General features: G+C 48.5%; 45 protein-coding genes and 1 tRNA gene (2 of these 46 only partly in view). 15 read left to right on the top strand and 31 right to left on the bottom strand.

Annotated features, from left to right (window positions below):
• Positions 1-924 carry the 3' portion of an FUSC family protein gene (locus ACNI29_RS13845; RefSeq protein WP_419778959.1) on the top strand. Its footprint begins 141 nt before the window's first position, so the window shows 924 of its 1,065 coding nt (coding positions 142-1,065); the start codon falls outside the window, past its left edge; it ends in the stop codon at positions 922-924.
• Here ACNI29_RS13845 and ACNI29_RS13840 read toward each other — a convergent pair.
• Entirely contained in the window at positions 918-1,625 is a 708-nt protein-coding gene (locus ACNI29_RS13840) for a lipid-binding SYLF domain-containing protein (protein WP_419778958.1), read from the bottom strand. The genes ACNI29_RS13845 and ACNI29_RS13840 overlap by 7 nt on opposite strands.
• Before the next feature lie 164 nt (positions 1,626-1,789).
• Between ACNI29_RS13840 and ACNI29_RS13835 the strand changes: the two genes are divergently transcribed.
• Both ACNI29_RS13835 and ACNI29_RS13830 read left to right on the top strand, forming a co-directional pair.
• Positions 1,790-2,683, top strand: a complete 894-nt coding sequence (locus ACNI29_RS13835) for an AraC family transcriptional regulator (protein WP_419778957.1) — start codon at positions 1,790-1,792, stop codon at positions 2,681-2,683.
• A 25-nt stretch (positions 2,684-2,708) separates the two neighbouring features.
• Positions 2,709-3,170, top strand: a complete 462-nt coding sequence (locus ACNI29_RS13830) for an AraC family transcriptional regulator (RefSeq protein WP_419778956.1) — start codon at positions 2,709-2,711, stop codon at positions 3,168-3,170.
• A gap of 58 nt (positions 3,171-3,228) precedes the next feature.
• Here the strand turns inward: ACNI29_RS13830 and ACNI29_RS13825 are convergent, their stop codons facing one another.
• The 3 genes from ACNI29_RS13825 to asnS are packed head-to-tail and all read right to left on the bottom strand — an operon-like array spanning position 3,229 to position 6,490.
• Positions 3,229-4,107, bottom strand: coding sequence for a hypothetical protein (locus tag ACNI29_RS13825; protein ID WP_419778955.1), 879 nt, complete (start codon positions 4,105-4,107; stop codon positions 3,229-3,231).
• 60 nt (positions 4,108-4,167) lie between these two features.
• The gene (locus ACNI29_RS13820; protein ID WP_419778954.1) at positions 4,168-5,049 is read right to left on the bottom strand and encodes an AraC family transcriptional regulator; all 882 of its coding nucleotides are present in this window, start codon (positions 5,047-5,049) and stop codon (positions 4,168-4,170) included.
• A gap of 49 nt (positions 5,050-5,098) precedes the next feature.
• Positions 5,099-6,490 carry an asparagine--tRNA ligase gene (asnS, locus tag ACNI29_RS13815; protein WP_419778953.1) on the bottom strand — a complete coding sequence of 464 codons (1,392 nt, stop codon included), beginning with the start codon at positions 6,488-6,490 and terminating at the stop codon, positions 5,099-5,101.
• A gap of 296 nt (positions 6,491-6,786) precedes the next feature.
• Between asnS and ACNI29_RS13810 the strand changes: the two genes are divergently transcribed.
• Positions 6,787-7,284 (top strand): rubrerythrin family protein, encoded by a 498-nt coding sequence (locus tag ACNI29_RS13810; protein ID WP_419778952.1) that lies wholly within the window; start codon positions 6,787-6,789, stop codon positions 7,282-7,284.
• A gap of 200 nt (positions 7,285-7,484) precedes the next feature.
• Complete coding sequence (ftsY, locus tag ACNI29_RS13805) at positions 7,485-9,374, top strand: signal recognition particle-docking protein FtsY (RefSeq protein WP_419778951.1); 1,890 nt, start codon at positions 7,485-7,487, stop codon at positions 9,372-9,374.
• A gap of 122 nt (positions 9,375-9,496) precedes the next feature.
• On the opposite strand, the gene ACNI29_RS13800 is transcribed toward ftsY, so the two are convergent.
• On the bottom strand, positions 9,497-10,327 hold the full coding sequence (locus tag ACNI29_RS13800; protein WP_419778950.1) for a pseudouridine synthase: 831 nt from the start codon (positions 10,325-10,327) through the stop codon (positions 9,497-9,499).
• Between the two features lie 193 nt (positions 10,328-10,520).
• Between ACNI29_RS13800 and ACNI29_RS13795 the strand changes: the two genes are divergently transcribed.
• From ACNI29_RS13795 to ACNI29_RS13775, 5 genes are all read left to right on the top strand, one after another.
• Positions 10,521-11,435 (top strand): DMT family transporter, encoded by a 915-nt coding sequence (locus ACNI29_RS13795; RefSeq protein WP_419778949.1) that lies wholly within the window; start codon positions 10,521-10,523, stop codon positions 11,433-11,435.
• A 299-nt stretch (positions 11,436-11,734) separates the two neighbouring features.
• The gene (locus tag ACNI29_RS13790) at positions 11,735-14,914 is read left to right on the top strand and encodes a UvrD-helicase domain-containing protein (protein WP_419778948.1); all 3,180 of its coding nucleotides are present in this window, start codon (positions 11,735-11,737) and stop codon (positions 14,912-14,914) included.
• Positions 14,915-15,156: 242 nt separating this feature from the next.
• A complete protein-coding gene (locus tag ACNI29_RS13785) occupies positions 15,157-18,060 on the top strand; it encodes a PD-(D/E)XK nuclease family protein (RefSeq protein WP_419778947.1) in 2,904 nt (967 codons plus the stop codon).
• A gap of 72 nt (positions 18,061-18,132) precedes the next feature.
• Positions 18,133-19,323 carry an L-2-hydroxyglutarate oxidase gene (gene lhgO / locus ACNI29_RS13780; protein ID WP_419778946.1) on the top strand — a complete coding sequence of 397 codons (1,191 nt, stop codon included), beginning with the start codon at positions 18,133-18,135 and terminating at the stop codon, positions 19,321-19,323.
• A gap of 252 nt (positions 19,324-19,575) precedes the next feature.
• The gene (locus ACNI29_RS13775) at positions 19,576-20,655 is read left to right on the top strand and encodes an NAD(P)H-dependent flavin oxidoreductase (protein ID WP_419778945.1); all 1,080 of its coding nucleotides are present in this window, start codon (positions 19,576-19,578) and stop codon (positions 20,653-20,655) included.
• Positions 20,656-20,737: 82 nt separating this feature from the next.
• Here the strand turns inward: ACNI29_RS13775 and ACNI29_RS13770 are convergent, their stop codons facing one another.
• The 7 genes from ACNI29_RS13770 to ACNI29_RS13740 all read right to left on the bottom strand — a co-directional run bounded on the left by ACNI29_RS13770 (position 20,738) and on the right by ACNI29_RS13740 (position 26,684).
• Positions 20,738-21,250 carry a hypothetical protein gene (locus ACNI29_RS13770; protein WP_419778944.1) on the bottom strand — a complete coding sequence of 171 codons (513 nt, stop codon included), beginning with the start codon at positions 21,248-21,250 and terminating at the stop codon, positions 20,738-20,740.
• A gap of 81 nt (positions 21,251-21,331) precedes the next feature.
• The gene (gene xerC, locus ACNI29_RS13765) at positions 21,332-22,291 is read right to left on the bottom strand and encodes a tyrosine recombinase XerC (protein WP_419778943.1); all 960 of its coding nucleotides are present in this window, start codon (positions 22,289-22,291) and stop codon (positions 21,332-21,334) included.
• Entirely contained in the window at positions 22,266-23,231 is a 966-nt protein-coding gene (locus tag ACNI29_RS13760) for a diguanylate cyclase (protein ID WP_419778942.1), read from the bottom strand. Before ACNI29_RS13760 ends, xerC begins: the two co-directional genes overlap by 26 nt.
• A gap of 88 nt (positions 23,232-23,319) precedes the next feature.
• Positions 23,320-24,159 carry an HDOD domain-containing protein gene (locus ACNI29_RS13755; protein ID WP_419778941.1) on the bottom strand — a complete coding sequence of 280 codons (840 nt, stop codon included), beginning with the start codon at positions 24,157-24,159 and terminating at the stop codon, positions 23,320-23,322.
• Entirely contained in the window at positions 24,160-24,570 is a 411-nt protein-coding gene (locus ACNI29_RS13750) for a hypothetical protein (RefSeq protein WP_419778940.1), read from the bottom strand.
• Positions 24,571-24,614: 44 nt separating this feature from the next.
• Entirely contained in the window at positions 24,615-25,820 is a 1,206-nt protein-coding gene (gene dprA / locus ACNI29_RS13745; RefSeq protein WP_419778939.1) for a DNA-processing protein DprA, read from the bottom strand.
• 15 nt (positions 25,821-25,835) lie between these two features.
• The gene (locus ACNI29_RS13740) at positions 25,836-26,684 is read right to left on the bottom strand and encodes a tetratricopeptide repeat protein (protein ID WP_419778938.1); all 849 of its coding nucleotides are present in this window, start codon (positions 26,682-26,684) and stop codon (positions 25,836-25,838) included.
• A 257-nt stretch (positions 26,685-26,941) separates the two neighbouring features.
• On the opposite strand from ACNI29_RS13740, the gene ACNI29_RS13735 reads away from it, so the two are divergent.
• On the top strand, positions 26,942-27,868 hold the full coding sequence (locus ACNI29_RS13735; protein ID WP_419778937.1) for a hypothetical protein: 927 nt from the start codon (positions 26,942-26,944) through the stop codon (positions 27,866-27,868).
• A gap of 159 nt (positions 27,869-28,027) precedes the next feature.
• Here ACNI29_RS13735 and ACNI29_RS13730 read toward each other — a convergent pair whose 3' ends face one another.
• The 7 genes from ACNI29_RS13730 to ACNI29_RS13700 all read right to left on the bottom strand — a co-directional run bounded on the left by ACNI29_RS13730 (position 28,028) and on the right by ACNI29_RS13700 (position 36,884).
• On the bottom strand, positions 28,028-30,967 hold the full coding sequence (locus ACNI29_RS13730) for a chemotaxis protein CheA (RefSeq protein WP_419778936.1): 2,940 nt from the start codon (positions 30,965-30,967) through the stop codon (positions 28,028-28,030).
• Positions 30,968-31,056: 89 nt separating this feature from the next.
• Entirely contained in the window at positions 31,057-31,425 is a 369-nt protein-coding gene (locus tag ACNI29_RS13725; RefSeq protein ID WP_419778935.1) for a response regulator, read from the bottom strand.
• Positions 31,418-32,116: a chemotaxis protein CheW gene (locus tag ACNI29_RS13720; RefSeq protein ID WP_419778934.1), complete on the bottom strand. Its 699-nt coding sequence runs from the start codon at positions 32,114-32,116 to the stop codon at positions 31,418-31,420. Before ACNI29_RS13720 ends, ACNI29_RS13725 begins: the two co-directional genes overlap by 8 nt.
• Complete coding sequence (locus tag ACNI29_RS13715; protein ID WP_419778933.1) at positions 32,103-32,924, bottom strand: ParA family protein; 822 nt, start codon at positions 32,922-32,924, stop codon at positions 32,103-32,105. The genes ACNI29_RS13720 and ACNI29_RS13715 overlap by 14 nt, the downstream gene beginning before the upstream one ends.
• A gap of 43 nt (positions 32,925-32,967) precedes the next feature.
• The gene (locus tag ACNI29_RS13710) at positions 32,968-33,846 is read right to left on the bottom strand and encodes a CheR family methyltransferase (protein ID WP_419778932.1); all 879 of its coding nucleotides are present in this window, start codon (positions 33,844-33,846) and stop codon (positions 32,968-32,970) included.
• Complete coding sequence (locus ACNI29_RS13705) at positions 33,847-35,775, bottom strand: HEAT repeat domain-containing protein (protein WP_419778931.1); 1,929 nt, start codon at positions 35,773-35,775, stop codon at positions 33,847-33,849.
• Positions 35,776-35,834: 59 nt separating this feature from the next.
• A complete protein-coding gene (locus tag ACNI29_RS13700) occupies positions 35,835-36,884 on the bottom strand; it encodes a protein-glutamate methylesterase/protein-glutamine glutaminase (protein WP_419778930.1) in 1,050 nt (349 codons plus the stop codon).
• 374 nt (positions 36,885-37,258) lie between these two features.
• Between ACNI29_RS13700 and ACNI29_RS13695 the strand changes: the two genes are divergently transcribed.
• Positions 37,259-37,335: transfer RNA gene (locus ACNI29_RS13695), tRNA-Pro, on the top strand.
• Positions 37,336-37,447: 112 nt separating this feature from the next.
• Here the strand turns inward: ACNI29_RS13695 and ACNI29_RS13690 are convergent.
• The 8 genes from ACNI29_RS13690 to ACNI29_RS13655 all read right to left on the bottom strand — a co-directional run bounded on the left by ACNI29_RS13690 (position 37,448) and on the right by ACNI29_RS13655 (position 44,111).
• Complete coding sequence (locus ACNI29_RS13690) at positions 37,448-37,798, bottom strand: helix-turn-helix domain-containing protein (protein ID WP_419778929.1); 351 nt, start codon at positions 37,796-37,798, stop codon at positions 37,448-37,450.
• Positions 37,779-38,033 (bottom strand): type II toxin-antitoxin system RelE family toxin, encoded by a 255-nt coding sequence (locus ACNI29_RS13685; protein ID WP_419778928.1) that lies wholly within the window; start codon positions 38,031-38,033, stop codon positions 37,779-37,781. Before ACNI29_RS13685 ends, ACNI29_RS13690 begins: the two co-directional genes overlap by 20 nt.
• Positions 38,034-38,215: 182 nt before the next feature.
• Positions 38,216-38,971 (bottom strand): hypothetical protein, encoded by a 756-nt coding sequence (locus tag ACNI29_RS13680; protein WP_419778927.1) that lies wholly within the window; start codon positions 38,969-38,971, stop codon positions 38,216-38,218.
• Positions 38,972-39,518: 547 nt separating this feature from the next.
• Positions 39,519-40,643, bottom strand: a complete 1,125-nt coding sequence (locus ACNI29_RS13675; RefSeq protein ID WP_419778926.1) for an AI-2E family transporter — start codon at positions 40,641-40,643, stop codon at positions 39,519-39,521.
• Between the two features lie 11 nt (positions 40,644-40,654).
• Positions 40,655-41,743, bottom strand: coding sequence for an FUSC family protein (locus ACNI29_RS13670; RefSeq protein ID WP_419778925.1), 1,089 nt, complete (start codon positions 41,741-41,743; stop codon positions 40,655-40,657).
• Positions 41,733-42,836, bottom strand: coding sequence for an FUSC family protein (locus tag ACNI29_RS13665; protein WP_419778924.1), 1,104 nt, complete (start codon positions 42,834-42,836; stop codon positions 41,733-41,735). The genes ACNI29_RS13670 and ACNI29_RS13665 overlap by 11 nt, the downstream gene beginning before the upstream one ends.
• Before the next feature lie 212 nt (positions 42,837-43,048).
• A complete protein-coding gene (locus ACNI29_RS13660; RefSeq protein WP_419778923.1) occupies positions 43,049-43,570 on the bottom strand; it encodes a type 1 glutamine amidotransferase domain-containing protein in 522 nt (173 codons plus the stop codon).
• A 130-nt stretch (positions 43,571-43,700) separates the two neighbouring features.
• Positions 43,701-44,111 carry a rhodanese-like domain-containing protein gene (locus tag ACNI29_RS13655; RefSeq protein WP_419778922.1) on the bottom strand — a complete coding sequence of 137 codons (411 nt, stop codon included), beginning with the start codon at positions 44,109-44,111 and terminating at the stop codon, positions 43,701-43,703.
• A 155-nt stretch (positions 44,112-44,266) separates the two neighbouring features.
• Between ACNI29_RS13655 and ACNI29_RS13650 the strand changes: the two genes are divergently transcribed.
• The gene (locus tag ACNI29_RS13650) at positions 44,267-44,863 is read left to right on the top strand and encodes a TetR/AcrR family transcriptional regulator (protein ID WP_419778921.1); all 597 of its coding nucleotides are present in this window, start codon (positions 44,267-44,269) and stop codon (positions 44,861-44,863) included.
• A 167-nt stretch (positions 44,864-45,030) separates the two neighbouring features.
• Here the strand turns inward: ACNI29_RS13650 and ACNI29_RS13645 are convergent, their stop codons facing one another.
• From ACNI29_RS13645 to ACNI29_RS13635, 3 genes are read right to left on the bottom strand one after another with little or no spacing between them, the layout of a single operon-like run.
• Positions 45,031-45,795: an amino acid ABC transporter ATP-binding protein gene (locus ACNI29_RS13645; protein ID WP_419778920.1), complete on the bottom strand. Its 765-nt coding sequence runs from the start codon at positions 45,793-45,795 to the stop codon at positions 45,031-45,033.
• The gene (locus ACNI29_RS13640; RefSeq protein ID WP_419778919.1) at positions 45,796-46,830 is read right to left on the bottom strand and encodes an ABC transporter permease subunit; all 1,035 of its coding nucleotides are present in this window, start codon (positions 46,828-46,830) and stop codon (positions 45,796-45,798) included.
• Between the two features lie 3 nt (positions 46,831-46,833).
• Positions 46,834-47,625 (bottom strand): amino acid ABC transporter substrate-binding protein, encoded by a 792-nt coding sequence (locus ACNI29_RS13635; RefSeq protein WP_419778918.1) that lies wholly within the window; start codon positions 47,623-47,625, stop codon positions 46,834-46,836.
• A 402-nt stretch (positions 47,626-48,027) separates the two neighbouring features.
• On the opposite strand from ACNI29_RS13635, the gene ACNI29_RS13630 reads away from it, so the two are divergent.
• Together ACNI29_RS13630 and ACNI29_RS13625 are read left to right on the top strand one after the other, a co-directional pair.
• A complete protein-coding gene (locus tag ACNI29_RS13630) occupies positions 48,028-48,450 on the top strand; it encodes an Hsp20/alpha crystallin family protein (protein WP_419778917.1) in 423 nt (140 codons plus the stop codon).
• A gap of 19 nt (positions 48,451-48,469) precedes the next feature.
• Complete coding sequence (locus ACNI29_RS13625) at positions 48,470-50,965, top strand: Lon protease family protein (protein WP_419778916.1); 2,496 nt, start codon at positions 48,470-48,472, stop codon at positions 50,963-50,965.
• A gap of 92 nt (positions 50,966-51,057) precedes the next feature.
• Here ACNI29_RS13625 and ACNI29_RS13620 read toward each other — a convergent pair whose 3' ends face one another.
• A protein-coding gene (locus tag ACNI29_RS13620; RefSeq protein WP_419778915.1) for a methyl-accepting chemotaxis protein crosses the window boundary here: on the bottom strand, positions 51,058-51,300 show its final stretch. It continues 1,923 nt past the right edge of the window; the window shows 243 of its 2,166 coding nt (coding positions 1,924-2,166); the start codon falls outside the window, past its right edge; the stop codon is at positions 51,058-51,060.

Here is a 51,300-nt window from a genome sequence, read left to right as displayed (position 1 = left end):
GTCATGCAGATCAATGTAGCAGACTCCATTAAAATGTGCTGGTACCGTTTTTCAGGTACAGCTATCGGCGCTTTTATCGGAGTTTTATGCATTCTTATTTTTCCGCAAACTCCGCATATGACTTTGCTGGCACTATTCCTGTCAGTTGGATTTTGCGCGTACATGACCCGCTACAACAATCGCTATAAAATGGCAGCTATAACCACTACAATTGTCACTTTGGCCAGTCTAGGTGAACCGAACCGGGTGGAATTCGGACTTTTCCGCGTACTCGAAATCGGCATAGGAGTAGGCAGTGCCTTTATCACCAGCATTGCTGTCTGGCCGATGCGTGCTTCTGAAGCACTCAAAACAGACCTATTTAAGCAATTCGAAGAGTGCGCAGCTAACTATGAAACATTGATGGATGGATTTCTTGATAAACAAAGCTGCCTCATACCAAGTGCTCTTGAAGCATTCAACAGCAAACTTACCAAAAACCGTGAAGTCTACACCAAAGTTCTCCGTCTTGAACGTATTATATATATTGAAGACACTCAGCTGCTAGGGATGAAGGTCGAAATACTAGAAAAATGCGCCTCTCATCTTCGGGCTATGCTCCATGCATTGAACCATGTCCACGGTGAAGGATATCATATTATCATGGAGAAAGAGCTACGCCAGCTTGCCAAAGTTACCGCACAAGCCATGCGGGATATCGGCTCCAAGAGAATTCCCGACGAAAAAAACCTGCACGAGGCTCTCATCGCATCTCAAGCCAGACTTGAAACCCTGCGTAACGAAGGTGCAACACGTAGGTTCTATCTACAAAAAATGATACAGTTTTTCGCCTTTTACCATGGCGCGCAATTTATCTGCGAGGATCTACTACGCTACACCCGAGAAAGAAAAAGAATCAACTGCCGACTTTCCCAAAATCAATAAATACCGGCCAGATTCATGAGCAGCTGATCCGCTTCGGGCTTATCATATTTATGAGTCATCAGCAGTTCAATCACGCTCACATCTTTACCATAATAGCGTTTATTGAAATCTTTGCTGACCATGAAAGCACCTGTTCGATAGGTCATGCCCCCGTAAGCTCCGGCCTGATCTACCAGCAAAAGAATGTTACCCTCAATATCGAATGTTCCCCTATTGCTGCGATCGGCAGTATGTCCTACCGCTAAGTCTGCACCGAGAGAAAGATCAATTTTACCGCCAAGTGCAGATTCAAGAGCCTGATCATCCATCAAAAATACGAGCAGAGTTTTACCTTCCACCCCACCCTGCAAGCCTATATCAAATCCGGCCATATTGAAAAACGCAGGCCCGTTCCAGAAACCGGTCCCATCTTTGGCGCAAAGCACCCCCGGTCCGGCTTCGGCTCCGATCATGAACGCGGCCTTGTACACATCCGGAAAAATAAAGACCGCCCGTGCATCTTCCAGCAAATGATCAATATGCGCGCCCACAGGCTTCGCACGCATCTGGTTGAGTGCACAGACCGAAGAATCCACAATACTCTGCATAGTTGTTGATGAATTGGTTACGCACGGATTACCGACAAACTTTTTAACAGGATTACATGCGCAGACACAGACGGCTGCCAGCACCAGTAAGACTGCCAATTTTAATTTATTCATGCTCTTACCTTAAACTCAGATGGGGGCAATCATCAACTGTTATCAATTTTGAATCACCCTGCTTTCTTTTCAAGAAATTTCCGAGATGATAAAAAATGTCATGCTAAACATCAGAAAATATGTTTACTTAAGCTGAACAAACACAAATTGCTAAAGGAAAACAAATGTCCACGCTATTGCAGCCATATAATGAACGGATGATGGAAGTCCTGCTCTACATCCAGCGCAACCTTGATGGCGACCTTTCACCGGAAACCCTTGCCGAACTGGCCTGTTTTTCAGTGGCCCACTTTCACCGCATATTCAAGGGAATGATCGGGGAAAGCCTTAAAGAGCACGTCCGTCGATTAAGGCTTGAACGGGCTGCATACAGGCTTTGCTACACTGACAATTCTGTTATGGATATTGCGCTTGATGCAGGATTCGAGTCACCGGAAACCTTCAGCCGGGCTTTCAAAAAAAGATTTCTCGTCCCTCCCAGTGATTTCCGTAACAACTCGCGGGCTATGGTCAGTCCCGGCGATGACGGTAAAATCCACTATCGCCCGGAACCGAGCATTGATAACTTTCAAGTTGATGACTCCTCTACTGAAAGCAAAGTTGAAATCCGTACCCGTGAAGAAACACAGGTCGTATTTATCCGTCATATGGGACCATACTTTGAAGTCCCCAAGGCTTGGGACAAACTGTGTGGATGGGGATACGGCAACGGATTAATTAAAGCAGACACAGAATTCCTTGGTCTTTCCTACGATGACCCGGACATTACTCCGGCAGAAAAAATCCGCTATGATGCCTCCTTAAGCATTAATGAAGAAGTTGAAACACCGGCGGAAATGGGAATTCAGGTCATACCCGGTGGTAAGTATGCAGTAACAACCCACTATGGTCCGTATGAAGGGCTGCACGCGGCTTATCGGGAACTGTATGGGAAATGGCTTCCTTCCAGCGGTTATCAATTGAAAAACATTGTTCCATCGTTTGAAAAATATATAAAAGTCCCACCGGATGTTCCGCCTGAAGAAGCTGTCACGGAACTCTGGCTGGCTATTTATTAACAAGAAACAAAACGGAGTTTTCAAAATGGACGTTCAAATCTGGACCATTGACGCGGCAAAACTGGCTTACGTTGAGCACGTTGGCCCGTACGAAGAGGTGGGAAAAGCATGGGAAAAACTCTGCGGGTGGGCTGGTCCGGCGCAATTGTTCTCCCCCAAGACAAGATTTTACGGTGTTTATTACGATGATCCACGGGAAGTTCCGGCGGAGAAACTGCGCTCAGAAGCATGCATAACCATCGAAAATGGAATTGATGCACCTGATGGAATCAAAATCAAAGATTTCGAAGGCGGAAAATATGCAGTCACTACGCATCTGGGACCATATGAAAAACTCGGTGAATCATGGCTCAAATTTTACACCGAATGGCTTCCTCAGAGCGGCGAAAACCACGCTGAAAGTCCATGTTACGAGCAGTACATGAACGATCCGCAGAACACTAAACCCGAACACCTTGTAACTTTACTGCTCATGCCTTTGAAATAGACAAACAAAACGCCCCGCTTTCTCATCGAAAACGGGGCGTTCTTCCTTTGCAGCCGAATTAATAGCCGACAATCATGACTTTGTTTTCCAGCATCATGGGAATCCATATCCTATTAGCTTTTGTATCCAGATAAAAATCCGCTGGTCCGCCGATCTTTTCACCCAGATCAAGAATTGTCAGCTCACCTGTACTGAGATTCTGACATATCAAAACACCCTCTTTCTTGAAATCCACCCAGTCTGAAAAGACTATTTCGCCTTCATTATAGGCCATCCCATCGTAGAATCCACTTTTTTGGCAGGTCTTTTCAAAAATAAACTGATTTCCCTCAATATGCCCTTTCCCCACAATTCCATTAGGTTGATGATCTTTACCGAATGAGCAGAGATAAATTGTCCCGGTTTTAGAATCATAGGAAAGTCCGTTGGGGCCGTAGAGATCTGTGTCGCAATCAAGTCTACTGAAGTTTGCTTTGGGCGCGGTATTAACAACGAAAAGAGCACCGATATCCATTGCCGAGATCAGCAATTTACCTTCGCCGATTGCAGTCATCCCGTTAAGAAAAGACGTTCCTTCAGATGAAAAATCCAGATCAAGCACCTGCATTCCATCCAACAGATTATATCCTTTGAGTCGATCGATATCATTAATATATAGAACACCGCCCAGAACAACCATTCCCTTGGGGGCATTAAGCCCGTTGATGAACTTACGCTCAAGAACTTTTCCATCCCCGGAAAGCCTGGAAATATACCCGTCGCCGTCCTTATCCATAGGTTTGAGCTTTTCCCCCACATTGGAAACATAAAAATATGTTCCGTCAGAGGTCACACTTTCGGGTGCAGAAAACCCGTCAATCCTGATTGTTTTTGCGGAACATGCCGCAAGCCCCAAGGCCAGAACTAAAGATATTAATCCGAAAACATATTTACGCATGATTTCCTCCATGATTTTGATGAAAGAAAACTAGCGTAAAGGATTAATACTTACTTTCGATTAAAGTTCAGATTTTAACGGATTCAGTTCAGCACGATATTCACGGGGAGTCATGCCGTATTGTTTGCGGAAAAGGCTGCTGAAATGGGAAAGGCTGTCGTACCCTGAGTCGTATGTAATCTCAGTAATATTCTTATTGGAGTTGCGGAGAAGCTGGGCAGCCCATGAAAGGCGGCGTTCCCTTATCCATTTTGCAGGTGTGGTATTAAATGTCCTGCTGAATTCACGCTTAAAGGTGGACAGACTGCGCCCGGATAGTTCAGCCATATCGCCAAGGCTGATGTTTTTATTAAAATATTGTTCCATAATTGCGGAAAGATCTGTCTTCAATCCGTTGCGGCAGTCCAGCAAAAAATTCAAGAAATCTTCATTTCCGGCTGATGAGCAAAGATAGTGAAGCAGCTCCCGGATCTTAAGACGCAAAAATTCGTCTTCTTCACCTAATGAAGACTCAAAAAGGGGCATCATTGAAGATAAAAAGATCTTAATCTGTTCGCTGACATTAATTCGAAAAACAGCTTTTCCTGCTGCTTTACCACTGCTCTCTTCAGCCGCTAAATAATCCACAAACCCGCTCAACATGCGATCATCGAAAAAGAAAAGAACTGTATCAAAGGAACCGCCCTGCTCCGGGATCATCTCGGACATCAGGTGAATACCTTTGCAGCAGAAAAAAGCTTCGCCCTTTTCCAAAACAATATCGCCATCAGCTGAGTGAATATATTTGGTCCCCTCAACAATGAACACCAAAGAGTGCTGCGAAACACAGGTTTCGTGCCGTATCTCAGATTTTTCACTGCGGTACTGCACAAAAGTGACACCGCCAAGGTTAATGCTTGGAATACGGCCTGACTCATGAATATATCGGGGAATAGAAAGCATGATATAATAAAAAAGGGCCGTGCAAGACGGCCCTTATGATGTTTTGTAATTAGAATTCGAGATTCTTGGGAGTTCTGGGGAACGGAATTACGTCACGGATGTTGGTCACGCCGGTGAGCAGCATAAGCATACGCTCAAAGCCCATTCCGAATCCGGCATGCGGTGCACTTCCGAAACGGCGGGTATCGAGATACCACCAGTATTCTTCGGAATCCATTCCGGTTTCAGCGATTCTGCTTTCCAGAACATCAAGCCTCTCTTCACGCTGTGAACCGCCTACCAGCTCCCCAATTCTGGGAACCAACAGGTCCATAGCGGCAACGGTCTTATCATCGTCGTTCACACGCATGTAGAACGGTTTGATTTCTTTGGGGTAATCATAAACGATGACCGGCTTTTTGAAATGCTTTTCAGTCAGGTATCTTTCATGCTCAGTCTGCAGGTCCTGACCATATTCGGGATAAAATTCGAACTTCTTGGCTTTCTTGCAACGCTGCAAAAGGTTTACGGCGTCAGTGTAAGTGATACGTTCGAAGTCGTTATCAAGAGTATTGCGCAGGGTATCCATCAGTGTTTTGTCAACGAATTTAGCGAACAACTCGATGTCATCGGCGCAATTTTCAAGAACATGGTTGATGAGATATTTAACCATATCTTCGCCAAGATCCATGTTGTCATTGAGGTCGGCGAAAGCAACTTCGGGTTCAATCATCCAAAATTCCGCAGCGTGGCGCGGGGTGTTGGATTTTTCTGCTCGGAAAGTAGGACCGAAAGTGTAGACCTGTCCGAGAGAAAGAGCATACATTTCAGCATCAAGCTGGCCGGAAACAGTAAGGTGTGCTTCCTTGCCAAAGAAATCATTGGCAGCCTGATCTTCTTTCTTCATGGTAGAAAGAGCTTCGTGGTCCAGAGAAGTAATCCGGAACATTTCACCAGCGCCCTCACAGTCAGACCCGGTAATGATCGGAGTGTGCACGTAGAAGAATCCCTTATCGCGGAAAAATTTATGAATCGCGTAGGAAAGCTCGGAACGAATGCGGAACATGGCCCCGAATTTATTTGTGCGCGGGCGAAGATGCGCGATTGTACGCAGAAATTCATCAGAGTGACGTTTTTTCTGAAGCGGAAAAGTCTCAGGATCAGCAAAACCGACCAGCTCAATGGACTTACCGCGGACTTCCCACTTCTGCCCCTTACCGGGAGATTCAACCAGTTCCCCGGTAACGCTAACGGATGCACCGGTAGAAATTTTCTCAAGTTCAGCTTCGATTTCAGGGGTGTGGTCAATGATGACCTGCACGTTTTTCAGGCAGGAGCCGTCATTCACTTCCAGAAAAGAAAAGCCTTTGTTGTCACGCTTGGTGCGTACCCAGCCTTTAACCAGAATCTCGGAAGAGGCTTCTTCGGCATTCAAAATATCTTTCACGCATGTTCTTCTCATAAATTATCTCCAATCACTCGGTTTAGCGCCGACAATTGCGCTTCGCGTAAGATGTAGCCCCAAGACGGGTAAATTTCAACAAACTTATGCATCATTAATATATACAGCGGCAAAACAATAATCCTCGCAGAGTTAAGCCTTTAATCCTGAATTTCAGCCCGCTGAAAACATTCTTTTAACTTTTTTCATTTTTTACTTGCATTTCATAATAGGAATCGTTACTAATTATTTCAACGAAACGGAACAAAGTTTTTTACAATAAATACACATTCAAATCGAACACAAGGAGAATTCCAATGAGCAAGACACTTGAAAACCTTAAAGCAGCATTCGCAGGCGAATCCCAGGCTAACCGCAAATACCTCGCTTTCGCAGAAAAAGCAGAAGCAGAAGGCAAGCCAGGCGTTGCAAAACTTTTCCGCGCAGCCGCAGCAGCAGAAACCATCCACGCTCACGCTCACCTGCGCCTCATGAAAGGAATCGGTTCCACCGAAGAGAACCTCAAGCAGGCAATCGAAGGTGAAAGCTACGAATTCGAATCCATGTATCCTGAAATGATGGAAGATGCAAAAGCTGAAGGCGAAAACGCTGTTCTGCGCTACTTCGGTTTCGCTAACGAAGCTGAAAAAATCCACGCAAACCTCTATACCGAAGCTCTTAACGGTGAAGGAGACGTTTTCTCTGCAGCAGAATTTTACATCTGTTCCGTATGTGGTCACACACAGGATGGTGAAGCTACTGAAAAATGCCCCATCTGTGGTGCTGCTCCCAAAGCATACAGCAAAGTGGACTAAACTTACTGTTACTTCTGTCTCTCCCAAGCCCCGGTGCATCTCACCGGGGCTTTTCTTATGTTAAGCCCCGCCTCTGGACTAATCCCTGCTAATGCCTATCTGTTAAACGGACATCGAAAAGAGCCTAAACCGGACGGTTGCGTATCCGGGATTACTGCGCTATCTTCGCCTGTTCAAAATAGACTTCAAAGGGGATTTCAATGGGATTCTTTTCTAAAGTAAAAAAATTGTGGAGCAGTCCGGAAGACAGGGCTGAGAAAGCACTTAAAGATTATCTCGGTGATGACTACGAGTCGCAGGAAGAAGAAAAACCGGAAGATATAGCTGAGCCGGAGCCAGCACCTGCACCGGAGCCAGAGCCAGAGCCGGAGCCGACTCCTGTTCCTGTTCCTGAGCCGGAGCCAGAGCCAGAGCCAGAGCCGGAACTTACTCCTGAACCGGAGCCGACTCCAGAACCTGTTTTTGAACAGGTAGAAGAGCCTGCAGCAGAAGAAATCCCTGAAGAGACAATCATTGCAGAGGAGCCTGCTGTCGAAGAACCGATTGCAGAAGAACCCGTCATCGAAGAGCCGGTTGTTGAACCGGAGCCAGAAGTAGAACCGGAACCTGTAGCTGAACCCGAAATTTCATTAGAAGAGCCTGCCCCCGAACCGGAACCGACTCCTGAACCGGAGCCGGTAGAAGAAGCTCCTGTTGCTGTCGAAGAACCAGTAGCTGAGCCGGAACCCGTGGTGGAGCCTGTTGTCGAGCCTGAAATCGTTCCCGAACCCGAGGTGGTTGAGGAAGCTCTCATAGTGGAAGCTGAACCGGAACCTGCAGCAGAAAGACCGGGCGCACCGACCATTCTTGAACCGGTTATGGAAACCGAAGCCCAGTCCACAGATGACAAGCCGCAGTGGCAGATCGACCTGACCAAATCACTGCAGCAGGCTGAACCACGCCTTTCCGTATGGTTGGGACTCATCCTCGAAGGCATCGAAGAAGCCGGGGACGACCTTTGGGTCCGTCTTTCCTTCCTGCTGGAAGCTCTTGAAGCACCCAAGAATGAAGCTGAAGACTTTATCGCCCGCTTCAAAGACTGGCTTGAAGACATGGACTACGAGTATGTGGAAGAATTCCGCTCCGAACTCCAGTACCGTCTGGCTCTCGCCCTTGAACTTGAGGATGAAGAAGACGAGCGCAGCCGCCTGTTCATCAAGCTTTCCGAAGGTCTGAACAAGACCCGTGAGCAGATCACCAAGCGCATCGACTCCATGCTCTCCAGCCACACTGCTTTTGATGATGATTTCTGGGAAGAATTCGAAGAAATCCTGATCATGGCTGACGTCGGTTACGAAGCTTCCATGGAACTTGTCGAGCGCATGAAAGACCGCATCCGCAAGTCCGGGGAAACCAATCCCGAGAATTTCAAAGACCTGCTGCGTGAAGAACTGGATGAAATATTCAAGGTTCCCAGACGCATCAAGGCTTTCAACCCGCCGGAAGTTGTAATGATGATCGGCGTAAACGGTGTCGGTAAAACCACCACCATCGCCAAGCTGGCCCACCGCGCCCAGATGCAGGGCCGCAAGGTTCTCATTGTTGCAGGTGATACATTCCGCGCTGCCGCAATCGGACAGCTGGAAGTCTGGGCTCGCCGCGTAGGAGCCGGATTCTATGCCAAGGCAGAAGGTTCAGATCCTGCCGCTGTCGCATTCGAAGCCATCGATTACGCCGTCAAAAACGGTTACGACCTCATGCTGCTCGACACCGCCGGACGTCTGCACAACAAAGCCAACCTCATGGAAGAGCTGCGCAAGATCCGCCGTGTACTCGGTAAAAAGCACGACGAAGCACCGCACCGCAGTGTGCTGGTCATTGATGCCACCACCGGACAGAACGCCCTTTCCCAGACCAAGATTTTCAATGAGGAAATCGGCGTGGATGAGCTGATCCTGACCAAGCTCGACGGTACAGCCAAAGGCGGAGTCATGATCTCAGTAACCATGCAGCACAAACTGCCCATCACCTACATCGGGCTGGGCGAAAAAATGGAAGACCTCAGACCGTTTAACGGTGAGGACTTCGCTAAAGCACTGCTGCTGTCATAGGGTTGCCTCCGCGGCCCTTCGGGACTGATAAGAAGCTAAGCCTCTTTGGAATCCCTATCAGTTAATTTGACTTGCAATTAATAGCTAAAAACGCCCTTGGAGAATTTCTCCAAGGGCGTTTCTTATTTCCAGCCTGTCTCGCAAACCGCCTCGAATCCCGGCAGCTTGATCTTTTGGTGATGTAAAAACATTCGCTCTGCCCCGTCATCCTTTCCGTAAATGGGATCACCGATGATCGGGAATCCGGCATGGGCTAAGTGCGCCCTGATCTGGTGGCGCGCGCCCTTGGCGATACGCACTTCAAGCAAAGCTGTCCCGTCCGCGCAACTTTCCAGCAACTTTACACTGGACCAGCGTTCCGGTCCTGCCTGCTCTTCAAGTACTTTGGTGCGTTTTCGGTCAGCGGTATCCAGCCTGTTTTTGACTATGAAATCCTCATCAGGAACGCCATGCACCCTGGCATGGTAGATTTTATCCACTGTGCCGGAATCCTCATACGCACGAAATTCATTTTCCCGCTCTACTCCGAAAGCAACCAGCAACATTCCCGAAGTAAGAAAATCCAGCCTGTTTGCAAGGATCGGGTCCTGTCCGGGAAAAATACCGGAGAGGCACTCCTCAACAGAAGACTCCGTGCTTCCGGCAATTGCAGCCGAGTGCAAACCTTCCGGCTTATAAACCGTGCCGAACCCCTCTCCGTGCTTAACAACCTTGACCCTTGCCAATGCATCTACAAAACAAGACATCTCACCAGCCTCAAGCAACACAACTTCCGCGCCGGGAAACATCTTTAAACCTGAACGGCAACTGCGGCCATTAACCATCACCAGGCCGTTCTCGATTAAACGCCTGCGTTCACGCAAACCGCTTTCGGGCAGCAGTTTGAGCAAAAACTTATCAACCCGCATGCCCTCATCACTTTCGTCCGCAACAAGTCTGTCAATTTCGTTCAATTTTATATCTTCCGTTTCTGTTAGCTGATTACCGTTCAAACCTGATCAACAGGGTTTACGCTGCAAGGGAAACAGCATACAACTCGTTAAGTGCAATGAAATTTATTTAACTGTCCGTTTTTACAGCAGGTACACACTTTTTAAGCTGACCAACGGTCTTGATCAACCTTTTCCCAGTGTAACAGGATTTGCCGTGAATATTAAAGGCTGTATTTTCGTCATCTGTGCCGCCATCATGTGGGGGCTGATCGGTCCTATTTCCAAATTCCCCATTGAGCAGGGAGTTGCTCCGCTGGAAAATGCCTTCTGGAGGGCGGTTTTCGCATGGATGCTCTTCGCTGTCCACGCCTGCCGCATCCGGGCTGTAAAAATCGACATCAAAGACCTGCCCCAGATTATCGGCTTCGGTTTTGTGGGTGTGACCATCTTTTACGGTTCCTACCAATTGGCGGTGCAGGATGTCGGCGCAGCACTGGCCTCGGTTCTGCTCTACACCGCCCCGGCATGGGTAGCCTTCATGTCATGGCTGCTGCTGGGTGAAAAAATGACCCCGGTGAAAATATCCGCCATGCTGATCACCATCTGCGGCGTAACCTGCGTGTCCCTCGGACCCCAGATTTTCGGCACGGGCAAGGAAATGAGCTTCACATGGCCGGGTATCATCTTCGGCCTGACATCCGGGTTCACCTACGCCCTCTACTACATTTACGGCAAGACAATTTTCGCCCGCTACACCACGCCGACGATCTTTCTCTATGCCCTGCCCATCGGCGCGCTCTGCCTGCTCCCGGCCTTTGATTTCACCCCCAAAACCGGGACATCATGGGCCAGCATCATCGCGCTGGCAGTAATCTGCACCTACGGGGCATACTCCGTCTACTATGCCGGTCTTAAAACTCTGGAACCGACAGCCGCATCGGTTATCGCCACCATCGAACCGGTCATCGCCGCAATTCTGGCATGGCTCTGGTGGAACGAAAGCTTCGACTGGACCGGATACATCGGCAGTGCACTGATTATTTCCGCCGTTTTAATGATGGTCATGGAAAAGAAAATCACAGCTTTTCTGGCCTCAGGCAAAACAGCCACGTCTACAGTTAAAGAATAACTTTGATGCGCTTTTTATTGAATAAACTTTGCCCCCGGCGGCCCTTTCGGGGAACCCTCCAGGGGCCAAAGGACCCTTTTGAAAAAGGATTCTCTGGACTCTCCTAAAACTTTTGTTAGGGCTTCGCCGCGAGGCAATCTAACTCAGAATATAATTACAAAAAGAACACATCCCCCAACTAACGCGTTTTGGGAAAGGGGAGAGGAGTCCAGAGGAGAGGGGAAAACCCTTTTGCTACCGCCCAAAAGTGTTTTCCCCTCTCCTCTGGTCCCCGAAGGGCCGCCGGAGGCAAACTATAAATGCTCAAACAAGTAAAAGCTTCAGCCGGGTCAGGTAAGACATACGAACTTACTGCCCGCTTTTTATCTCTTTTAGCCGGAGCACAGGAAGAGGATTCTGTTCCAGTGTGCAAAAGTTCGCAGGGCAAGGGTTACTGCTGGCCTGAAATCATGGCTGTAACATTCACCAACAAAGCCGCTGCCGAGATGAAGGAACGCGTTATCCGTTCGCTGAAAAACCGCGCTTTGGATATCGAAGGCGACGGACTGGGAGCGGACTGGAAACCTCAGGAAGCCAAAAGACAGCTCATCCCGATCCTTCAACGCTACAACCGTCTGAACATCCGCACCATCGACAGCCTGCTCAACCTGCTGGTGCGCATCTTTGCCCTTGAGCTGGGCCTTAACCCCGAATTCGAACTGCTCTTTGAACCGCAGGCCCTATTCGAACCAAACTTCAATAAATTTCTGGCCCAATGCGAAGAAGGCGACCTGCTGCGCAAAGAACTGCTCGATGACGCAGTGGACAGCCTTGTGCTCAAGGAAGAGAAACAGGGATTCTGGCTTGCCGAGCAAATGCGTATGCGGTTGCTCTCCATCCTGACCCACGTCATCGACCACCCGGCAGAACGGCTTACAGATCAGGAAGAAATCGCCGGACTACTGCAAGTGGAATTCGATGCCTTCCAGAAAGCGGTTCGCGATATATCCGGGCTGATTGATACGGACAAACTTGCTGCTTCGGCACACCTCAATAAATACCTCGCCCATGCTGCGACCATCGATTTCATGGACCTGCCGAAAGAATCGACCATGGTTGCCAAGGACAGCTTTGAGGACTGCGTAAACAAAAAATCCAAAGGCGACATCAATTCCTATCATGAAAAGATTTACGCTGAACTGAAGCTGGCCCACGAAGTCTACCGCGATAAAGCGACCATCCTGCGCGGTGCATACGCACTGGCTCCGTTCGTACGTATTGTGGAAGAAATCCGGGCCGACATAATCGAATACCAGACCCGCAACGGAATGCTGCTCAGTGCGGACCTGCCAAAAGTTGCCAGCTACGTCCTGCAAGGCGGCAGCGCATTACCCGATGCCTTCTGCCGCATGGGGTCTCGGCTGCATCACCTGCTTGTCGATGAATTTCAGGATACCAGCCTCGCCCAATGGCAGGCCATGATTCCACTGGCGGTGGAATGTTTATCCAAGGCAGGCAGCCTCTTCTATGTCGGTGACATTAAGCAGGCTATTTACAGTTGGCGCGGAGGCCGTTCCGAACTTTTCGATGAAGTCGGACAGGACCCGGAACTGAACATGCTTTCCGAATTTATCCCGGCCAATCTAGATTACAACTGGCGCAGTCTGGAACATGTTATCGGATTCAATAACGATTTTTTTGATGCGTTGGCGGATTATGATGTCGCCATCGAACTTTCGGAAAAGCTTTATCCCAACGGACCGCAGGAACAGCAGATTGAACTGGCCCAGCGCATTTCACATTCATTTGACAAGGCATCTCAGCAACTGCCGCCCAATCAGGACCGCACCGGGGGCTATGTAAGGCTGCAACGCGTATTTGCCTCAAGCGCGGCTGAAATTGTGGAGGAAACCCGCCGCAACTTCGACCAGCTCATGGAAGAATTACTGCCGAGCCGCGAATACCGTGATATTTGCGTGCTGGTCCGCTCCAATGGACACGCTCAACTTGTCTGCGACTGGCTGGTGGAAAAGTCCATCCCGGTAATTACCGAGAACAGCCTGCAACTGGACCGCCACCCCATCGTGCGCCAGATGGTTTCACTGCTTAAATTTCTTGATTACCCGCAGGACGACCTTGCTTTTCTGGAATTTATCTGCGGGCAGGAAATTTTCGGAACTATCTCTGATATTTCCCATGAAGACCTTTTCGAATGGTTGTCCAGGCGCGACAAAGGCCCGCTGCACCGCCGCTTTTCCGAGCAATACCCTGATTTCTGGAACACGCACATTTCTCCTTTCCTGCGCAAGTCGGGGCTGATGACCCCTTACGACCTTGCCAGTGAGATGGTCAGCCGCTTCAGGCTCATCGAAATCTACCCGCAGGACGAATTGTACATCCGCCGGTTCCTTGAGGTGGTTCACCTTGCCGAGGAAAAACGGGGCACTTCGCTGGCCGCATTCCTCGACTTCTGGGAGCTGTCCTCCGCCGAGGAAAAAGTGCCCTTGCCGGAATCGGTAAATGCGGTGCGTATCATGACCATCCACAAATCCAAAGGTCTGGAATTTCCGGTCATTGTTGTGCCCTTCCATAGTTGGTCAGTGTCCGGTCCGGATACTTCGCTGGCTGATATCGAAGTGGACGGACAAACCATGCTCACCCCCATGAGCAGTGCGCTGGGTGATATTTATTACGAAAACCGAACCCGCATGTTCAGCGAACAGCTCAACCTGCTTTATGTGGCATGGACACGCGCCGGGCAGGAACTTTATGGGTTCCTGCCGTCTGAAAAGACACGCGGCGTCACTCCGGCCCTTGCAGCAATCGAGCTGATCCTCGAAGATAAATTCAATGATCTTGGATTACTGGAATACGGAATCAAACCGCAGACAACAGCTACCGAGCCTGAAAAGACTGTCACTGTCGAGCCTGAATCGTGCGACGATTTCTGCACTGTAGAAGATGATCTTTCAGCCCTGCCAGAAGCGGAACTCATGGGCTGGCTACCGAGGCTGCGCGTCTACCGCCACAACCTCGAAGACTATTCCTACGATGCACGAATGCGAGGCGAACTGGCTCACAATGCCATGGAAAATCTGATCCTCACCGGAAACGACGAAGCCGACTGCCGCCGCAGTGCCGAAGCCGCCTTTGCAAAGTTCCCGGCTGTAACAGAAGAGGAAGACGTGCTTGTCCCGCAAGTAACTGACATGGCCCTCTGGGCTTTGTCCGAACCGGATGTGCGCACGGCAATTGAGCGCGGCAGGCCCGAAGTCGCAATAATGGACTCTAAAGGCGAAACACATCGCGCCGACCTGCTGCTTCTGGAAGATAAACGGGCACTGGTCGTGGAATACAAAACCGGGCAGCCCTCACCGGAAAATGAAAAACAGGTCAAAAGATACCTGAAGCTGCTGCGTGAAATGTATGGCGATGAAAAAGAATTACGCGGTTTACTGGTATATCTGGACGGTAAATTCACAAGAGAAATCAATTTATGATGCGCTGCGCGTATTATTGAAGTGATTTCGCCTCCGGCGGCCAAAGAAACTTTTTGTAAAAAGTTTCTCTGGACTCTTCAAAAACTTTTAATCGTTTTAACCTGTCAGTTCTTTAAATATTTTGCGCTTTTAATGCGAAGCGGCGAAGCCCTACTAAAAAGTTTTGGGATTCTTAAACCCTTTTTCCAAAAGGGTTTAAGGCCCCCGGCAGGGCCCTCGGAGAGCCGCCGGAGGCACAACAAATGAATAATAAAAATATACAGATAATATCGTGGAAAGAGGATTTCATTGAAAACCTTGCCACTACTATAATTAATGATTCCGACGGTGATTTGAGCCGGGTTACGGTTATTGTCCCGCACCATCGTCCGGCGCGGTACTTGAAGAAAGCCCTTGCGGCATCGGACCAGTTAGCCAAACCTTGCATTCTACCGGAGATTTATTCTTTTTCCGACTTTGTTTCTTCGTTGATACCAAAGCTGACTGCCGAATTTCCGCGCAAGATAGGCAAACTGGATCAGGTCGGACTGCTTTTTGATATCATTGAAAAGATGCGCGGCGAATCCACGGGTATGCTTGCGAAAATGCCTGCGGACCTGCAATTGTTTTTCCCGTGGGGAACACGGCTGACTTCACTGCTGGAAGACCTGCTGCGTCAGGACATCAAACCGCGCAACCTGACCATGCTGCAAGGCGAAGTCCTGGAATGGGCAGCCGCACTTCTGGAAGAGCTGGAAATTATTTTCGTGCGCTACGTTGAAGAGCTTGAAAAGCGCGGCTGGACCACTTCCGGGCTGGAAAACCGCACTCTGGTGGAAAATTTCTCCGGCCTTGATGAGATTCTGAAAGGCCGTAAACTATATCTTGCCGGTTTCTACGGAGTCAGCGGCGTGGAAGACATGTTCTTCCGCTACCTGTGGGAAAATTTAGGGCTACAGGTCATCTGGCATAGCGACCCCGGACTGGCAGAAGGCCGCAAAGGGCACTTTGCTGTACGCGAACACCGCTTGTGGCTCCAGAACTGGAAAGCCGAGGCAGTCTCTGATCATTCCGCCAAAAACAGTTGCGACCTGCCGGAACTTAAATTCTTTGAAGGATTCGACCGTCATTCCCAGCTGTCAGCCATGCGCGACGAACTCTGCTCGCAAAAGGTGGAGGGCTGCGCAGTAGTTCTGCCGGACACCTCCCTGCTGCTCCCGGTCATGCACCATCTGCCGGAGCAGGACATCAACATCAGTATGGGATACCCGCTGGAACGCTCGGCCCTGAACGGACTGCTGGAAGCTACGCTCAAATTACAGGAAAACCGCAACGGGCAGAATTTCTACTGGAAAGATATTCTGGCCCTGATCCGTCATCCATACCTGAAAATGCTGGAAGTGGACGGGGACCAGCCCCTGCGTACTATTTTTCACCAATGGGAAAATGCTTTGCGTCACGGTGCGCCTTATGCGGATGTAAAAGATTTCGTCCCGGTCTACAGCGACGACAACGGTAATCTGGTTGAGAATCCCAAAATTACTGAAGAGCTGCGTGCCGAAGCGGTACGGATCTGCATTGACGGATTCAAGGATATCGAAACCCTTTCCGAACTTGCCGACAGCCTGCAAACCTTGGCCGAAATGCTGCGCCAGCGCGGCGGTACACTTTGGAACCGCTATCTGTTGGACTCCGAATGCCTGTTCCGGCTTATGAATGAAGTAATCCCTGAACTGCGCGAAAGCTCCATCAGCAATGAAATTTTCGGGCAGTCACTCTGCTTTTCCATTTTCCGGCAACTGCTTTCATCACAACGAGTCTCCTTTGAACCGGACCCAATTTCCGGTATGCAGGTGCTCGGTATGCTGGAAAGCCGTCTACTGAACTTCAAACGTACCTTCATCCTCGACACTGTAGACGAAAAGCTTCCCGGCACAGACCCCTACGACCCACTGCTCCCGGACCAGTTGCGCCACCTGCTGGACCTGCCGGATTCACGCGAAAGGGAATCAGTGGCCACCTACAACTTCTACCGCTTGATTATGGGCAGTGAGGAATCCTGCATCTTTTACCAGAGCGGAGTGCAGCCCGGATTGCTGGACTCGAAATCCATCCGCTCCAGATTTGTGGAACAGCTGCTTTGGGAAATTGAGCAGCAACGCAAGGAAATCATTACTCCGGGCGAAGACTTCCCGCTCAAGGCGGTTAACTTCCCTGTTGGAGCCATCGTTAACAGCCCTGCGGCTATTCCCAAGGAACCCTTGCAGGACAAACTGCGCAACCTGCTAAGGTTCAAAGGCCTTTCCCCATCCGCAATTGATTGCTACGTGGGTTGCCCTAAGCAGTTCTTTTTCCGTTACCTTTCCAACGTGCGCGAAAGTGTCAGCGTGGATACAGAAGGCGACCGCGCCGGATTCGGCGACCTTATCCATTCTGTACTCAAAGATTTCCTCGAACCGCACCTGAACAAGGACATCTGCGGTGCGGACCTGAACACCAACGATCTGCAAGACCTGTTCATGCTCCGCCTGGAACGCGATTCCCTCTACCCCAACCTTGCATATGACATCAAAAAATCTCTTGAACAGGCCGGGAAAAATCGACTGGCCCTGTTTCTGAAAAACCTGAAGCCGACCAGAATAGTAGAACTTGAATCAGATTCACAGGCCGAGCTTGAAATTGACGATTTCAAAGTGCGCATCCAAGGCCGTGTTGACCGGGTTGATGAACGTGGCGCAGAACGTCATGTTCTGGATTATAAAACCGGACGGCTGCACCTGCCCCGCCGCTCTTTCTGGGAAGATGAACAAATCTGGGGTCCGATTCTTGATGATCCGCAAGCCATCCACCATGACGGAACCATGTTTTTGGAGATGATCAAGAATAGTGCTGACAGCCTGCAACTGCCCCTTTATCTGCTCATGGACCATCACACATCCGGTGAACTTCCCCGGCAGGCTGCACTTGTAGAACTGCTCACCGACGGACGGGAGATGGGACTATTTGACTCCAAAACCAGCGATGAAGACCGCGAGGAAATCATCGAAACAAAAATTCCGGCCCTGACCAGATTGATTATCAATAACATGATGATAGAGGAAGAGTTTAAACCCATTCGCTCCAACATGTGCCAATGGTGCGCGTACCGGGAAGCATGTGGATGCTGATATGTTGCATTGATTTGACATACACAGCCTACCAATGAAACTATTCATTACAAAAATAAAGAGGAACATAGTATGAAGACTGCTGATATTATGATTTGCGGAGCCGGAATTGTTGGTCTGACTGTAGCGCGCGAACTTGTATCCAGAGGGTACAAGGACATTCTGATCATTGATAAAGAACCTGAAATTGCAAAACACGCTTCCGGGCGAAACAGCGGAGTTCTGCATGCCGGGATATATTACGCACCGGGCAGTTTACGTGCAGTTTCATGCCTATCCGGCAACTTCATGATGAAAGAATACTGCCGAGAAAAAGGACTGCCCCTGCTGGAGACCGGAAAAGTTATTGTTGCCCGCAATGAATCCGAGTTGTCTACCCTACACGAACTCTATAGCCGTGCCACAGCCAATGGAGCCAAAGTCGAAATCATCGATGAACAGCGTCTTGCCGAAATAGAACCTAATGCAAAAACAACAAAAGAAGCACTGTTTTCCCACTACACTGCTGTAGTAGATCCCCGTGCAGTAATGCATTCACTCTATAACGACCTTGAATCCAGCGGCAAAGTATCTTTCATGCTCGGCACAAAATTCATCACTGCCAAAAGCAACAATGTAATCGTTACCGATAAAGGTGAAATCAGCTGCGGGCTGTTCATCAATGCAGCGGGTTCCTACAGCGATCAGGTCGCACGCCCGTTCGGATTTGGTGAAGGTTATCAGCTGATCCCATTCAAGGGCATTTACAAGAAACTCAAAAAAGAAAAAGCCCACACCATCAAAGGCAGCATCTACCCGGTTCCCAACATCAAGAACCCCTTCCTTGGAATCCACTTTACTCGCGGGGCAAGCGGCGACGTATATCTCGGCCCCACTGCAATCCCTGCTTTTGGCCGTGAGAACTACGGCATCCTCAGCGGACTGGACAAAGAGGCCTTTGACATCATGATCCGCGACGCCATTCTCTTTTTCAAAAACCCGAAATTCCGCTCCGTCGCATTTGAAGAACCACGCAAATACTTCTTCAAGTGTTTTTTCAATGATGCAAAAAAGCTTGTTAAAGAACTCTCTCCGGACGACATTGAAAGCTCTTCCAAAGTGGGCATTCGCCCGCAATTAGTGGATCTGAAACGTAACGAACTTGTCATGGACTTTTTAGTGGAAAGTGATAAAAAGAGTGTGCACGTACTCAACGCTATTTCACCGGCATTCACTAGCTCCATGTACTTTGCTGAAATGATTGTGGAGAAATACATACACTAGAGAATGTATGTATTTTACAATGCGAGAATCATCATTTTGCATAACAACGCAACGATGTAACAGTTAAAAAGAACTTGACTTTAGTACTCATACAGGAAAAAACTTTTCTCGGACTTCAAAGTTGCCTCTGAACAATAAATACACCGCTGTATGTATCTTTTTTAGGATACCTGCCACAAAGTGTTTTTGTTGACAGTATTGTTTAGTTACCGAGGCAGCTCTTAAATATACAAGTCACAGGAGAACTTTAGTATGAATCTTCCTCAGCTCAAGATTGGCGATCTGGTTGCAAAGGTCCCCGTCGTTCAGGGCGGCATGGGTGTGGGTATTTCCCTCTCCGGCCTTGCTTCCGCAGTTGCTAAAGAAGGCGGAATCGGCGTAATTGCTGCTGCAATGATCGGTCTTACCAACAAAAATGGTGGTAAAGATCACGCCAAAGCACACATTGACACTCTGGCCGAAGAAATTCGCAAGGCCAAAGAAATGTCTTCTGGTATCCTCGGTGTAAACATCATGGTTGCCCTGTCCAACTTCGCGGATATGGTCAGCACCTCTGTAAAAGAAGGTGCGGATGTCATCTTCTCCGGTGCCGGACTTCCGCTTGACCTGCCCAAGTACCTGCACGACGGAGCAAAGACCAAGCTGGTCCCCATTGTTTCCTCCGGCCGCGCAGCATCCATCATCTGCAAAAAATGGATTTCCAAATTTGACTACCTGCCTGATGCATTCGTAGTTGAAGGCCCCATGGCAGGCGGCCACCTCGGCTTCAAACGCGAGCAGCTCAACGATCCCAAATTCGCACTGGAAAATATCCTTCCCGAAGTAATCAAGGCTGTTAAGCCCTTCGAAGAAAAAGCAGGCCGCACGATCCCCGTTATCGCTGCTGGCGGTGTATACTCCGGTGAAGACATTAATAAATTCCTCGACATGGGTGCAGCCGGCGTTCAGATGGGAACCCGCTTTGTTGCCACCCACGAATGCGATGCTGATGATGAATTCAAACAGGCTTACGTTAACTCCACTAAAGAAGATATGGCCATCATTCAGAGTCCTGTAGGACTCCCCGGCAGAGCCGTTAACAACGACTTCCTGCAAGCGGTAACCGATGGTAAGAAATCTCCATTTAAATGCCCGTTCCATTGCATCAAAAGCTGCAAAGTAGAAGAAAGCCCCTACTGCATTGCCGCTGCACTGATCAATGCTCAGCGTGGTAAGCTGAAAAACGGTTTCGCTTTCGCAGGCTCCAACGCTTGGAGAACCGAAAAAATCATCTCCGTAAAGCAACTCTTCACCGACCTTAAAGCTGAATTCGATCGCGCTGTCGCACGCTAAATTCTATTCTCCATAGATAACAAAAAAAGGCGTTCTGCATTTTGCAGAACGCCTTTTTTGTGCCTCCACCGGAGCCACAAAATTACTTTTTATCTTCAACTTTAGCTTCTTCTTTAGGAGCAGCTTCTTTCTTGGGTGCTGCTTTTTTGGCGGCGGGCTTCTTAGCTGCTGGTTTCTTGCGCTTGGAGATAAGTGATTCAAGCTTTTCAGCAGCAGCCTGCGTATCACCAGCTTCACCCAAGTAATGCATTTCACCCTGCGGAGATATCCAGTGCCAACCCTCAGGCTTTTTTAAAATACGCGCACCCTTGGAATCAAGGTAGTCTTTAAATGATGCTTTTTCGAGGCTATCATCAATCTGCACGGTCAGCTTACGATTCTCAGCCATGACCTGTGTATGACGAAAAATTTCAAATGCACTGTGAACCAGATCAAAGGCCGGGTCTTCAATCACACATTTCTTGGAGGAAAGTTCTTTTTCAAGCTGGGCCAGATCCTTTTTCATACTGCGGAGCTCAAAAAGAGCATCCTTACGGGCTTCTTCGCTCTTGTCATTGATTGCATTTGTCACTGCCGCTGCGGTCTGTTTTTTCATTGAACGTCCTCCAGAGTTGTTAAGTTAATTTTTGCTTAACATATGTGTTCTCAAAAGACTATCTCAAACTAACGTATTTTACTATTCTTCCTCGTTTTTTTCTACATCCGGGGCCTGATTTCCAGCCAGAGGATGTGCTTTGTCATACACATTCATGATCTGCTGCAAGTTCAAATGCGTGTAACGCTGGGTAGTGCTCAGGTGCTCATGCCCCAGAAGCTCCTGAACCGAACGCATATCCGCCCCCGATTGCAGCATGTGGGAAGCGAAGCTGTGCCGTAACATGTGCGGATGCACACCCTCGTGCAGTCCACACCCTTCAGCCATACGGGCAAGAATGCGGTTAACCTGCCTGCGGTTCAAACGACCGCCCCGGTTGCCCACGAAAAGGGCCTGCTCTTCAAGTGACGGTCCCAGCTCAGCGCGCACGGTAAGATAATCATTAACCGCCTTACAAGCTGCATCACTCAAAGGCGAGAGCCGCTCTTTGTTTCCTTTACCGGAAACGCGGACAACCCCACTTGAAGTATCCACATCAAACAAATCTAAAGTGACGGCTTCACTTACTCGTAAACCTGATCCGTAGAGCATTTCAGCCAAAGCCAGATCGCGCTTATCAGTAGGTTCATCACCGACATGTGCATCCATCAGATTCACGGCTTGATCCACATTCAAGGAACGGGGATGGCGTATCTCCTGCTTAGGGTTGCGGATTCCAACCATCGGATCTTTCTTAATAAACCGATGCTTGGTCATATACCTAAAAAAGGACCGCAAAGACGAAAGTTTGCGGGACATAGTTGATTTTGCAAGCCGCTTGGCATGCAGCTTGGCAAGAAAACCGCGCACATGATCCGGGGTTATTTTTTCGGGACAAGCGAGAGAACCTTTACGGCTCCCCATAAATTCTTCGAATTGAGAAAGATCTTTTCCGTAGGAACGCAGTGTTGCAGCGGAGGAACGTTTCTCCACATCAAGATAAGTCATGAAGACAAGAACCGGTTCGGGCAGATCTTTAGGAATTTCTGCGGTCGAGGACATAGCTGCTCTTGGGATTTTCCTTGGCTTTTTTCTTCAAATTCATGGCAATGGCCGAAGCCTCACCAAAGTGCTTCATTCGACCATTGAGGTTAAAAACAACAGCAATCGAAATCGCCATCAGCGGGAATGTCTGAACTTTGCCTTGACGGTCTTTGGATACGATTGATTTCCGCTGGCGGTCTTCCATGTCGTAGAAATTCGGTACTATGCCGTCGAAAGAAAAAATAATGCGCTGGCAGACTTCCTCAATAATGTCCGGGGAAGTGATGACAACGAAATCATCGCCTCCAACATGCCCTACAAAGGTCTGCTCCCCGGCAAAGCTGCGCACCGTGTTAACAATGATACGCGCACTCATCATCAGGACTTCATCACCACGCGAAAAGCCGTACTTATCATTGAAAGACTTGAAGTAATCAAGGTCGCAATAAGCAAGGGCAAAATCCTGCTTGCGATCAATGAGGCTCTGAATCTTCTGAATAATGGAAGTGTTACCCGGCAACTTGGAAAGCGGGTTGGCGTCAAGTGCACGAAGTGCACGGCAGAGGGTCAAATTCACCCTTTCGCGGACAATAGGCAGGAAAAACGGACGGACCAGAAAATCGTCAACTTCGACCTTGTTCCAGTCCCAGGGGTTTTGTAAATCGGTATCATCAAGGCAGATTATTACCGGAAGTTGACGGTAGACATTCTCACTTTTTACAAGCCGCGCCAACTCCTGAGCCGGGACATCTTCTACCCGACTATCCACGATAAGCAGATCAGGAGGATTGTTGAACAACTCCTCCACAGCACCTCGAGCTTCTGTATAGCAGGTGAATTCCAGCACTTCTTTGGGCCAGATATCAAAAAGAAGGTCACGCAGGGAGTTGTCCGGCGAAACCAGAATAGCCTTATGTTTTGCCAGCCCCAGAAGGCCGTGATCCTTATTCATGTCCATAGCCTATGGCTTTAACATCAACCTTCGACAGACGTCAAAGCTCACGGCAGAACCAAGCATTATTTTTTGTAAAAAAATAACAGGTAGACTAGAAAGTAAGATCCGATATCTCCATGAATTTATCGGAGACCTCATCCATGACCGGTTCAAGATCTCTCATTTTGAGCTTGAGAATTTTCATGGCTGCGGGCTTAAAATAAGCAATTTGGTCGTCACCGCCATTTCCGTATTCAAACAGCCGCACCATAAAATCGCCGACATGAACTACTGCTGCCGTCTGCTGGTAAAACTGGGCACGGTCCGGGTGGTGGTGATAAGTCATTGCCTCACGAACGTTGGGCGGCAGATGCCAGTGGCGGGCAAGCCATGCATTGATGCGATCATGCCCGAAACCGAGGATGTGGCGCTCTGCGTCATAGTAGGTCATGTCCTTTTCCTGCACGGTCATACGCACTGCTTCATTGAGTTCCGGCAACTGTACGGCAGTAACAACTTTACCAAGGTCATGCAGAAGTCCGGCAACGGTGAATTCTTCCGGATCTTCAAATCCGGCGGCTTTGGCAATTGCACCACTGGCCATTGCACAACCGAGACTGTGCTCCCAGAGTCCGGCCATAGCCTGCTGGATCATATCGAACACAGAGGTCGAAATGATAATCCCTCGGATAACATTCAGACCAAGCAGAACAAGAGCATGCTGGATGGTGGTGATCCTGCCCGGAAAACCATAGATAGGCGAATTAACCATCTTGAGTACTTTAGCCGATAGCACCTGATCCTGAGAAATAACTTTGGCGACCTGTTCAGTTGAGGAATTGGGGTCGTCTACAAGCTTGGTGACTTCATCAAGTACTGTGGGCAGGGTCGGCAAGTCTGAGGTTGAAAGAATCTGGCCTTTTACGCTGGTTTTAAGATCCTGGTCAGACATCTATGCCTCCTCCCCGTTTTCAGCGGCTTCTGCGGCAGCGGCAGCCTCTGCGGCGGCCTGCTCTTCTGCCAGCCTTTCAGCTTCCTCTTCCGCTTTCTGGGCAGCAGCCTTCAGATCGAAATATTCCTTAAAGAAACCTTTGACGCGAAACATCCATTTATCTTTTGAGTAGCGACGGAAAAGATGGTCCAGACGTTCAGATTTCTTGGACCATGAAGAATCATCGTTGTCACCCAAATCCACCGGATTACCCTTAACAACGATACGCTCAACATCCATACTTTCCAGCTTCTGGATAATACCATCAGTCAGCTCCAGCCCTTCAGCCAGAACAACCATACCGTTATCTCTGGTAACAGGCTTGGCAAGCTTCATGCCCGGTGCCGCAAGTTTAACCGGAATTTTCTGCATCAGTCGGAGTTCTCCTAATAAAATTCAAAAATAACCGCCCCATATCAACCACGTTTGAGAGCATAATACATGCCGGGAAAGCGCACAACCATTCCCTTTACTTCCATGCCGAGTATCACAGCTCCGGCCAAGGAAACATCCACCGCCGCTGTGCGGCATATTTCGTCAATATGCATCCTCCCGCCTTTCTCAAGGACAAGAGCGATATCTGATTCAGGCGGTTCCAAAGCTGAAAAATCCAGAGCTGGCGCACTCTCTTCAGACTTCGGTATATCACTCTCGCGCTTTGGCGGACTGCTCCGGCGTATTTTCTTCACTGAAGAATTATTCCCCCCGGCGGGGATGCTTGCTGTAACATAAACATCAAGCCTATGTCTGATATTCATTAGTACATCATCAGCGGTTTCCACAAGTGCCGCGCCTTCCTTAATTAATTTCAGGCACCCGGCAAAACTACTGTCACCGCTCGGCCCGGGCATAGCCATAACTTCACGGCCCTGTTCTCCAGCCAACCGTGCAGTGACGAGACTTCCGCTGGCGACATCCGCCTCCACCACAACAACCCCTAGCCCAAGTCCGCTGATCAAGCGGTTGCGGAAAGGAAAATTGCGCGCAAAAGGCTTTGTCCCCGGTGGGAATTCAGAAACTATAAGACCGGATTCGATAATACTGTTACGCAACCAGCCACTATCCGCCGGATATGAATCAACATCCAAACCGGTTCCAAGCACTGCGATAGTTGACCCAACTCCTCGCAATGCCGCCTCATGAGCACAGCTATCCACACCTTTTGCAAAACCGGAAACAACAGTAATCCCGCTTCTGGACAGATTGGCAGACAATCTCTCACCGTACTCAATACCAAGTCGGCCGCTGTTACGTGATCCAACAATGGCGACTGCCGGATTAGCCAGCAACTGCGGATCTCCGAAATAATACAGACAGGTCGGCGGGTCAGGAAGTTCTTTCAACAGATTGGGAAACAGGGGATGGGTCCATGGCAGAACACCAAAACCGAGACGGCTTGCTTCTCGATATTCTTTTTCAGCTTTTACGCGCCACTCTTCTTTTAATGCAGCAGCGGAACTCTTTTCTGAAGCAAAGGCTTGTGAATACCAGTTGGCGGCATCTTTCAGCCCGGTATAGGCTGAATTATAATGGCGGAGAATATTTGACCAAGATTTAGGACCAAGCCCAGGCGTGTAACGCAGGGCAAGGCATGCAAAATATTCTTCCCGGAGAGAGTCCACCTATGCGACCGCAGGTTAGCCTTCAATGGCGCGAAGACGCTCGCGACCAATTTTTGCGGGATCGGACTTAGGATAGTCTTCGATCAGGGTACGTAGGTAAAATACAGCATTTTCACGGTCGCCAAGCTTATCATATGCCAGACCGATCTTGAGCATGGCAGCGGGAACCTTAGAAGCCTTGGGAAAACGTCTGCTCACTTCTTTAAATTTAAGGATGGACTGAGCGAAACTCTTTTCGGAATAGTAGGTCTCACCGATCCAGTACAAAGCATTGGGGGCGAGCTTAGCGTTAGCATTGGCTGCCAGATATTTCTCCAGCAACATACGCGCCTTCATAGGCTGATCATCCATGACCAGTCTAACACCTTCTTTGTAAAGATCATCATTGCCCACAGAGGGACCGGCTGCAGCAGATGAAACCGGGGCGGAAGCAACGGGCTTGGCTACAGTTTTTTCAGGGGCAGAGTTCTCACCGGGAACAATCATCCACGGTTTTTCCTCAGTGCTTGTATTTCCGCCCATGACAACTTCTGCTGTAACGGTTTCTTCAGGTGTGATTTCCTCTTCCACCTTAACAGCCATCATCTTCTGTTGATTTTCCTTAAGCTCGGCAAGAGTGGTATCCAGTTCGCTAAGCCTATTTTCTAGTTTTTCAATCTGGGCAGTGGTATCTTTATGATTACTTTCAATCAAATCATTCTGCTGACGCAGTCCTTCTTTGAAATTAAGAAAATTTTCCTCAAGGCTCTTCAAGCGCCACTCTTCGCTGCCACCCCATGAGGGCTGTTCAGGCTGCTTGGCGGCAAAACATCCTGAAATGCCGAGGGCCAGAATTATAACAAGAAGGATTCGTGTGTACTGCATCAATTATTCTCCGGGAGACATGTTGAATCTAACTGGTGAATTTGGTTCAAGTTTCAACGGAATTAAAGTAGGCCACTTAATAAGATTTGGCAAGTATATCTGGGCTTATATAGAATGAAGAGCCTCCTGCCCTTGAGTTCTGTGCAAAATTAGGGCAAAAGTGCTCACAAAAGATGTTTTAAAAACCTTATTTAAGGAATGTAAATATGAATATCCCAATGGAACCAATTCGGATCACAGCAATGATGAGCGCTCAGATGTTGCCAAAAGCTCTGGTGGACTTTGCCACCTTAGCAGCAATAGGCGCGCCGATCATGGCTGTTATCCTTGAAATTACGGCAAAGGCCCGCAAAAAAGTATTTTACGACAAACTTGCGCAGCAGGTTACAGCTATGACTCTGGTTCTATACCTGCTATTCATTCTATGTCTTGGCAGCGCAGCAGCTTTCTTCAGCCGTCAATTACCATGGCTGAAGGACTGGTTCATAAACCCTGCTTCCCCTGTGATGATGTTCTACATCACTCTCGGAATAGCTTTGGCCGGACTGATTCCATATAAACTTTCATGGAAAAAACTTAAAAAGAAAAAAACCCTGCATGTAATGCTCGGTTCTATCGGAGCAATCGGCGGAGTCGCAACCATCCACGTTGCCACCGTTATCATGCAGAAATTCTTTACCTTGCAAATGGAAGGCCCCAATCCGGCAGTTCCGGCAGTTCCTTTCTATACACATTTTCAGGCCATTCCCGGAAAAGCAGGTCTATGCCTTGCCGGAATATATCTGATTATGGCTATGGCTTTTGCTGCAGCCGCATCCGGTCTTTACCTTGTGCTCCGCCGCAACAAAGACGACTTCGGACGCGATTACTACAAATTCAGCCTTCCGGTTGTCTCACGCTGGGCGCTTTTGCCAACTCTGGTACAGGCTGCAGCCTCCGCCGGAGTTATCTACTACATCTGCGGGCAGGACATCACTCCTCTGAACAGCAATATTCCCGTGGCAATCAGCTTCGGCGTATCCCTGCTGCTGACCCTTATCTGCTGTGCAATCTGGATTGTGACCCTAAGGAGCGAAACTCCCATGCGCCACAAGATCGGTCTAGGTCTCGCACCACTGCTGGTCGTCCTCGCCCATGCAACACTCATGTCCGGGACCATGAATCTCTACCTGAGTCTTTCCTGAGAACTCTAATTTCATAAAAATTCAAAAGGCTTTTCCCTTACCGGAAAAGCCTTTTTTATTTGTCTAACAAAGCCTAAAAGACAGCTTCAAACACCAGCAAAAAGCCCCCTGACGCATCAGCATCAGGGGGCTACACATTTTGCTTAAACAATATGAGAGCTACTGGATGGTACCGCCTTTAACAGTTGCCATACTGTAAATTTCGTGAGGATCAAGGATAAGAACAACACTACCGTCACCCATGATGGTTGCTCCAGATACGCCTTTGAGATCAAATCCGTTAAGGTAGTTACCAAGCGGCTTAATAACGATCTCCTGACGTTCAAGCAATCTGTCGACAACCAGCCCCAATCTACGTTCGTTATCGTGAACGATAACAACAGGCAGAACCTCGCGGTCAGGGTCGCTGACCGGTTGTTCAAGCAACTCGGCTAGCTCGGCGATACCGAGAACTTCACCACGCAGAGTAACAGCCTTGCGGTTATTAACTTCGGTGAGTCTTTCGGCCTCAATCTTGGTTGTTTCAGAAACCGCATCAAGGGGGATAGCATAGTTCGCACCGTTAATCTGAACCATAAGCGCATCAATGATAGCCAAGGTCAGCGGCAGGGTCAGAGTGAACTTGGACCCTTTACCTACTTCGGATGAAATGTGAACACTACCTTTGAGGTCCTTGATGTTGTTCCGCACAACATCCATACCAACACCTCGTCCAGAAATGTCGGTAACTTTCTCTGCAGAAGAGAATCCCGGAGCAAAAATCAGCTCAATTGCTTCACGGTCATCGAGATTACGGGCTTCTTCGGGCGAAATGACCCCCTTCTTAATAGCGACGTTGCGCATCTTTTCAGGATCAATTCCGCGTCCGTCATCTTCAACCTCAATGGCAACGGAGTTACCTTTGTGGTAAGCACGCAGCCAGACATGACCCTGCGGGGTCTTGCCGTTGGCAATACGTTCCTCCTCAGGCTCCAGACCGTGGTCAACGGAGTTCCTGATCAGGTGGACAAGAGGATCGCCGATTTCCTCGACAACACTCTTATCGAGTTCAGTCTCTTCGCCTTCGGTTATCAACTCAACCCGCTTGCCGCTCTTACGGCTGAGGTCGCGAACCAAACGCGGAAATCTGGAAAAGACAGTCTGAACCGCGACCATGCGGACCTTCATGATGGTATCCTGCAGGTCATCGGAAATTCTGGACAGCGCGTAGGTTGTCTCAGTCAGCTGCTGAGCAACTACCGGAACTTCAAGATGCCCTTCCTCTAGACCGCGAGCCAGCATGGTGTAACGCCCCCTGCTGATGATAAGCTCACCAATCAGGTTCATGAGGTGGTCAAGCTTCTGATGGTCAACCCTGATAGTTGACATTGTCTTGGGCTTGGAGCTCTTGGCCGGAGCACCAGCTGCAGGCTTCGGCTTGGCTTTAACTGCTGGTTTGGACCCGGGTTTTGCTACAGGCTTGGCCGCTGTTTTTGCTGCTGGCTTAGCTGTGACCGGTTTTGCTTCTGCTTTGGGGGCAGGCTTGGGTTCTGGCTTGGGCTCAGGCTTGGGTTCTGGCTTAGGCTCAGGCTTAGGTTCTGGCTTAGGCTCAGGCTTGGGTTCTGGCTTAGGCTCAGGCTTGGAAGCTTCTGCAAGCTCAGCCACAGCTTCCTCATCTTCACCAGCACCACCTTTAAGCTCAGCGACGGCAGCGTCAATCATCTCTTCAATGATTCCACACTCCTGACGCAGCAGATCAAGCATAAGCCCGAAATCCATGTCGGAGGAACGGGCCTGATCTACCAGCCCTGCAGTACGCTCAGCATATTCCTTCAGATCATCAAAGCCCATGTAGCCACCCGAATTCTGGATGGAAACAAGACTTCTGTAGAGGCCGTCGATATAATCTTTCTGGCTGGAGTCCTCACCGAGGGTTTTCAAAGCTAGATCGATATTGTCAATCTGCTGGCGAACTGTCTGTTCAAAAATTGCAACATCTTCAGGATCGAGACCGTCATCGGTAGGCTCAAGCCCAACTTCAGGCTCTTCCGCCTCCTCTTCCGATTCTTCCTCAGGAACCTCGGCTGCTACAACCTCACCCTTTTCAACTGCTTCTTGCAACGGGGTCACCAGCTGGTCGATATCCAACGGCTGCACATCACCTGATTTCGGTGAAACATGAGCAATTAGGGATTCAATACCGTCAACTACAGCAAGCAGCAAATCTATCATGGAACGGGTAGCAGCAACTTCACCTTTACGCACTTTGTTAAGCAGAGTTTCTGCTTCATGCGTCAGTGAATTAAGCTCACGGAATCCGATAATTCCACTGTTACCTTTGAGGTTATGAAAATATCTGAATATATCGTTGATGAGATCGTCATTGCCTTCCGGGTCCTGCTCCAGTTCCAACAACCCGTTAGTCAAATTCTCGATGATTTCATGGGCTTCTTCGAGAAAATCAGCAAGATGACCTTCCCCTACAGTAGTCAACTTGTAGGTTTCGGCTTCCTCATTCACGATAGCTACAAACTGAAAAGCCTGTTTCCGTCCTGTTTCGGCCATAGTGGACTCCTGCGCAATTTGGGTCTGCGGCAACTCTTCTTCTGCTTCGTACTCTTCAATCGGTTCAGGCTCAGTTACTTCCAGCACCGGTTCCGGTTCGATCTCAGGTTCAAGCTCAGGCTCCGGTTCCGCCTTGGCCTGATGCGCTGGCGCAGGAGTTTCGCCTGACATTATGGCATCAATTCTGTCGATTGTTTCAGAGGTATCAACTTCGCCCTCATTGCCAAGCTCGTCCAAATTATCAATCAACTGGCGCAAAAGGTCAGTAGCTGCAAGAATAACATCCATAATTTCGGATGTAACAGCAATTTCGCCCTTACGGAGTTCATCAAGAATATTTTCCGCTCTATGGGCCAGCCCATTAATAATATTTAACCCGAGAAAACCGGATGCTCCCTTAAGGGAATGCATCGGCCTGAAAATTTCATTAAGAAGATCAAGATTCTCTGGATTGTTCTCAAGCTCAAGCAAGTTGGGCTCAATAGTTTCGAGATGCTCTTTAGCTTCAATAATGAAATCTGCAAAAATTTCAGGATCCATGAAATCCTGGCTCATCTAGAGACCCCTGTATTAAAAGTTCTATTCTGCATCGGTCAGTTGCAGGCAAATCCAGCAGCAGTCCTTTTGGACCGCTCGTCAGTACATTATCCGAGAAGCATCTTGATATTTTTGACCATCTTTTCAGGCTGAGCAGGCTTTACCATATACAGGTTTGCCCCGAGACTGAGTCCGGTCTGAATATCTTTTTCCTGACCTTCAGTGGAGAGCACAATAATCGGAATATCTTTGTAGGTATCCTGCTCACGCACTGTTTTAATGTAAGTAAATCCGTCCATTCTCGGCATATTGACATCGGAAATGATTAGATCAACCTTATCCAGACTGTAAAGCTTTTCAAGGCCGTCCAAGCCATCTTCCGCTGTGGTTACCTTGAACCCTTCTTTTTTCATAATGAAGGCGACGAGGTTCCTTACAGTCTTTGAATCGTCCACTATCAGAATATGTTTAGGCATTTCCCTCTCCTTCACTCTTTAAAATTTGTTCCACCAGCCGATCCACGGAAAGAACATTAACCAGTTTTTCACCATTTTTATAAAGTCCAAGCAAGAAATCAGAGCTAACCCCCACCTCAGACTCAACTCCCCAGACCATATCCTTTTTATCCGCGCGATACATGGTTCTTACTGCGCTGATGGCCAAACCTATCTGCAATCCTTTGTGTCTGCAGATGACAACAAATTTGTCATGAATCCCCATTCCATCATGCAACAGATGTCTCAGGTCAAGCACAGGAGTTACCCGGCCCCGCAAATTTATAATTCCCTGCATGAAACGTGGAGCAGCGGGCAGCAAAGTCACCGGAACCTTCCTGACAACTTCCTGAATCACCATGATAGGCAACCCGTATTCGCGATCACCGACCACAAAACTTACCAGCTGAACTTCGTCTTCTTCTTTGAGCTTTTCCTCAAAGTCCGCAGAACTTCCCTCTCCCCCGTAATCGTCCACAGCCCCGGAACTGAAACCGGGCATGGCCGCATCACCGCGGGGATCGACCTGTTGCATGCTACCGAACGCAGCCTGCCCGCCGATACCCATGTACTTATCCATGAATGCTTTTTCAGCATCAGTGTACCCGTCGGCCTGCTTTTCTTCACTGGGCAGGTTCACGTTCTCAACAAAATATTCTTCAGGCGTCTTCATTTCTGATAATCTCTCTTGCCAACTGCATATATTCCTGCGCGCCCCGGGTTTTGGGATCAATCCCGAAAATAACCTTTCCGCTGGCGCATGCCTCTCTAAACTTGGTGTCCATATGGATGACAGTACTGAAAACCTTGTCACCCAGCTTTCTCCTGATCAAATTCAAAATTTTCCTACAGGCTCCGGCCCGCCCGTCATACATTGTAGGCAAAGCCATGAACTTAACAGGACTGGGCAGAACCTTATTCAAAATCTTGATCGTATCAAAGAGCAACCGGATACCATAAAGGGCTAAAAAGTCAGTCTGAATAGGGATCAAAACCGTGTCAGCTGCCACAATGGCGTTGACCAGCAAAACACCTACATGAGGCGGACAGTCGATCAGGATATAATCGTAATATTCCTTGATCTCATCCAACGAATTGGAAAGGACCATCCCCTTATTCTTCCTGTCTTTAAGATCAACCTCCAGCTCGGAAAGCCTTATGCTGGCCGGGACAAAGTCAAAACCCACCCATTCGCGTTTTTTAACTATTTCGCCCCAGAGACTCTTGAAATCCGCATCATCAAAGAACAGATCATGAGCCGAGGTGGTAACGGTTTCGGGAAAGTATGACATATGAACCGAAGCATTGGCGTGGGGGTCGAGATCAATGACCAGAACCTTTTTCGAGAGCCTGGTCAGCGCCTCACCAAGTGTCAATGCCGTGGTTGTCTTACCTACTCCCCCTTTCTGGTTGGCGACAGCATAAACTTTCGCCTTAGAAGCAGTACCGTCAAACTGCATTTCTTTATTATTATTTTCCATATTAGCCCGCAGCTTTATAGATTAACTCAACCGCAGACTGCCGTTATTCCAATTTCTGATAGATAATCGCGCCCGGATGGTGGACCGGTTTGAATGCCCTGGTAATATTGTGCAGGGATTCAGAATGCCCGATTATCAGGTAACCTCCGGGAACAAGGTTATCGTAGTAAGCATTGATAACCTTCTTCTTCATGGCCTCATCAAAATAGATTATAACGTTACGACAGAAGACAATTTCAGAACGTTCGACACGCTTTACCTGCATGCGGTCGCTCAGATTTATCTGACCGAAACTCACCAGCTTTTTAATGTTGGGCTTTACCTTGTACTGTTTGCCGTCTTTATCAAAATACTTGGCTATTTTGTCTTTCGGGGTTGTGCGCAGGGAATACTCGCTGTAAACCGCTCGGCGCGCAGATTTGAGCACCCTTTCGGAAAGGTCATTTGCTGTAATTTTTACATCCCAGCTGCTCAATTCTGGCCCAAGTACGTCATGAATGATCATTGACAAGGTATAAGGTTCTTCACCGGTAGAACAACCTGCAGACCAGATCCGCAGACGCTTGCGCCTTTTTTTACGCAGCTCATCAAGAACAGCCGGCAGAACCTTGGTTTGAAAGACCTTGAGCTGGGGCGGATTGCGGTAAAAGCTGGTCTCGTTGGTGGTTATCACCTCAAACAGCTTGTTCAGTTCCGCTTTTTTACCCGGATCATATTGCAGGTAATAATAATACTCGCCAAAACTCTTGAGGTTAAGCTCCTTCAAGCGGTTGGCAAGGCGGTTTTCAAGCAGATACTTGCGGTTACCCGCAATGAAAATACCTGCCTGCTCATAAATGAAATCCCTGAGCTGGGTAAACTCCAGATCGGAGATCTTCAACTCTTTCCGCAGTGATATTGTCTTTGAAAACAGAGAAGACATCTAGTCTCCTTCTCCTTGCTCTTCTTGAATTCTCAAAATGGCCTCTTCAGCGGCCTGGATGACCTCAGGATCGGTATCGGAATTGGACGCTTCCAGAAGAGCCTGAAACGCCATAGTTCCGCCAATGGCGCCTAACACTTCAATTACTTTGAGGACCACAAGCTTATTTGGAGAGTCCAGCATTGTTATAAGTTGGGGCAGTGCACTTTCTTCACGATGCTCACCCAGAGCTTCTGCAGCACGAATCTGAACCCAGTCATCATCATCCTGAAGGGCTTGAATAATGTATGGGATAGCTTCAGCAGTATAACAGCTTCCAAGCAACTCAATCACAGTCAGGCGCACATCACGATTTTCATCATGCAGCCTTGAAAAAACAAGCGACATGCTTTCAGAATCAGAAGAACAATCATGCAATGCTTCAAGGGCTATCTTCCTGATATCAGGAACTTCATCCTCAAGGGCTATCCTGATTTGGTCAAGGTTACCGTGTGCATCAATTTTACCCATGGCAAACACTGCCATCAAGCGGTCAATGGGTTCTTCGCTATTGAAAAGTTCAACAAACCGCTGGTTAACATCTGCGCCGCCGATTGCGACACAAGCATTAAGAGCAGCCTCTTTCACATCATCATATGAATGTGAAAGATGAGCAAAAATAGCATCTATGGCATCGAAATCTTTAAGTTTGCCGCCAAGGAAATTTATGGCGGACTTGAGCATGGAGCCGTCCTGTTCACTCTCGAGAACATTTTCAAAAAATTCCTTGGCCTCTTCATCGGCAGTACCGACAAGGGCTTCCAGAATGCCGCGTTTGATTTCACGCTCGCCATTCCCGAAAGCATCCATCAGTACCTGAGAAACTTCGGGGCCTTCAAGTCTGGACAGGATCTCGATGGAAATTGCTGCCTTTTTGAAATCACCGCTGTTAAGGGCGGCAACCATGGCTTCATTAAGGCCGACATTGGAAAGGTCGTTGATAATTATAGCCAGACGATCACGGTCACGGTCAGGATCAAGCTCACTGGCAAGGTTAAGGACTTCTTCCGTAGCCTTTTCTCCGCCCACGTAGCTCAGGCCGGAAATAGCCGCATCCTGAACATCCTCATCTTCATCCTTAAGTGCGACAAGCATATACTGGCGCAACTTTTCGCGCTCGCTAGCGGAAAGCAGCTTGAGGGATTTACCGCCGAGAATGCTTACAATTGCCTTTACAATCTTATTGCGCAGGGCTGTAGGACTTTTATCCAGATGACGCAGCAGCATGGTAACAGCCTTGATGTTCCCCACCTCGCCGAGGGCATCTACGATCATGGAGGCTACAAGGTCGGAACTGGAATTCAAGGCCTTCACCAGAGCATCAACCGAGCTGGAATGCTTAATCTTCGCCAAAGCCTCGATAACTGCATACTGGACCCATTCGTCATCCTGCATAGCCTTATTCAGGCAACGCGCAGCGGCAGGGTTAGCGAGATCGCCAAGGCTAACTGCAGCCTGATAGCGAACATTAACCTCAGGATCTTTTAGCAAAGCATCGCAAAGGGGTTCGACAGCCATAAAGCTGTTTGTGGACCCCAGAATATCGGTTGCAAAAATTCTGATATCAGCATCATCATCATGAACCAGAGCCACGAGAGAAGTAAAATCCTGTGCCCCTACTTCACGAAGGATATCCATAGACAAGTTCCTGACCGGAGCGTCATCGGAACGAAGTAAAGGAACCACAGCCTGTACCGCACCTTTACCGCCGATCCTGCGCAAAGCATGGTCGGCAGCTTCCTGCAATCCAAGATGACTGGATTTCAAAAGGTCGGCCAGCTGGGGCACGGCATCTTCGCATTTCAACTCACCAGCAAGAAACGCGGCCTCACGGACAACTTCATTGTCATCGCTTTTAAGTTCATCAAGAACCTTAGAACAATCCGTCATTGCAAGTCCCCATTTTGTTTAAATCCGCAAGACATCTCACGGTTGCGTCTAAAAAAATTTTACAGGTAAAGATTGTTGATAATTGCATTTGCCATATCATCAATATCTACAATTTCGTCCGCGAGACCATCATCGACAATGGCTTTAGGCATGCCGTAAACCACGCAGGAAGAATCGCTCTGTGCAATGGCCCTTCCTCCCTTGCTTTTGAGTTCCCTGATTCCATCGCGCCCATCGTTACCCATTCCGGTCAGGATAACACCCAACGCTCTGCGACCAAGGTTCTTGGCAACTGAAGAGACAAGCACGTTTGCAGAAGGTTTGTACAGGGCTTCTTTAGGTTCGGGAGTTACGACCAGATCAATCCTGCTGACTTTCTGGTCAACAATCAGATGCGAACCGCCGGGAGCAACAAAAGCATGGCCGGGAAGAAGTCTGTCCCCGGTTTCCGCTTCTTTTACTTTAAGCTGACTGACTCCGTTAAGACGTTTGGCAAAAGGCCCGGTAAAAGCTTTAGGCATGTGCTGGGCAATAACAATGCCCGCCGGAAAATCTTTGGGCAGGGAAGAAAGAATTTTCTGAACTGCAGGCGGTCCGCCGGTGGATACGCCGATCACGACTACGTCACGCTTGGCACGGCCACGCGGAGTCTTTACCGGGGCTAATGGTCTACGCTGAGCAGCAGCAGTTCGCAAACGCGGAACCGGACGCATCTTGCGTCTGGCAACAGTTTTAACCTTGGAGATTAGGTCATTTTCAATTTTAACAATGTCGAGAGATACTTTGGAAAGCTGTTTGGGAATAAAGTCGATTGCCCCCAGATCCATAGCTTTCAGGGTAGCCTCGGCACCTTCAGTGGTCAGGGAGCTGACCATAAGCACAGGGCGGGGCATTTCCATCATGATATGCCTAAGTGCGGTAAGACCGTCCATCTTCGGCATTTCAATATCAAGGGTAACAACGTCCGGGTTATGTTTCCGAATCACCCTCAAACCTTCCTCACCGTCACGGGCAGTAGCAACAACCCTTATGCCTGGGTCCTTCTGCAGCATAGTGCTGATTGCCTTACGCATGAAAGCGGAATCATCTACAACAACGACATTTATCACTAACCCGATCTCCTTATCGCTAGACCACAAACCAACCTGAAGCTTTAACAGCTTGTATACAAAGGCGATTTTCTGTTTTTCTTAAAACCAACTGGAGCCGTTCATATTAAATTGAACCACAACCGTAAATAAAACTTGGCATATATGTTTTTTTTTGTCCAACAAACTCCCCGAATTTCACTAAAAAATCATATAAACATGAAGATCGGGACAATTCATTACTCTCACTTATAGCACTTTAAAACATTGGAAGTTTATGTGCAAGAATATAAAAATTCACAACCGATAATTTTGAAATTATTTTTTTTCTTAATTTTTTTCTACATTTTTACTTGCCAAACTTATCAGGATTAGATAGTTACCCAATCTCACGACGGGATGTGGCTCAGTCTGGTAGAGCGCTGCGTTCGGGACGCAGAGACCGGAGGTTCAAATCCTCTCATCCCGACCAGATAATTCAAGGGTTTACGAAGCAAGCTTCGTAAACCCTTTTATTTTTGCTAACCTATTGGGGTCTACACCAAACAAGGGGGCGCAAGCCCGATTGATCAAATTTTTGTTGTCTAGTCCTCAGACAGCTGCTCCCACTCAATACCCATAGCATCAGCTATCCTTTTCAAAGTGCTGGGCCGGAGCCTATCCGGGTTGTTTTCCATCTGAGAAAAACTCGCCTGCGTAATCCCCATTTTATCCGCCACATCTTTCTGTGTCAGCCCAAGGTGAAGCCGCCATGCTCTAACAAGAGACTTGCCCTTAATAACATGAAGTTCAACCACTTCATGCGGGATTGCTATGGTTTTATCTGTGTCCTCTCGCTTGTTCATTTCCAGAAAAGCATCATATGGCATAACAACAGCGTAGGGTTCGCCGTTGCTGTCTTTTAAAATATCGTAATTAGTATGTTCTTTCGTCACGTTTCTTGACCTCTTCAATGTAAATGATCAGAGGTTCACCGTCCTCAACAGTAAAGAGAACTCTATATCTCCCGACTCTGAAACGGTAATCCTCACGGTTGGTTAAAGCCTTGACGTTACTACAATCAGGGAATGTTTTCAGGTCATTAACCTTTTCCATGATACGTGCTTGGTCTGAACTACGAATCTTTTTGAGTTGTTTTAAGGCTTTGGGCAACCAATTGATCTTGTTCATATTTAAAATATAAGTTTAGTATAGGTTTCGGTCAAGGATAAACCTATAAAAAGCGTTGCCGACGCAATGGGTCACACAGACCCGTCAACCACTATGAGAGTTTACCAGCATGTTTTACAACGGGCGAAACGGGATGCGGTGGAGTCTTTGCCGTCATTGACGGGTGCTTCAGAAGACTAAGCTCAGTTGCGTTTAAATTCAAAGGACCAGTTGCGATTTATGTAGCCCTTACTCTCTTTATTTATTTTTTTTATGCCACCAGCCTTTGAGGAAAAATCATATACAGCCATATTATCAATAGACTCAACCCTATACTCTTCGAATTGTTTACACACACTGTTTAAATAGTTATCATCAGTAACAAAATCGGCATTCACTCCTAATCGTTCTTCATGATCTAAGGCCGTGGAAAAAATCAAAATATCATTCAAAGAATTTCTAACGTTCTCTTTAGGATTAAAAGGTACATTGTTTAATACAGTAAGGCCCATATCAAGTATTGATGGAACCAAAGGATAGCAAGAAACATTCATATCAAGCAAAAACTCAAAAGCTCTTCTTAAATTACGTCTTTCATGTTTACCGAGATGTTCAGTAGCTTTTTTAAAAACTCCTAAATTTTTTTCATTAATTGCCTTTGATATCCCCATGCTACAATATTCTATATAACTTTCATATTCCTCCCCTAAACTAACAACAACCCCATCGGCCTGATTCTTAAAAAGTGGAAATTTAGAAGTTCCTTTCCTCCCTATCCTGCCAAGATCAGGATGCATCTTGATAGAGATCACGGGTAAATAATATCTGTTGCTGGTCAACGAATTACGATCATACATCGACAAAAATTCGCTAGCTACAACAGAAGAGATTTTAGCCTCTTCTTCAAACGAATACGTCCCTCTGTGCCAGTTTATGAGAATGTTTGTATCTATGAACATAGATTATTTCGTACTTGTTGCATTCATTTGGATATTAACCTTTATTTCTTCAATCTCGCCTGAACACGTGTTAACTTTAAAAAACTGCCCGTTAACTTCTTGAACTTCCTAGCAATTTTCTTGCGGGAACAAATGACCATCCCATTTTGATGTAACAAGGCTAATAGACACGGCGAACATGATTGCTAACATGATCAATACAGCCCTTGCATGATCATTGAGCTTTATATCTAAATTAAACATAAGACCTCTCTATCTGGACTACAAATAGAGCACATATCAAGGTGTTGCTCAAAAGGAAAGAAAAGCAGGGCAAAGATAGTAGCACAAACCGTAGCACAGCACCCCAAAAAAGGCCCATTTGTAGCACAAACAATCCTTGTAACTATCCGAATTAGTCTATCATCACTCACGTTCGGGACGCAGAGACCGGAGGTTCAAATCCTCTCATCCCGACCAGATAATTCAATCCCCTTACGAAGCGATTCGTAAGGGGTTTTTATTTTGGTTGTTTCCGGCAACATCATTGCTGACAGAACAATAAATCTTACCCATCCCCCTCGACAGCTTCCTCGCCATCCCCCTGCCCCATCACCCATTGGCGGTAGAGGGCGAGAGCCATACAAGTCAGCGGCAGGGCCATGACAAGGCCCAGAAAGCCGAGCAGGTTGCCCCAAATGGAAAGGGAAAGAAGGATCATCCACGGGGAAAGTCCCATGCTTTCACCCTGAAGGCGCGGAACCAGCACAGCGTCCTGCAATACCTGCACAACTGCGAAAACAATCCCTACCCCGCCAAGTGCAAACCAGAAATTGCCGCCGGTAGCCAGTGCATCTATTGCAGCCAGCAGGAAAGCCGGTACCAGCCCTGCAATCTGGAGATATGGAACCATATTCAGCAACCCGATGAGCATACCAAGCAGGATCGCAAGCGGCAGCTTGATAATCAGGAAACCGGCGGAGAACAGGCAGCCGATAATCAGCGCGATCAGGGCCTGTGTGCGAAAATAGCGGTTGGTAACGTTGGTGAAATCATCCACAAAAGAAGCAACTCGGCCCCGGTATTTTTCGGGAATCTGGTTCCGCCAATTACCCAGCTTGTCGTAATCGGTCAGCAGGAACACGAGGTAAAGAATAATAACAAACACCCCGGCCAGAGCACCCACTGTATGCGCCGAACCGCTGACCAGATTCCAGATACCGGGCAGAGCTTTCTGCGCCGAGACCTTGAGCATGTCGGTCAAGCCGGATTCGGTGAGGAAAGAGCGTACATCCTCCTGCCTTGCAAGGTCGAGGATAGTCTGCCAGATATCTTCCGGGATATATTCCGCAGCCCGCTGCGCAACCTTTGAATCATTGACCAGACTAGCCAGCATAACCCCGGTCTGTTTCATTTCCAGACCAACGGCGCGAACCGCCCCCCAAACAACTTTCACTGTCGGGACCAGCACAGCCAGCAGAGTTACAAGCACAGCAGCCGTGCGGTTCTTAATAAACCTGCCCGCAAAATTCACCAATGGGTTGAGCAGATAGGCTAGAGTCAAAGCCACGGCGAAAGGCGCCAGCACCGCGCTCAGTTTATCCAGAAGAACCACCGTCACCCAGATGAACCCGGCAGTCAGCAAAATGCGCACTACGCGATCAAAAGTATACGGATTATTGTCATCAAGCATTTCGTACTCCTTTAACTTCTTCCATAACGCAGATCACGCATTCTACGTCCGGCCCTTGATATCTCACTGGCAAGGGCATGAATATTCCAGATAAAAGCTGAAATATTGTTACGCCTTTCCAGCGGCACATCCTCAAATTCACCACGAACACGCGCTTCACTTACTGCGGACATGAAATTATCGATAGCCTTCTCAAAATCAGGCTCATCGGGGCAATCCTCCGGGCTCAGAGAATAACGCTCAAGCCATGCGTAGTGCTCGGCAGTAGCTGTTAAAATATCGGTCATGCCCTGCGCGATTGACGGCAACGGCCCGCCATACCTGCGCCGAATGATTGTCGACATGGTAGTAAGAATACTATGCATGCGGCTGAAGGTACGGATCAAACGGGTAAGTTCGTTCCTTTGCCAGCCCTGCAAACCCGGCTCTGCCGCAGCCTCGCGGAAAGATTCGGCACAGGTATCCAGCATATTGGAAGCATCTATCCTGCTCTGCACCAAATCAGTTTCACTCACCCCGCCACGCAGATAGGACTCGGACAGTTTTTTAAAATGAGCGGATTGCAATTCCACAAGCGAACCCATTTTCGTACGCAGATTCTTGCGGGCCATATTAGGCCAGACCCCGAAAGAGGCAGCAATGCCAATAAGAATTCCAAGCCCGGTATCAACAACCCGCTCCACTCCGAATTGCCACCCGTCAGTAAAAAGAATCCCCAGCAACAGGATTACCCCGATGCTCAGGCAGCAGGAAAAAGCGGCATAACTAAATACCCGCAACAGAATCATCAAGAAAAAAGCCATGATAACAAGCCCGACCAGCACAGCACTAGTCGGCTCCAGAAACAGAATAGCGACACCGATGACCGCCCCGATTGCCGTACCCCAGAATCTTTTCCAGCCCAATCTGAGCGTACCGCCCACCGAAGGCCGCATGACAACAATCACGCTGACCGGAAGCCAGACCGCGTGGCGCAGCTCCAGAAAACGGGCTGCCACAATGGCGAAAGTTATAGCCACTGCAGCCTTAAGCGCATGGCGAAAAGGAACCGAATCCAAACGGAATTCTTTTTTCAGAGTAGCGAATGCATCAGCGAACACTGCACGCGCCTCCTTCACAACAAAGCTTGCTCATCTCAGCGAATTCGATGCTCAGGTTGCGCAAACCGTAAACAGCACCCCACGCTTCCAGAAATTCATCACGCAGTCCGTCATCACGATTATAAGCCCCCAGCTTAAGTAATTCGCTTTCCAGCTCAGCTATGCCTTCATCGATGCCGCTCAAATCAACATGACCTTTTCCGGTGGATATACTGGCAGCCAAAACATCAAAAGCTACTGCACTGCGTCCTGCAAGGTCGTTGAATTTGAAGCGCATATCCTTAAAGACTGCGCTATGCTCCGCAAACTGGCGGCTATTGGATAATCCGACCACGGCCTCAATCATCCGCACCAGAAGCGCGTACAAGGCCGATGGACCTTCATAACTGCCCAGCTCTTTAACCGGGTCAACATTCATGGCTTCCATAAACCTGCGGTAACGGCGCAGCGACTCCACCGAGCGTTCGTGAATCTCGGCAATCTCCCGCAAATCCTCTTTACTGCCGGTAGAAGCTGCAACAGCACGGAAGTAATCCCCGATGTCGGTCAGCGCTACAGCTCCGGCGCGGGTCAGCACCTTTTCGGGTTTCATGGGCCAGAGATGGAAGACAAACAAATACGAGACTGTTGCGCCGAAGAGAACAGCCCCGGACCGCTCAAGCCCCACCAGCAAAGTGTCCGGCGAGGTCAGAGCCAGCAAGTTGACGATAAGTGTACCGACTGCGGCAGTGCCGGCAGCCACCCCCAGAACCGGAGCAAAAAAGACCGCAAAGGCCAGCAAAAACAGATATATCTCAAGGCCGATAGTATAATTTCCTATCACGGTTGAAAACGGCACAAGGCACATCACCGCAAGGGCCAGCCAACGGGCCACGGCCTTACGCTTGGCAAGGGTGCTACCGGCACGAAATATCACGACCACCATTGAGCCGTAGACCGACCATTGCAAAAACTTGTTGCTCATACCTACCAGATAGGCCAGCAGGAGAGCCACAAGACAAGCGCAGATTGACTTGACCGCATACTTGGTCATGAACAGTCCCGGATCCACCGGCCTGATAAATATTCGATAAAATTCAGATATTAATTTCATGTAATTAAGAATGCCTCCGGCGGCCGGGGAAGGGAAAACTTTTGCAAAAGTTTCCCTTCCCCAGACCCCATCCCTTTCAAAACCTTTTAGTTGGCTTCGCCGCTTCGCATTTAAAACAGTTGTTAAATCCAGTAACCTGAACGGCGGTTAACTTCTTTTATTATGTTTTGGATATAGCGCGGGGAGGCATCATAATAAAGTAGTATTTTTATCTACTTGGCTGCCAGCTTGATTATCTCGCGGCAGAATGCGGGCAGATCGTCCGGTTTGCGGGAAGAAACCTGATTGCGGTCAACGACCACCTCTTCATCAACCCATATCGCCCCGGCATTTTCAAGGTCATCCTTGATTCCCGGTGTGGAAGTGCATTTGTAACCATTCATGATTTTAGCGGAAATGGGAATCCAGCCGCCGTGGCAGATATGTGCAACGACCTTCCCGGCATAGTTAATCTCGCGGGTTAGTTCCAAAACCTTGGGGTCACGACGGAGTTTGTCCGGTGCAAAACCGCCTGCAATCACCAGCAGGTCGAAATCATCCGCATTCATGTCTTCGATGGCTGCGGTTGAGCGGAACGGATAGCCGTTTTTGCCCGTATAAATTTCACCATATTCGGGTCCCGCAACAACAACCTCCGCACCCTCTTCAATGAGCCGATAGTACGGGTAGAGAAGTTCCATGTCTTCGAAAACATGGTCAATAAACATCAAAACACGTTGGCCGTTAAGCTTCATAACCACTCCTTTGGATTCTTGTTTATGAAAACTGCTGAATATCAAATACCATAAAACAAACCAAAAAAAGACTGCAATATCTTAAAAGATATCGCAGTCTGATATTGTTACCAAGTCTCGCTAATTGCTGTTAAGACACCTCAAGAGGCTTATCCTCCATATTCCACGCGTCCATGCCCCCTTTAAGAATAAGGACATCACGATGTCCCTGCTCCACCAGTTTCCGAGCCGCGAGCTGACAGACAAAACCGAAATAGCAAACCACTACCAGTTGCACCGTTTGCGGAACATCCGGGCAACTATCTTCAAACAAGGTGATCGGATAGTTCAACGCACCGGGTATATGCCCGAACCGGGAATAAGTATCTTCAAGCCTGCAATCCACGATTTTTATGGCTTTCCCGGAAGCGATAAGCTCCTGCAAACCTGCCACATCCGTAATGCCGTAGGTCTGCTTTCTGAACTTTGAAGCTATGTATCTACGGGTTAAACTCCACCACCCCTGCCTCGGCAATTCCTGCTTATGCCATATAAGTTTCATGTTATGCTCCGTTTTCATTGACTGATTTTTAAATTTAATGAACCCTTTCTCCTAAAACAAAGGGAACCCTATTTGCTCAGGCTGAAAAAACAAGAATCAAACATCGGCAACATGTCCCCCTTGGGACAAAAACTGAACATTGTCCCATGATAAATATGGAAAAGATGAAACCGCACAAAGGAAAACGACAGACCGACCGCAGCCGCAGAATGATCAAAGAAGCTTTGCAGAAACTGCTGCGCAGCAAAAATTACGGTGAGATTTCAGTAGGCGAACTTGTGAAGCTGGCGGACGTCGGCCGCTCGACCTTCTATCGCCATTTCAAGGGCAAAGCCGATGTCATGATCGACCTGCACAGGGATATGTTCATGGAAATATTCGGCGAGATGAACTCACCAGATGAATGGCTATCCGGAAATTCCACCAGAATCATTTGCAAGATGTTCACCACCCACCTCAATTCCCCGGCAACAAAAACATCATTTGCCGAAAACATCAGTACAGACCTGGACTACATCATGCGCGGCGTGATTGAACTGCTGGGCAAAAGCATTGAATCCGGCCTGCAAAACACATTCACAGACAGCGCACCCAAAATACCCTTTGCGGTCACCGCCAGCGCAATCGCTGGAATTTACAGCATGACCTTCATGTCGTGGAAAAGCTCATTCCCGGAAATAGAAAGCGAAAAACTGGCCGCACATGTGCAGAGCTTAATCAGCGCAGTAATACAAAAATCCATCACAGAATAAAAAAGAAATCCCCCGACTCAAACGAATCGGGGGACTTTTTTTAATCAAAATGGCGAAGCCCTAATAAACGTTTTTGAAGAGTCCAGAGAAACTTTTTTCAAAAAGTTTTTTTGGTCCCGCTGAAAGCGCCCGCCGGGAGGCTCACCGAAGGTCCGCCGGAGGCATCCCTACAAAAGCTTATCCATAAACTCTTTAATTCTGGGATGCTGAGTTTCAGCAGAGAAGAACTCTTTGGGGGTTCCTTTGGCGATGAAATCTCCGGCCTCCATGAAGATTACGGTGTCGGCTACTTCACGGGCAAAACCCATATTGTGGGTAACGATAACCATGGTCATGCCGTCATCTGCGAGTGAGCGGATGGTATCGAAAACCTCACCGACCAGTTCGGGGTCAAGGGCGGAAGTCGGCTCGTCAAAAAGCATCATCTTGGGCTTCATAGCCAGTGCGCGTGCAATGGCCACACGCTGTTTCTGACCACCGGAAAGGGTCACCGGAAAGACGGTGGCACGATCGGAAAGGCCGACCTTATCCAGCATCTGAAGTGCAACTTCGCGGGCTTCATTCTTGGATTTACCGAGCACGGTAACCTGTCCTTCCATGACGTTCTGAATAACGGTCATATGCGGGAAGAGATTGAACTGCTGAAAAACCATGCCGATCTCGGACCGCAGGGCACAGAGATTCTTCTGAGAATCCAGCACCGGATTGCCGTCCTTGTAGGTATAACCGCAAGGCTTGCCTTCGAAATGAATTTCCCCGGAATCAATGGTTTCGAGGAAGTTCATGGTCCGCAGCAAGGTGGATTTACCGGACCCACTGGGACCTACTATGACGACCTTCTCGCCGCGGCTGATCTTGAGGTCAATATTATTAACCGCAATCAGCTGGCCGAAACACTTAACTACTTTCTTGAGTTCTAAAATTGTTTCCATTTAGCGCCTCTCGTATACCCCGACCTTGTATTCGATCTTCTCGAAAAGGAAGGTGAATACGGAGGTAAAAATAAGATAGATGACAGCAGCCATCACCAGAACTGTCACATTAAAATAGGCGTTGAACATCTGGTCCGCAGCACGCATGAGTTCAACCATGGCAATGGTGGAAACAAGTGCGGTATCCTTGATCAGCGCGATGAATTCGTTGGCGATGGGCGGGATGATCCGCTTATATGTCTGCGGAATGATGACCCGACGCATGGTCTGAGCGTAGGTCATGCCGATAGCTTTTGCAGCTTCAGTCTGGCCGTCGTCGATGGATTCAATACCGGCCCTGATGATCTCAGCAAGATATGCGGAATAGTTAATTCCAAGACCGATAAGTGCCGCAGCCAGCGGAGAGAGTGTAATGCCGATTGCAGGCAGACCGTAGTAGATAAAAAAGAGCTGCAGCAGAAGCGGTGTTCCGCGGAAAAACCAGATAATGAACCAACTGATGGAAACAAAAGGCTGCATACGGCTGATCTTACCCAGCGCGATAAAAAGACCGCCGATGGGCGAGACTATCATGGTGAAGAAGACCAGCACCAGAGTCATTGACGCACCCTTGAGCAGATTGGGCATGAAGCGCTTACAGTCTTCAAGGGTCTTCTGCCATTCGGGCTTGGTCTCGCGGTCAAGGGAGGTCAGGAAATTCTGTGCTTCCACGTTATCCGGATACACGGCGACAACCTGCTCGGCATAAGAGCGGGCCTTACCCGGATCTTTCATGGAATAGCTTATGCGCGCAAGCTGCATGCGGGAATAGACATACTGCCCGTCATCGCCATCAGGACCTGGAGCGGGAACCTGCTCGAAAACGGAACAGGCCTGATCAATCTGGCCCACGGCCAGAGCATCACGCGCCTGCTTAAGCAGGGCGTCTGCATCCACACTGGCTGATGATACAGCCGGAAAAATCAAAAGTGCAAACAGCAGAAAGAGCGAGGCAACCGCCCCGCTCTTTCCGAGTTTATTATTTATACTAATCATTTCTTACCATTTAGCGGGGTTGGTGACATCTTCACCAAACCATTTACGGGAGATTTTACCCATGGTGCCGTCAGCGATCATAGCGTCGATGGTTTTCTGTACAGCTGCGCGCAGGGAATCTTCACCCTGACGGAAAGCGATACCGAAAGCTTCACTGGTGATGTAACCGGGAAGAGCAACGTACTTACCGGGACGCTGTGCCATGGAGTAACGGCCAGCAATGTTATCTACAACAACGCCGTCCAGACGACCGGATTCGAGGTCGAGCAGAGCTTTAACGTTGGTATCGTATTCGCGGATTTCTTTAGGTGCGGGCTTGAGGGACTTTGCAGCCTCAAGAGCAGGGGAACCTTTCTGTACGCCAACAACTTTACCGCCGAGATCTTTGTGAGCCTTGATAGCTTTGTTGCCCATGGCGATAACAGCGATCTGGCCGTCCATGATGTAAGGCTTGGAGAAGGAAACAGCTTTTTCACGCTCAGGTGTGATGGTCATACCGTTCCAGATACAATCGAACTTCTTAGCGTTCAGGGAGTGGATGACACCGGACCATGCGGTGGGCTGCCATTCGATTTTAATACCAAGACGCTTACCTACTTCTTCAGCAGCATCAATGTCAAAACCGACCAGAGTTCCGTCGTCTTTACGAAAGCCCATAGGTGCGAAGGTGTCATCAAGACCGATAACAAGCTTGCCAGCTTTCTGTACTTTTTCGAGAGAACCGTCACCAGCCATTGCGGTGGTTGCAAATGCCAGCATCACTGCAACCATGAGAATTACTAATACCCTTTTCATGCGTCACTCCTAAAAAGAAAATGTAAATTTCCGCTTCTGTTATGTTTTTAAGAAGACAGAGTGGAAAACGGTTCCAGCCTGACTTTTTAAAATTAGAAGCGATGAACCGAATATCTCATGAAGCGGCAACATGCAAGACTGTATCCGCTTAAAAACTGAACTTATGCCCCCTTTTTTGTCAAAAATGTGAGGATCATGCCTTAAATATATATTTTTAATGACCACATATTCCGGTTATTACAAATCAAACAAACCTTCATTGAAATCAGAATCCAATTTCCGGGAAAAAATGGAGAAATCAACAGATTGATTTTCCTCTGCAAAGCGGTTGCTAAACTTTTTCTCTATGTGTTAATTTAGAACTAACTGATATTCCCACCAGTTTTAACAAGGAGACTATACATGCCAAACCTTACATCGTGGGGAAGCCGGGAGATCGAAAGATTGAAAACCGACATGGACAAGCTGTTCAACAGCCTCTGCCATGATTACGGCATCCCTTCCGTATGCGGAATCATAGACTGCACGCCGCAGACAACTATGCGTGAATCCGGTGAAGCTCTTGAAGTAAGTACCACCATGCCCGGATTTCAAGCCGAAGACCTTGAAGTGAAAGTTACCGAAACCTCCATGACTATTGCCGGGAAAAAGAACATCACTTTTGAAGGTGGCCGCAGAAGCAGCCATTTCAAAAAAACACTTCCCCTGCCCTGCCGGGTGGACCCGGACAATGTAGCCGCAACTTTTAAAGACGGTGTACTGACAATCGTATTAGATAAATGCGTCATCAAGCCTCAAAAAATTATCACCATAACAACTGAATAGGCATCAACCGGAGACAGCCATGACCAGCATCCTGAAAGACCGAAAACTGCCGCTTGAAAAACTGAGATGGACTCTTGCCCCAGAAGAACTCCCATTCACCACCACTGCCGAACTTTCCCCTGAAAATGAAATCATCGGCCAATGCCGAGGCGTTGAAGCCTTCCGCTTCGGAATGGGCATGGGCCTCAAAGGCTACAATATTTTCGTGACCGGCCCAGCGAACACCGGAAAGCAGGCCACGGTAAAAAAAATGATCGCCGAACTCTCAAAATCAGATAAAAGCCCTGATGATTTACTTTACGTTAATAATTTTAAAGCGACTGAGTCCCCTATCCTGATCCATATGCCAGCCGGGGAAGGTGCGGTTTTCAAAAAGAACATCCATGATTTTCTTGAGGGTATCAAACGTGAAGTACCGCAGCTTTTCGAAAGCCAGGAATACATTGCCCGCAAGAATGAAATCATCGAGATGCACGAAAAACAGACCCGTGAATTCTTTCAAGGCGTGGAAGACAAAGTTAAGGATTCCGGACTGGTTATCGTGAATATGCAAATGGGGCAGTTCCAACGCCCGGATGTTGTTCCACTGGTGGATGGAGAACCGATACGCATGATCCAGTTGGAGGAAAAGGTTGATAAAGGCCGCTTCCCCCGCGATGAATTTGAAAGACTTAAAGAAAAGCAGAAGGAACTCAAAGAAGAGATCGACAACATCCTTGCGCAGGTCCGTAAGCTGCAAAAAGAAGTAAAGAAAAAGAGCGATGACGTGGACAAACTCATGTTCATGACACTCGCACAGGACCTGATCGCTCCACTCAAGGAAAAGTATACCGAACCCAAGATACTAAAATATTTTGATGACATGCTGGAGGAAATGAGCAACGACCTCGATTCCCTGCGCATGATCGGCAGGAAACCGCATGCAGCAGAAGGCGGCATGATGTTCATGCCACCGCAAGCCGAGGCTATCCTGCACCCCTATCAGATCAACCTGTTGGTGGATAACGCTGAGCAGAACAGCCCTCCGGTAATATTCGAAGCCTACCCCACCTACCGAAACCTGTTCGGTTCCATTGAGCGGGTCATGGACAGGCACGGAGGCTGGCGCACAGACTTCACCAAAATTAAAGCCGGATCATTCATCAAGGCCAACGGCGGGTATCTGGTCATCAACCTCATGGACGCCATTGTGGAACCGGGTGTCTGGCCCACTTTGAAACGTTCCCTGAAAACTGAGAAAATCGAAATCCAGACCTTCGACCCCTACTACTTTATATCCTCCACCGGGCTGAAGCCGGAACCGATCGATATGGATGTTAAGGTGGTAGTGCTCGGCGATCCCCATCTCTACCAGCTGCTGCGTCATTATGATCCTGATGTACCCAGAATTTTCAAAGTCCGAGCCGACTTTGAAACTTCCATGGACCGGAACGTGGACGCTATTAATTCCGTCTCCAACTTCATCAGCCGCATGGTTGAAAAAGACGAACTCATGCCCTTTGACAGGACGGGGGTGGCCGCTATCATCGAGCAGGCAGTGCGCATGTCCGGTCGTCAGGAAAAAATCACTACCGCATTTCCGCTGTTGGCCGACCTGCTGGGAGAAGCGAGTTACTACGCTGCCCGTAACGGTTCCACCGCAGTTGAATCAAAACATGTCGATCAGGCCCTTGATGCCCACCGCAAACGTTCGAACCAGACTGAAGAACGTCTGCAGGAACTGATTGACCGCGGCAGCATCTATCTTGATACCGACGGAGCAGTAATCGGACAGGTCAACGGACTGGCTGTCTATTCCATGGGCGACTACTCTTTCGGTAAGCCTTCACGTATTACCGCTGTTACCGCCATGGGTAAGGGCGGAATTATTAACATCGAGCGCGAAGCCGATATGTCCGGCCCGACCCATAATAAAGGTATATTCATCCTTTCCGGCTTCCTGCGCCGCCAATTCGCACAGGACAAGCCGCTCTCGCTGACCGCAAGTCTTGCCTTTGAGCAGAACTACGGCGGAATTGACGGAGACTCGGCCTCATCCACCGAATTGTACGCCCTGCTCTCCTCCTTGGCAGAAGTACCCCTCCGTCAGGACATCGCTGTCACCGGATCGGTGAACCAGAAAGGTGAAGTTCAACCCATCGGTGGAGTCAACCAGAAGGTTGAAGGTTTCTACCTCTGCTGCAAACATGCCGGACTGACCGGTAATCAGGGCGTCATGATCCCTGAGCCGAACGTTAAGGACCTCATGTTGCGTAAGGAAGTTGTGGAAGCAGTCAAGGAAGGAAAGTTCCATATCTGGTCGGTGGAAAACATCGAGCAGGGAATCGAAATCCTGACCGGAATTCCGGCTGGCGAAAAGGATGCTGAATCCAAGTTCCCCGAAGATTCCATCTACGGCATGGCCGACGCAAGACTCATCGAACTGGCGGAAGGACTCAAGAACTTCGGCGCAAGCGATGATGAAAAAGATGAAAATAAAAAAGGCATTGGCGGAAGCTGCGGATGCGGTAAATAAAAAGACTTACCCAAAACACATAAAAGACATAAACCCCGGCGATATCATTAAAGATATTGCCGGGGTTATTTATTCGGTATGCAATTAAACCGTTATGCGTTTCGCAGTTCCTCAATCAGGGCTGAGAGCTGTTCACCAAGGTTCATCAACTCTTCAACTGCGGTTGCGGACTCGCGCATGGCCTGAGCATTGTCATTAGCGATGAGATTAACCTCATCGATTCCGCGGTTTATCTGTTCACTGGCTGCGGACTGCTCTTCAGAAGCGGTTGCGATGCTGCGAACCTGCTCGGCTGTTTCTTCAACAGTATTCACAATGCTTTCCAGAGCTTCCCC

The sequence above is a fragment of the Maridesulfovibrio spiralis (SeqCode) genome (assembly GCF_048571135.1).
GTDB classification, from domain to species: domain Bacteria; phylum Desulfobacterota; class Desulfovibrionia; order Desulfovibrionales; family Desulfovibrionaceae; genus Maridesulfovibrio; species Maridesulfovibrio spiralis.
This window is presented reverse-complemented; position numbering and strand designations above follow the sequence as displayed.

Excerpts from the sequence above, each read along its gene's own strand:
- ACNI29_RS13840 (WP_419778958.1), bottom strand. The coding sequence starts at position 1,625 with ATGAATAAATTAAAATTGGCAGTCTTACTGGTGCTGGCAGCCGTCTGT.
- ACNI29_RS13810 (WP_419778952.1), top strand. The coding sequence starts at position 6,787 with ATGAGCAAGACACTTGAAAACCTTAAAGCAGCATTCGCAGGCGAATCC.
- ACNI29_RS13735 (WP_419778937.1), top strand. The coding sequence starts at position 26,942 with ATGTTGCCAAAAGCTCTGGTGGACTTTGCCACCTTAGCAGCAATAGGC.
- ACNI29_RS13650 (WP_419778921.1), top strand. The coding sequence starts at position 44,267 with ATGGAAAAGATGAAACCGCACAAAGGAAAACGACAGACCGACCGCAGC.
- ACNI29_RS13730 (WP_419778936.1), bottom strand. The coding sequence starts at position 30,967 with ATGAGCCAGGATTTCATGGATCCTGAAATTTTTGCAGATTTCATTATT.
- ACNI29_RS13775 (WP_419778945.1), top strand. The coding sequence starts at position 19,576 with ATGAATCTTCCTCAGCTCAAGATTGGCGATCTGGTTGCAAAGGTCCCC.
- xerC (WP_419778943.1), bottom strand. The coding sequence starts at position 22,291 with ATGTCCTCGACCGCAGAAATTCCTAAAGATCTGCCCGAACCGGTTCTT.
- ACNI29_RS13705 (WP_419778931.1), bottom strand. The coding sequence starts at position 35,775 with ATGACGGATTGTTCTAAGGTTCTTGATGAACTTAAAAGCGATGACAAT.
- ACNI29_RS13685 (WP_419778928.1), bottom strand. The coding sequence starts at position 38,033 with ATGAACAAGATCAATTGGTTGCCCAAAGCCTTAAAACAACTCAAAAAG.
- ACNI29_RS13635 (WP_419778918.1), bottom strand. The coding sequence starts at position 47,625 with ATGAAAAGGGTATTAGTAATTCTCATGGTTGCAGTGATGCTGGCATTT.
- ACNI29_RS13770 (WP_419778944.1), bottom strand. The coding sequence starts at position 21,250 with ATGAAAAAACAGACCGCAGCGGCAGTGACAAATGCAATCAATGACAAG.
- ACNI29_RS13785 (WP_419778947.1), top strand. The coding sequence starts at position 15,157 with ATGAATAATAAAAATATACAGATAATATCGTGGAAAGAGGATTTCATT.
- ACNI29_RS13830 (WP_419778956.1), top strand. The coding sequence starts at position 2,709 with ATGGACGTTCAAATCTGGACCATTGACGCGGCAAAACTGGCTTACGTT.
- asnS (WP_419778953.1), bottom strand. The coding sequence starts at position 6,490 with ATGAGAAGAACATGCGTGAAAGATATTTTGAATGCCGAAGAAGCCTCT.
- ACNI29_RS13625 (WP_419778916.1), top strand. The coding sequence starts at position 48,470 with ATGACCAGCATCCTGAAAGACCGAAAACTGCCGCTTGAAAAACTGAGA.
- ACNI29_RS13760 (WP_419778942.1), bottom strand. The coding sequence starts at position 23,231 with ATGGACATGAATAAGGATCACGGCCTTCTGGGGCTGGCAAAACATAAG.
- ACNI29_RS13825 (WP_419778955.1), bottom strand. The coding sequence starts at position 4,107 with ATGCGTAAATATGTTTTCGGATTAATATCTTTAGTTCTGGCCTTGGGG.
- ACNI29_RS13720 (WP_419778934.1), bottom strand. The coding sequence starts at position 32,116 with ATGAAGACGCCTGAAGAATATTTTGTTGAGAACGTGAACCTGCCCAGT.
- ACNI29_RS13820 (WP_419778954.1), bottom strand. The coding sequence starts at position 5,049 with ATGCTTTCTATTCCCCGATATATTCATGAGTCAGGCCGTATTCCAAGC.
- ACNI29_RS13630 (WP_419778917.1), top strand. The coding sequence starts at position 48,028 with ATGCCAAACCTTACATCGTGGGGAAGCCGGGAGATCGAAAGATTGAAA.
- lhgO (WP_419778946.1), top strand. The coding sequence starts at position 18,133 with ATGAAGACTGCTGATATTATGATTTGCGGAGCCGGAATTGTTGGTCTG.
- ACNI29_RS13725 (WP_419778935.1), bottom strand. The coding sequence starts at position 31,425 with ATGCCTAAACATATTCTGATAGTGGACGATTCAAAGACTGTAAGGAAC.
- ACNI29_RS13680 (WP_419778927.1), bottom strand. The coding sequence starts at position 38,971 with ATGTTCATAGATACAAACATTCTCATAAACTGGCACAGAGGGACGTAT.
- ACNI29_RS13660 (WP_419778923.1), bottom strand. The coding sequence starts at position 43,570 with ATGAAGCTTAACGGCCAACGTGTTTTGATGTTTATTGACCATGTTTTC.
- ftsY (WP_419778951.1), top strand. The coding sequence starts at position 7,485 with ATGGGATTCTTTTCTAAAGTAAAAAAATTGTGGAGCAGTCCGGAAGAC.
- ACNI29_RS13645 (WP_419778920.1), bottom strand. The coding sequence starts at position 45,795 with ATGGAAACAATTTTAGAACTCAAGAAAGTAGTTAAGTGTTTCGGCCAG.
- ACNI29_RS13755 (WP_419778941.1), bottom strand. The coding sequence starts at position 24,159 with ATGTCTGACCAGGATCTTAAAACCAGCGTAAAAGGCCAGATTCTTTCA.
- ACNI29_RS13715 (WP_419778933.1), bottom strand. The coding sequence starts at position 32,924 with ATGGAAAATAATAATAAAGAAATGCAGTTTGACGGTACTGCTTCTAAG.
- ACNI29_RS13750 (WP_419778940.1), bottom strand. The coding sequence starts at position 24,570 with ATGCAGAAAATTCCGGTTAAACTTGCGGCACCGGGCATGAAGCTTGCC.
- ACNI29_RS13790 (WP_419778948.1), top strand. The coding sequence starts at position 11,735 with ATGCTCAAACAAGTAAAAGCTTCAGCCGGGTCAGGTAAGACATACGAA.
- ACNI29_RS13740 (WP_419778938.1), bottom strand. The coding sequence starts at position 26,684 with ATGCAGTACACACGAATCCTTCTTGTTATAATTCTGGCCCTCGGCATT.
- ACNI29_RS13665 (WP_419778924.1), bottom strand. The coding sequence starts at position 42,836 with ATGAAATTAATATCTGAATTTTATCGAATATTTATCAGGCCGGTGGAT.
- ACNI29_RS13675 (WP_419778926.1), bottom strand. The coding sequence starts at position 40,643 with ATGCTTGATGACAATAATCCGTATACTTTTGATCGCGTAGTGCGCATT.
- ACNI29_RS13655 (WP_419778922.1), bottom strand. The coding sequence starts at position 44,111 with ATGAAACTTATATGGCATAAGCAGGAATTGCCGAGGCAGGGGTGGTGG.
- ACNI29_RS13640 (WP_419778919.1), bottom strand. The coding sequence starts at position 46,830 with ATGATTAGTATAAATAATAAACTCGGAAAGAGCGGGGCGGTTGCCTCG.
- ACNI29_RS13710 (WP_419778932.1), bottom strand. The coding sequence starts at position 33,846 with ATGTCTTCTCTGTTTTCAAAGACAATATCACTGCGGAAAGAGTTGAAG.
- ACNI29_RS13835 (WP_419778957.1), top strand. The coding sequence starts at position 1,790 with ATGTCCACGCTATTGCAGCCATATAATGAACGGATGATGGAAGTCCTG.